General features: G+C 46.2%; 42 protein-coding genes, 1 tRNA gene and 1 other annotated feature (2 of these 44 running past the window's edge). Of the genes, 11 read left to right on the plus strand and 32 right to left on the minus strand.

Annotation, left to right across the window (positions count from 1 at the left end; genetic code table 11):
- The 3 genes from ACN6KS_RS24470 to ACN6KS_RS24480 all read right to left on the minus strand — a co-directional run.
- On the minus strand, positions 1–43 hold the beginning of the coding sequence (locus ACN6KS_RS24470; RefSeq protein WP_440960688.1) for an exosporium glycoprotein BclB-related protein. It extends 1,748 nt beyond the left edge of the window; only the first 43 of its 1,791 coding nucleotides appear in the window; its start codon is at positions 41–43; the stop codon falls past the left edge of the window.
- A gap of 436 nt (positions 44–479) precedes the next feature.
- The gene (locus ACN6KS_RS24475) at positions 480–4,031 is read right to left on the minus strand and encodes a beta strand repeat-containing protein (protein WP_440962440.1); all 3,552 of its coding nucleotides are present in this window, start codon (positions 4,029–4,031) and stop codon (positions 480–482) included.
- Between the two features lie 50 nt (positions 4,032–4,081).
- Positions 4,082–4,441, minus strand: a complete 360-nt coding sequence (locus ACN6KS_RS24480) for a hypothetical protein (protein WP_094874616.1) — start codon at positions 4,439–4,441, stop codon at positions 4,082–4,084.
- 279 nt (positions 4,442–4,720) lie between these two features.
- Positions 4,721–4,937, plus strand: a binding site (T-box leader).
- 40 nt (positions 4,938–4,977) lie between these two features.
- Here ACN6KS_RS24480 and ACN6KS_RS24485 point away from each other — a divergent pair.
- Positions 4,978–6,843: an arginine--tRNA ligase gene (locus ACN6KS_RS24485; protein WP_341135585.1), complete on the plus strand. Its 1,866-nt coding sequence runs from the start codon at positions 4,978–4,980 to the stop codon at positions 6,841–6,843.
- Between the two features lie 60 nt (positions 6,844–6,903).
- Here the strand turns inward: ACN6KS_RS24485 and ACN6KS_RS24490 are convergent, their stop codons facing one another.
- The 4 genes from ACN6KS_RS24490 to ACN6KS_RS24505 all read right to left on the minus strand — a co-directional run bounded on the left by ACN6KS_RS24490 (position 6,904) and on the right by ACN6KS_RS24505 (position 14,392).
- Positions 6,904–10,248 carry a GH36-type glycosyl hydrolase domain-containing protein gene (locus ACN6KS_RS24490; RefSeq protein ID WP_440960689.1) on the minus strand — a complete coding sequence of 1,115 codons (3,345 nt, stop codon included), beginning with the start codon at positions 10,246–10,248 and terminating at the stop codon, positions 6,904–6,906.
- A gap of 47 nt (positions 10,249–10,295) precedes the next feature.
- Entirely contained in the window at positions 10,296–12,461 is a 2,166-nt protein-coding gene (gene bglX, locus ACN6KS_RS24495; RefSeq protein WP_440960690.1) for a beta-glucosidase BglX, read from the minus strand.
- A 42-nt stretch (positions 12,462–12,503) separates the two neighbouring features.
- Positions 12,504–13,253, minus strand: a complete 750-nt coding sequence (locus ACN6KS_RS24500) for an alpha/beta hydrolase (protein WP_094878786.1) — start codon at positions 13,251–13,253, stop codon at positions 12,504–12,506.
- A gap of 119 nt (positions 13,254–13,372) precedes the next feature.
- Positions 13,373–14,392: a LacI family DNA-binding transcriptional regulator gene (locus tag ACN6KS_RS24505; RefSeq protein ID WP_094874611.1), complete on the minus strand. Its 1,020-nt coding sequence runs from the start codon at positions 14,390–14,392 to the stop codon at positions 13,373–13,375.
- Positions 14,393–14,793: 401 nt separating this feature from the next.
- Between ACN6KS_RS24505 and ACN6KS_RS24510 the strand changes: the two genes are divergently transcribed.
- Positions 14,794–15,702 (plus strand): serine hydrolase domain-containing protein, encoded by a 909-nt coding sequence (locus ACN6KS_RS24510; RefSeq protein ID WP_440960691.1) that lies wholly within the window; start codon positions 14,794–14,796, stop codon positions 15,700–15,702.
- Between the two features lie 555 nt (positions 15,703–16,257).
- On the opposite strand, the gene ACN6KS_RS24515 is transcribed toward ACN6KS_RS24510, so the two are convergent.
- The 3 genes from ACN6KS_RS24515 to ACN6KS_RS24525 all read right to left on the minus strand — a co-directional run bounded on the left by ACN6KS_RS24515 (position 16,258) and on the right by ACN6KS_RS24525 (position 18,349).
- Positions 16,258–17,373, minus strand: a complete 1,116-nt coding sequence (locus tag ACN6KS_RS24515) for an IS110 family transposase (protein WP_440960470.1) — start codon at positions 17,371–17,373, stop codon at positions 16,258–16,260.
- Positions 17,374–17,747: 374 nt separating this feature from the next.
- Positions 17,748–17,821, minus strand: a tRNA-Arg gene (locus ACN6KS_RS24520).
- 171 nt (positions 17,822–17,992) lie between these two features.
- Positions 17,993–18,349, minus strand: a complete 357-nt coding sequence (locus tag ACN6KS_RS24525; RefSeq protein ID WP_076286059.1) for a hypothetical protein — start codon at positions 18,347–18,349, stop codon at positions 17,993–17,995.
- Between the two features lie 145 nt (positions 18,350–18,494).
- Here ACN6KS_RS24525 and asnB point away from each other — a divergent pair, with 145 nt between their 5' ends.
- The gene (asnB, locus tag ACN6KS_RS24530) at positions 18,495–20,339 is read left to right on the plus strand and encodes an asparagine synthase (glutamine-hydrolyzing) (protein WP_440960692.1); all 1,845 of its coding nucleotides are present in this window, start codon (positions 18,495–18,497) and stop codon (positions 20,337–20,339) included.
- 64 nt (positions 20,340–20,403) lie between these two features.
- On the opposite strand, the gene ACN6KS_RS24535 is transcribed toward asnB, so the two are convergent.
- The 4 genes from ACN6KS_RS24535 to ACN6KS_RS24550 all read right to left on the minus strand — a co-directional run bounded on the left by ACN6KS_RS24535 (position 20,404) and on the right by ACN6KS_RS24550 (position 23,322).
- Positions 20,404–21,240 carry an aldo/keto reductase gene (locus ACN6KS_RS24535; RefSeq protein ID WP_440960693.1) on the minus strand — a complete coding sequence of 279 codons (837 nt, stop codon included), beginning with the start codon at positions 21,238–21,240 and terminating at the stop codon, positions 20,404–20,406.
- 157 nt (positions 21,241–21,397) lie between these two features.
- Positions 21,398–21,850, minus strand: coding sequence for a cupin domain-containing protein (locus ACN6KS_RS24540; RefSeq protein WP_094874319.1), 453 nt, complete (start codon positions 21,848–21,850; stop codon positions 21,398–21,400).
- Positions 21,851–21,952: 102 nt separating this feature from the next.
- The gene (locus ACN6KS_RS24545) at positions 21,953–22,888 is read right to left on the minus strand and encodes an SPFH domain-containing protein (protein WP_440960694.1); all 936 of its coding nucleotides are present in this window, start codon (positions 22,886–22,888) and stop codon (positions 21,953–21,955) included.
- Positions 22,888–23,322: an NfeD family protein gene (locus ACN6KS_RS24550; RefSeq protein WP_094874330.1), complete on the minus strand. Its 435-nt coding sequence runs from the start codon at positions 23,320–23,322 to the stop codon at positions 22,888–22,890. Before ACN6KS_RS24550 ends, ACN6KS_RS24545 begins: the two co-directional genes overlap by 1 nt.
- A gap of 602 nt (positions 23,323–23,924) precedes the next feature.
- Between ACN6KS_RS24550 and ACN6KS_RS24555 the strand changes: the two genes are divergently transcribed.
- Both ACN6KS_RS24555 and ACN6KS_RS24560 read left to right on the plus strand, forming a co-directional pair.
- The gene (locus ACN6KS_RS24555) at positions 23,925–25,859 is read left to right on the plus strand and encodes a glycosyl hydrolase family 18 protein (RefSeq protein WP_440960695.1); all 1,935 of its coding nucleotides are present in this window, start codon (positions 23,925–23,927) and stop codon (positions 25,857–25,859) included.
- A 77-nt stretch (positions 25,860–25,936) separates the two neighbouring features.
- Positions 25,937–28,324 (plus strand): glycosyl hydrolase family 18 protein, encoded by a 2,388-nt coding sequence (locus tag ACN6KS_RS24560; protein ID WP_440960696.1) that lies wholly within the window; start codon positions 25,937–25,939, stop codon positions 28,322–28,324.
- A 246-nt stretch (positions 28,325–28,570) separates the two neighbouring features.
- On the opposite strand, the gene ACN6KS_RS24565 is transcribed toward ACN6KS_RS24560, so the two are convergent.
- The 3 genes from ACN6KS_RS24565 to ACN6KS_RS24575 all read right to left on the minus strand — a co-directional run bounded on the left by ACN6KS_RS24565 (position 28,571) and on the right by ACN6KS_RS24575 (position 31,273).
- Positions 28,571–29,227: an XTP/dITP diphosphatase gene (locus ACN6KS_RS24565; protein WP_094878473.1), complete on the minus strand. Its 657-nt coding sequence runs from the start codon at positions 29,225–29,227 to the stop codon at positions 28,571–28,573.
- A gap of 1 nt (position 29,228) precedes the next feature.
- Positions 29,229–29,987: a ribonuclease PH gene (gene rph / locus ACN6KS_RS24570; RefSeq protein WP_042130710.1), complete on the minus strand. Its 759-nt coding sequence runs from the start codon at positions 29,985–29,987 to the stop codon at positions 29,229–29,231.
- A 164-nt stretch (positions 29,988–30,151) separates the two neighbouring features.
- Complete coding sequence (locus tag ACN6KS_RS24575) at positions 30,152–31,273, minus strand: GerMN domain-containing protein (RefSeq protein ID WP_440962441.1); 1,122 nt, start codon at positions 31,271–31,273, stop codon at positions 30,152–30,154.
- Positions 31,274–31,545: 272 nt separating this feature from the next.
- On the opposite strand from ACN6KS_RS24575, the gene ACN6KS_RS24580 reads away from it, so the two are divergent.
- Positions 31,546–32,154, plus strand: a complete 609-nt coding sequence (locus ACN6KS_RS24580) for a phosphatidylglycerophosphatase A family protein (RefSeq protein ID WP_094874325.1) — start codon at positions 31,546–31,548, stop codon at positions 32,152–32,154.
- Positions 32,155–32,890: 736 nt separating this feature from the next.
- Here the strand turns inward: ACN6KS_RS24580 and ACN6KS_RS24585 are convergent.
- The 5 genes from ACN6KS_RS24585 to ACN6KS_RS24605 all read right to left on the minus strand — a co-directional run bounded on the left by ACN6KS_RS24585 (position 32,891) and on the right by ACN6KS_RS24605 (position 40,106).
- Positions 32,891–33,994, minus strand: a complete 1,104-nt coding sequence (locus ACN6KS_RS24585) for an MBL fold metallo-hydrolase (protein ID WP_440960697.1) — start codon at positions 33,992–33,994, stop codon at positions 32,891–32,893.
- On the minus strand, positions 33,995–34,729 hold the full coding sequence (locus ACN6KS_RS24590; protein WP_094874326.1) for a class I SAM-dependent methyltransferase: 735 nt from the start codon (positions 34,727–34,729) through the stop codon (positions 33,995–33,997). It abuts the gene before it with no gap.
- Positions 34,730–34,878: 149 nt separating this feature from the next.
- On the minus strand, positions 34,879–36,570 hold the full coding sequence (locus ACN6KS_RS24595) for a glycoside hydrolase family 13 protein (protein WP_440960698.1): 1,692 nt from the start codon (positions 36,568–36,570) through the stop codon (positions 34,879–34,881).
- 71 nt (positions 36,571–36,641) lie between these two features.
- A complete protein-coding gene (locus ACN6KS_RS24600; protein WP_341135597.1) occupies positions 36,642–38,291 on the minus strand; it encodes a response regulator in 1,650 nt (549 codons plus the stop codon).
- Positions 38,292–40,106, minus strand: coding sequence for a sensor histidine kinase (locus tag ACN6KS_RS24605; RefSeq protein ID WP_094874329.1), 1,815 nt, complete (start codon positions 40,104–40,106; stop codon positions 38,292–38,294). It abuts the gene before it with no gap.
- 350 nt (positions 40,107–40,456) lie between these two features.
- Here ACN6KS_RS24605 and ACN6KS_RS24610 point away from each other — a divergent pair, with 350 nt between their 5' ends.
- The 4 genes from ACN6KS_RS24610 (at position 40,457) to ACN6KS_RS24625 (ending at position 45,002) form a co-directional block, all read left to right on the plus strand.
- Positions 40,457–41,821, plus strand: a complete 1,365-nt coding sequence (locus ACN6KS_RS24610; protein ID WP_094874434.1) for an ABC transporter substrate-binding protein — start codon at positions 40,457–40,459, stop codon at positions 41,819–41,821.
- A gap of 207 nt (positions 41,822–42,028) precedes the next feature.
- Positions 42,029–42,913: a carbohydrate ABC transporter permease gene (locus ACN6KS_RS24615; protein ID WP_042130723.1), complete on the plus strand. Its 885-nt coding sequence runs from the start codon at positions 42,029–42,031 to the stop codon at positions 42,911–42,913.
- Between the two features lie 25 nt (positions 42,914–42,938).
- Positions 42,939–43,829 carry a carbohydrate ABC transporter permease gene (locus ACN6KS_RS24620; protein ID WP_094874433.1) on the plus strand — a complete coding sequence of 297 codons (891 nt, stop codon included), beginning with the start codon at positions 42,939–42,941 and terminating at the stop codon, positions 43,827–43,829.
- A gap of 351 nt (positions 43,830–44,180) precedes the next feature.
- Positions 44,181–45,002: a TerC family protein gene (locus tag ACN6KS_RS24625; RefSeq protein ID WP_094874432.1), complete on the plus strand. Its 822-nt coding sequence runs from the start codon at positions 44,181–44,183 to the stop codon at positions 45,000–45,002.
- Between the two features lie 484 nt (positions 45,003–45,486).
- Here ACN6KS_RS24625 and ACN6KS_RS24630 read toward each other — a convergent pair whose 3' ends face one another.
- Entirely contained in the window at positions 45,487–47,853 is a 2,367-nt protein-coding gene (locus ACN6KS_RS24630; RefSeq protein WP_440960699.1) for a YcdB/YcdC domain-containing protein, read from the minus strand.
- A 171-nt stretch (positions 47,854–48,024) separates the two neighbouring features.
- Between ACN6KS_RS24630 and ACN6KS_RS24635 the strand changes: the two genes are divergently transcribed.
- Positions 48,025–48,972 (plus strand): serine hydrolase domain-containing protein, encoded by a 948-nt coding sequence (locus tag ACN6KS_RS24635; RefSeq protein WP_440962442.1) that lies wholly within the window; start codon positions 48,025–48,027, stop codon positions 48,970–48,972.
- A gap of 99 nt (positions 48,973–49,071) precedes the next feature.
- On the opposite strand, the gene ACN6KS_RS24640 is transcribed toward ACN6KS_RS24635, so the two are convergent.
- The 9 genes from ACN6KS_RS24640 to ACN6KS_RS24680 all read right to left on the minus strand — a co-directional run.
- A complete protein-coding gene (locus ACN6KS_RS24640) occupies positions 49,072–50,202 on the minus strand; it encodes a low temperature requirement protein A (RefSeq protein WP_341135600.1) in 1,131 nt (376 codons plus the stop codon).
- Between the two features lie 178 nt (positions 50,203–50,380).
- Positions 50,381–51,133 (minus strand): ABC transporter permease, encoded by a 753-nt coding sequence (locus ACN6KS_RS24645; RefSeq protein WP_440960700.1) that lies wholly within the window; start codon positions 51,131–51,133, stop codon positions 50,381–50,383.
- The gene (locus ACN6KS_RS24650; protein WP_094878578.1) at positions 51,127–51,903 is read right to left on the minus strand and encodes an ABC transporter ATP-binding protein; all 777 of its coding nucleotides are present in this window, start codon (positions 51,901–51,903) and stop codon (positions 51,127–51,129) included. Before ACN6KS_RS24650 ends, ACN6KS_RS24645 begins: the two co-directional genes overlap by 7 nt.
- Entirely contained in the window at positions 51,884–52,876 is a 993-nt protein-coding gene (locus ACN6KS_RS24655) for an ABC transporter substrate-binding protein (RefSeq protein WP_094878577.1), read from the minus strand. The genes ACN6KS_RS24650 and ACN6KS_RS24655 overlap by 20 nt, the downstream gene beginning before the upstream one ends.
- Positions 52,877–53,123: 247 nt before the next feature.
- Positions 53,124–53,837: a GntR family transcriptional regulator gene (locus tag ACN6KS_RS24660; RefSeq protein ID WP_094878584.1), complete on the minus strand. Its 714-nt coding sequence runs from the start codon at positions 53,835–53,837 to the stop codon at positions 53,124–53,126.
- Between the two features lie 8 nt (positions 53,838–53,845).
- Positions 53,846–54,862: a sugar kinase gene (locus tag ACN6KS_RS24665; protein WP_440960701.1), complete on the minus strand. Its 1,017-nt coding sequence runs from the start codon at positions 54,860–54,862 to the stop codon at positions 53,846–53,848.
- Positions 54,855–55,610 (minus strand): 2-dehydro-3-deoxy-phosphogluconate aldolase, encoded by a 756-nt coding sequence (dagF, locus tag ACN6KS_RS24670; RefSeq protein WP_280788252.1) that lies wholly within the window; start codon positions 55,608–55,610, stop codon positions 54,855–54,857. The genes ACN6KS_RS24665 and dagF overlap by 8 nt, the downstream gene beginning before the upstream one ends.
- Before the next feature lies 1 nt (position 55,611).
- Entirely contained in the window at positions 55,612–56,715 is a 1,104-nt protein-coding gene (locus ACN6KS_RS24675; protein ID WP_440960702.1) for a DgaE family pyridoxal phosphate-dependent ammonia lyase, read from the minus strand.
- Positions 56,681–57,671: the 3' portion of an amidohydrolase/deacetylase family metallohydrolase gene (locus ACN6KS_RS24680; RefSeq protein ID WP_341135604.1), read on the minus strand. The gene runs 122 nt beyond the window's last position; the window shows 991 of its 1,113 coding nt (coding positions 123–1,113); its start codon lies beyond the right edge, outside the window — the gene reads right to left on this strand; the stop codon is at positions 56,681–56,683. The genes ACN6KS_RS24675 and ACN6KS_RS24680 overlap by 35 nt, the downstream gene beginning before the upstream one ends.

The raw sequence follows: 57,671 nt of genomic DNA on the forward strand, positions 1-57,671 counted from the left end.
TTACCAGATTGTTTTCTATAGGTCCAGTAGATAAATGACTCAAGTTCTCAACTCCTCTTCAATTCAAATAGATTTATAAATACTCTTAAAATCTGTAGATCAAAAACCCCTACAACAAGATAGTCCACTATAAATTTTTAAAATTGTAACGTCACTATAATCATTCCTCCCATCTACTCCAAATTTGTTAACGATGAGCCTATTATATTTTTCAGTCCATAATTTCTGGCTCTTTATAGTAATATTCTTATCTTGAAATATTGCGTGGACATCCATTAAAAGCCACTGCTATACATATTAAGTACTGTCAGAGCAAACTAGTAAATCTATGAGAATTCAATCTACTACAAATCTTAAAAGTACTTTTCTCCGTCTAGCCCACAACATATTGTGTTATCAAAACAGAGGATAACCCATGAGCTATACTTACAGCTACAGGTTATCCCCCTCTTTGAACATTGAAACTTAGAGAACAATTTTTAAGTCAATTCATGAACAGACCAAACTATACCTGCTGTGTTGGCGCCGCCCAAATTCAAAGGAACTGTCAAACCATTAGACACATAGAACAAGCCAATAACATCACCTGCTGTTAGAGCAAACTCACCAGCCAGCGTTACAGTCCCGCTCCCCAAAATAGCTCTCAAATCTAGAATAAGCGCAACATTGACATCTAACACAGGAAATAATCCACTTACCAGATTTGTTGCGGTAGGAGATGTTCTCTGAACTATAAATGCTGGATTAATTCCACTACCAAGACTTATTGAGATAGAAGCGGTTGTGGAATAATTAATAGTTGCTTCAATAGAATATCTACCTGTCGTCGGAACTGTGTAATTTCCCGTAACTGGGCTAAAGGATGGATCAGAATAGAACGGAGAAGTCACAGTCCAGCCCGTAAGTTGGGAAGAACTAGATACTGACAAAGTTGGCAGGAATGCAGAGAATCCTTCAGCTTGAATATTCGGCCCCGTTGCTCCAGTTACACCAGTTGTTCCGGTTGCTCCGGTCACTCCTGCGACTCCGGTTGCTCCGGTCACTCCTGCGACTCCCGTTGCTCCGGTCACTCCTGCGGCTCCTGTCGCTCCTGTCACTCCAGCGACTCCGGTTGCTCCGGTCACTCCTGCGATTCCGGTTGCTCCGGTCACTCCTGCGACTCCCGTTGCTCCGGTCACTCCTGCGGCTCCTGTCGCTCCTGTCACTCCAGCGACTCCGGTTGCTCCGGTCACTCCTGCGATTCCGGTTGCTCCTGTTGCTCCTGCGGCTCCGGTCGCTCCTGTCACTCCAGCGGCTCCTGTCGCTCCTGTCACTCCAGCGACTCCCGTTGCTCCTGTCACTCCTGTCGCTCCTGTCACTCCTGCGGTTCCGGTTGCTCCCGTTGCTCCTGTCGCTCCTTCAGCTCCCGTTGCACCAGTCACTCCGTCGGCTCCCGTTGCTCCGGTCGCACCAGTCGCTCCATCGGCTCCCGTTGCTCCGGTCACTCCGTCGGCTCCGGTCGCACCAGTCACTCCATCAGCCCCGGTCGCTCCTGTTACTCCAGCGGCTCCGGTCGCACCAGTCGCTCCAGCGACTCCGGTTGCTCCTGTCACTCCTGCGGTTCCGGTTGCTCCTGTCACTCCTGCGGTTCCGGTTGCTCCTGTTGCTCCATCGGCTCCCGTTGCTCCTGTCACTCCATCGGCTCCCGTTGCTCCCGTTGCTCCTGTCGCTCCTTCAGCTCCCGTTGCTCCTGTTGCACCAGCGGCTCCGGTCGCACCAGTCGCTCCAGCGGTTCCGGTCGCTCCTGTCACTCCAGCGACTCCGGTTGCTCCTGTCACTCCAGCGACTCCGGTTGCTCCAGTTGCTCCAGTTGCTCCTGTCACTCCAGCGACTCCCGTTGCTCCGGTCACTCCGTCGGCTCCGGTCGCACCAGTCACTCCATCAGACCCGGTCGCTCCTGTTACTCCAGCGGCTCCGGTCGCACCAGTCACTCCAGCGGCTCCCGTTGCTCCAGTTGCTCCAGTTGCACCATCGGCTCCGGTCGCCCCAGTCACTCCGTCGGCTCCGGTCGCACCAGTCACTCCATCAGCCCCGGTCGCTCCTGTTACTCCAGTTGCTCCTGTCACTCCAGCGACTCCCGTTGCTCCTGTCACTCCTGCGGTTCCGGTTGCTCCCGTTGCTCCTGTCGCTCCTTCAGCTCCCGTTGCTCCTGTCGCTCCTGTTACTCCGTCGGCTCCGGTCGCACCAGTCGCTCCATCTGCCCCGGTCGCTCCTGTTACTCCAGCGGCTCCGGTCGCACCAGTCACTCCATCAGCCCCGGTTGCACCAGTTGCACCATCGGCTCCGGTCGCACCAGTCACTCCATCAGCCCCGGTCGCTCCTGTTACTCCAGCGGCTCCGGTCGCACCAGTCACTCCAGCGACTCCCGTTGCTCCTGTCACTCCATCGACTCCCGTTGCTCCTGTCACTCCTGCGGTTCCGGTTGCTCCCGTTGCTCCTGTTACTCCAGCGGCTCCGGTCGCACCAGTCACTCCAGCGGCTCCCGTTGCTCCTGTTGCACCATCGGCTCCGGTCGCTCCTGTTACTCCAGCGGCTCCGGTCGCCCCAGTCGCTCCAGCGGATCCAGTTGCTCCAGTCACTCCGTCGGCTCCGGTCGCCCCAGTCGCTCCAGCGGCTCCGGTCGCCCCAGTCGCTCCATCGGCTCCCGTTGCTCCAGTCACTCCGTCGGCTCCGGTCGCACCAGTCACTCCATCGGCTCCGGTCGCACCAGTCGCTCCATCGGCTCCCGTTGCTCCCGTTGCACCAGTCACTCCGTCGGCTCCCGTTGCTCCTGTCGCTCCTGTTACTCCGTCGGCTCCCGTTGCTCCTGTCGCTCCTGTTACTCCGTCGGCTCCCGTTACTCCTGTCACTCCATCGGCTCCCGTTGCTCCCGTTGCACCAGTCACTCCGTCGGCTCCCGTTGCTCCTGTCGCTCCTGTTACTCCGTCGGCTCCCGTTACTCCTGTCACTCCAGCGGCTCCCGTTGCTCCAGTTGCACCAGCGACTCCGGTTGCTCCGGTCACTCCAGCGGCTCCCGTTGCTCCAGTCACTCCGTCGGCTCCGGTCGCCCCAGTCGCTCCATCGGCTCCGGTCGCACCAGTCGCTCCATCGGCTCCCGTTGCTCCAGTCACTCCAGCGACTCCCGTTGCTCCAGTCACTCCAGCGACTCCCGTTGCTCCAGTCACTCCGTCGGCTCCGGTCGCACCAGTCACTCCATCTGCCCCGGTCGCTCCTGTTACTCCATCGGCTCCCGTTGCACCAGTCACTCCATCGGCTCCCGTTGCACCAGTTGCTCCGTCGGCTCCCGTTGCTCCAGTCACTCCGTCGGCTCCGGTCGCACCAGTCGCTCCATCGGCTCCCGTTGCTCCAGTCACTCCGTCGGCTCCCGTTGCTCCAGTTGCTCCGTCGGCTCCGGTCGCTCCAGTCGCTCCATCGGCTCCCGTTGCACCAGTCACTCCATCGGCTCCCGTTGCTCCTGTTACTCCATCGGCTCCGGTCGTACCAGTCACTCCATCAGCCCCGGTCGCTCCTGTTACTCCATCGGCTCCCGTTGCACCAGTCACTCCATCGGCTCCCGTTGCTCCGGCAGCTCCGGTTGCACCAGCTACTCCATCAGCCCCCGTCGCACCAGTAGCTCCGTCTGCTCCCGTCGCTCCAGTCACTCCTGTATCACCTGTAGCCCCAGTTGCCCCTACGGTTGCTCCGAGTAATTCTGAATGAACAAGTCGGTGAGCAGTAACGATTTGCCCTGAGCTATTTTTCCCCCATACTGAAACTTGAATAGGATCATCTACCAGGCTTAAAGTCGTAAATATAAATTCAAATGCATCAAAATCAGCATAATAATCATTGGTTATGACTTGCTCAGGCATTACGTTAATAAGCTGACTAACATACAAAGTTCTTGTCCCATCCATATAATATCCTTGGACGAGAACCGTAGAAGAAGTAACATCGCTTCGGTTATCGATTTTGATCGTAACATGTTGAGTAGGTCGTATCCCACCCACCATGGTATTATCTATCGGCCCGGTAGATAAATAGCTCAATTCTCAACACTCCTTTAGATTATTTCTGCGTGCTTCTCCCATGCTACTACACGATGAGGATCTACCAATTGTCCTGAAGCCTGTTTTCCCCAGACCGAGATCCCTACCTGTGCTTCAACTTCTTCTAATGTTGCAAACACAAATTCAAATGCATCTAAATCTGCAAAATAGTTCCTAGTTAGAACTTGGTTAGGTGTGAGATTTACCATTTCATTCACATACATCGTTCTTGATCCATTTAGAAAAAAGCCTTGAATGACGAGATTATAAGGATTAAGAGAATCCCGATTAACCACTTTTACTGTTACGATTTGTGTTTGTCTGATCCCCAGAATTGGACTATTATCTATAGGTCCGGTTGAAAATAATGCCATCTTTATTCACTCCTCTCTTTCACTCAATTTGAAAAAATACAAACTATAAAACTAGTAATATGATCCATAATTAATAGCTCTATATAGTAATATTCTGTATTTAAAGTTAATGCGTGGACATTTATGCAAAGGAATTTCCACTCAATAATGAGAGCCCCTTCTGTTTTGTGAGTTTGTAATTACTTATCGGACAATCTAAAACTCAAGCGTTTCCAGATTGATACCGAGTTTCGCCCTATTGCTTTTTTCAAAATATTCGTTATACTGATTAAAATTATTCAAGCATCGATGAGCGGGAGAGTAGTTAAGGTGTTCTAGTCCTCAGCGAGCCGGGTAAGTGTAAGCCGGTACAGATCACTTAATGAAGCGCACCCGTGAGATGGACTTCTGAACCCAAGTAGGAAGTCCCGGCTGAAGACCGTTATCCTGTAAGGTGGCTAAATGTCTGTTTAGCAACGAGAGTGGTACCGCGAGCGCTAAAGCCCTCGTCTCTTTTGAGACGAGGGCTTTTTTGTATTTTCAAAGGAGGGTATAAAATGTTAAGTCAAACCATCAAAAACAGCATTGAACAAAGTGTAAAAAAAGTATTCCACACCTTAGAAATTCCTTACCCAAACGATGTTCCTATTCTGATCGAGCAGCCCGCTAATCTAGAGCATGGTGATTATTCCTGCAATATTGCTATGCAGCTAGCCAAAATCCTGCGCAAATCACCTCTCGTCATAGCAGAGTTAGTAAAAGCAGAGCTTAAATTACAAGAGAGCTACACAGGCTTTTTACAAAAGGTCGAAGTAGCTGCTCCTGGATTTATTAATTTGTACATGGATTGGCGGATATGGGCTAAACATTCCTTTGAACTGCCCAACAGCACAGGGGAAAAGGTCATCATCGAGCACACCTCAATCAATCCAAACAAAGCTGCTCATGTTGGTCACCTGAGAAATGCGTGCATCGGCGATGCGCTGGTCAGACTAATGAAAAGAACCGGACATAACGTAGAGGTCCATAACTACGTCGATGATCTGGGCAACCAGTTAGCGGATACAGTCGTTGGTTTATTGAATGTACCGTTGGAAGGAGATCATCAGCGTTTTGGTGATTATTGCTGGGATCTTTATGCCAAAGTGAATAAAGAATATGCACAGAATCCAGAGATGACACATAAGCGCACAGAAATGCTGCATGCCCTGGAACAGGGTAACGGCAATGAGGCGTGGCTGGGTAACCTTGTCGCTGAACGTATGGTGAGAGAACATGTAGAGGAAATGAAGCGTTTCGGTATTCACTATGACCTGCTGGTATGGGAAAGTAATATTTTAAAAGAGGGATTCTGGGCAGCCGCATCTGAGCAATTGAAGCAAACCACGGTTTTTGTACAGGAGACTGAAGGTAAGCTGGCAGGCTGCTGGGTGTTAAAGCAAGGGACAGCGATTAGCAATGGAGCGGATTCGGAGGATCATCATATGGATAAGGTACTTGTACGTTCGAATGGTATTCTGACTTACACTGCCAAAGACATTGCCTATCACCTCTGGAAATTTGGTCTATTAACCAAGGATTTCACCTACAGTGAATTCTCGTCCGGCTTATGGACTACAGGATTAACTGGAACCCAGGAGCCCTATGGACAGGCGGATCGTGTTATTAACGTGATCGATTATAGACAGGAATATCCGCAGCAAATGGTTAAGCAGGCTTTGGGCGCATTAGGTTATAACGATCAAGCCGCGAAACTCCATCATGTGAGTTATGGTGTGGTGTCCCTTAGTCCGGCTTCCGCAGCCGAGCTGGGAATAAATATTTCGGAAGGAAAATCTTCTTATGCCATGTCAGGGCGCCAAGGAATTGGTGTTAAGGTGATCGATTTAGTGAAGCTTATGGAACAGAATATCGAACATTCACGCTCCGATAAAGAGGGGCTTCCCAGCCATATCATTGCAGCTGCTGCCATTCGCTATTATCTGCTGCGGTTTAATCTGGGAACAGAAATTGTGTTTGACTTCAAACAGGCTACCGAAATATCCGGCAACACAGGAGTTTATCTGATGTACACCTATGCCCGTGCTAGTAGTGTTTTGGGCAAATCCACCCTCCCAATCCACACAGATGCCTCACAGATTCAATTCCCACTCGAAATGGAAAAAGCAGAGCTTGCTCTGCTGAGACAGCTTAGCCTCTGGGAGGAGACCTTGTATTCTGCAAGCGTAGAACTGACGCCGAATATACTCTGCACTTACGCACATACTTTAGCCACTCTCTTCAATAATTTTTATTCTACTTGTCCGATTTTAAAAGGGGAGGCGGCGACCATTGCCTTTCGCCTCTGGCTTACTTCGAGATTTAAGAACACTTTAGGTGATGTGCTAGAAGTACTTGGATTACCAACACCGAGCCGTATGTAGTATTTCAAAAAAAAGGGCAATCTCTACACTTATCGTAGAGATTGCCCTTTAATGATTAGCTTACTTATAAATGTCAATCACATTTCCGGCTTCTACGCAGAGACGATCAAAGTCCTCACGCTTAATCCGAACACCGCCACTACGGTAGCGATTAAGTGTACCTTCAGCCTGCACTTCTGTACCATTGATAGTAATCCGACTGTTCTCCCCACCCGTAAGGTGGTAGATAAAGTCTACCTTAGTACCTGCATATTCAAAGCTAAAGTGCATGCCGTCCAGCGACTCCGGCAGGATGGGGTCAACAATTAAATCTCCGCCTTCGGTACGAATCCCTAGTGCATTCGAGATTAACTGATTCATGTAGATCCCAGGACCGCTGGAATAGATTCTCCAGCCGCCTTTGACCGCCACGTCACCATTACGCAGCTTATCGAAATTCTCCTGTGCCTCATAACGAGTGTTAAATTTACCATCCGAGCTACTGAAATAGGAGTTAGCTTGACGTAGTTCAGCGTTTGGCACCACATCGCGAATTCCGATCGGATTGATCGCTGCTAGGCCATTCCAGACCTGATCGGTTTTCCCTAGCTTAGCCATAGCTTCTACATAACGGATGTGCGCATGTACATATTGAAGTCCAATTTCCCGACCAAAGTTAGAAGCTTGCTCTGCACGTTTGAAATGACTGCTTACACCGCCAACATATTGTGCTGGACGGTTCATTAAACGTACACCGTCAGGACAGAATAGTTTATCTTGGATCACTTCATAATGAGCTTCGGCTTGTTCCGGAGTTAATAGCTCACTGATCATACTACGCGTCATTGGCAGCAGACGATACTGGATTCCTGTTTCCTTATCACTCGGGTGTACCAAAAGCTTCACTTGCTCTGGATCTTCCATATACAGGAATCCAGGAATCACCTCAGATTGGAGCATATGTGTATTGAAATCCTCATGGATACCATCCACCATTGCCTTCAGCTCGTCTGCTTCCGCTGGATCAACGGAACGAAGAACTTCCGAGAACTGATTAAGAGTCTGATAGGTAAGCGCCACTGTCCAGCTACTAACCATGTATTGCTTCAACTGTGGATTCGCAGGCTGGAGTGTATCATCCCAATCTCCATCACCGTAAGAAGACAAATGCGTATCATGCAGGAAGTGGTTCTTAATATACGCAACTTCCTTCCGCGCATGATCCAGCAGTGTCGCTTCTTTCTCTGTAAAGTCAAAACTATGCTTACGAGTATACGGCACTGTTTCTTGCAAAATGCTGTAATCTTTAGTTACTGCCAAATAGTCTCCAAGCACTTTGAGCGGCCACACAATAATATCCCCGTGGCTTTCCTCTTGCTGAATCTTCGTATATTTATCAAACATGAACCACTGTGGCCAGTTACCGTCATCTTCATATTGATGAGCATACAGCGTCAGCAATATTTCACGAACCTGTTCGTATTTTTGCGTAGCCATAAAATATTCCACAGGTCCCTGACACACATCACGAGTTCCCCAGGCAGCGCCGCCATATTGCTCCAGCCCGTGAGGGACAGAATAATGGACGAGCATATTATGTGTATACCACCAAGCCAGAGCATTCACTTTAAACAGCTCACCTTCTGACCCATCACCTAGCGTCAAGCGGAAGCCATTCATAACCCCGCTATAGAACTCGCGGTATGTGGAAATTTCCTCTTCAACTGTACGGCTGCTCGAATGAATCTCCTTACCATCCAGAAGGCCTTGAATATTCAAAGTCCACTCACTGCTCGCCGACAACTCCAGAACAGCTAACGGTGCATCTGTGTGTGGAGCATTGGTAACGAATCTGCCTTCATCTTGAAGCGTAAACTCCGCTCCCTGTACCTGGAATTTATACTGCAAGTCAGGATACTCTCCAGCACTTAGTGCGCTTCTGTCCGCCGAGAAGGTCACAGTTCCCTCTTCTTGCTTGCATTGATATGGAAGCTCGTATTCATTAACGTTCATAGTGATTTGATTAGTGACTAAATAGCGATAAGCTTTTCCGCTTTCCGTACGCACATTCAGGAATATTTCCGGAGAATCTGCCGTAGTGTAGTTCGTAATAATAAAGCATTCGCCTTCTGTTCTGTAATACCAACGGGCATAGTTGAAACCAACCTCGAACAGGGATGGCATGGTCAGTAGACGGTATTCGCCATTCCACTGCACATAAATTCGTTGTCCCGAAGCTTTTGGAATATTAAGCGCATTTCTAGGATTGGACATTAGCTTGTTGAAATTGGTATTGCCAATGACTACTTGGGAGTTGAAAATCCCATACATATAAGAAGTTGTCGTGATAACCTTATCGTTAAGTCGAGCGTTATCCCCACTCATCAGAATATGACCATGTGGGCGTTCTACGCGTAATTCCTTCTCTTTTAGGACTACATGCTCATAATTTTCAGTGAAGAAAGACAGTAGAACGTCTCCTTCTTTCTCCTCTTGATAACGAACTGGAAACAGACCTTCGATCTCATTCTCTGATAGAGAATCTGCCACCAGCGGAGCACCAAGCTCCTTCGTGAGGAAAGAACGTTCGAGCGGTGCTTCAGCTTCTAAAGGTAAATCTTTTACAGCATCCCAAGCCGCAGCGATATCATTCGTAAATTCTAGGGTAGTGATCGCTTGTGGATGATCTTGTTTGAACAATCCGTAGAATACAAACCTTGCTTCCCCACTCAATTTCACCCGCTCCGATTGCAATGCAGTATAAGCGAATTCATATTGATAGATTTCATTACTTAATTGCTCACGGCTCAAGCTTTCCGGTTGATTAGTCTCTTTATAAGACAATCCAAAGAATTGAAAACCATCTGTCGAGAAGCTTGCTGACTTAGTGATTGCACCCTGTTGTAGATATGGAAATTTGCCACCTTGCGGTTGATTCTGTCTGGAGCATACTACATATCCCTTTGACTGATCCTCGAATACGGCATGATCAATATACTGTGACAGGTAGGCTTCATTACTGCGAACAGCACCGATATCGGCAATACCCACATCTTGTCCGTACACGAGATCCACATCTGCCTCATGTCCCGAAAGCTTCACATCCCAGAACCATGCGCCTTGAGCCGTAGGAGTAAAAATAACCTGATATTCAATATTTTCCGCAGTACCTTCCCAAACCAAGCGGTTCCCGGCCTTACGTACAGTGCTTGAAGAATGAATGCCCAGCAAAGGAACAGCTTGAATGCTTCCATTACTATGAATACGTAAATATAGATTGGATAAGGAGCCATCCACAATATTAGGCAATAATTGATTGATCATTGTCCGTTCATGAAGAACTTGGAACAAGTCCCCACTGTTTGTAAAAGTGAATGATAAGTCTCCAGCGTTTAAATGGATGTTAGAATTCATATTAGTAGTCATATTTTTGCACTCCTCGATTACGACAGCGTGTGTCGTATATATTCTACTTAAGCTAATGTTAAGCGAAAATCGCGTTCTTTAACCTCTTGGCTATTTGGACCCACAAACAATTTGAATTTGCCCGGATCACTGCTAAAGCTTAAATCGCTATGATAATAACGAAGCTGTTCTTCCGTAAGCGTAAAGCTTACTTCCTTGCTTTCTCCCGGGGAGAGGCTGAACTTGGCAAAGTCCTTCAGTTCCTTCATCGGTCTGACAACTTCTCCTGAAATGTCTCGGATATAGAGCTGTACTACCTCTTCACCTTTTACATTGCCCGTATTAGTCACCGTAACAATCACCTTAATAGGCTGATCCTTCGTCATGATTTCACCGGAAAGGAGCGGCTCACTGTAGCTGAATGTCGTATAACTTAGACCGAAGCCAAATGGCAGAAACGGCTCATTAGGAATGTCCAGATATTGTGAGACATAACGTTTGTCCGCACCCGGTCCAAGAGGGCGTCCAGTGTTGAAATGATTATAATAGACCGGAATTTGCCCAACAGATACAGGGAAAGACATCGTTAATCTTCCTGACGGATTCTCGTCACCATACAGTAGGCTGGTAATCGCCGCGCCGCCCTCGCTTCCTGGGAACCAGGCTTCCAGAATAGCATCCGCGTTCTCGATCACGCCACTAAGATCCAGTGGGCGTCCGTTAAATAACACCACCACAATAGGCTTGCCCAGCATCTTCATACGCTGCAAAAGCTCACGCTGCGCTTCCGGCAAACGGATATCTGAACGACTTCCAGCTTCTCCGCTCATGTCCGAATGTTCTCCAAGTGCCAGCACAATCACATCGGCTTCCAATGCTGCCGATTTCGCCTCCAGCCATTGCTCTTCTGTAAAGCTCTCAATCCCGGAGCCTTCGGCAACGGTAATTCTACCCGCAACAGCACGAGCTTCCATTGCTGGGGCAAGACGGCTAGCTTCTTCTGTTGAACCCAACCAGGACCACGGTCCAAGAATATCTCCGTTATTGGCAAAAGGTCCGATTAGTGCAATGTGTTGCTCAGCCGCAAGCGGTAAAACCTGATCATTCTTAAGGAGTACACAGGATTTAACTGCTAGTTCACGCGCTGCTGTCCGGTGATCTTCACAGAAAATCACTTCACGCTCTTTCTCTACATCTGCCCCGCGTAAAGGATTCTCAAACAAGCCCAATCTTTGCTTCAATTTCAAAATACGAAGTACGGCTTCATCGATGATGCTTTCGTCCACTTGCCCATCAGCTACAAGAGCTGGTAATTGGTGCACATAACACTCCGTCATCATCTCGATATCCACGCTAGCTTTGATAGCTTTAAGTGCTGCTTCAGCTTCATCCTCGGCGACACCATGCGGGATCAGTTCCTTCACCGCGCCCCAATCCGAGATTAACACGCCGTCAAAGCCCCATTCCTCACGCAGCAGCTGACGAAGCAGCTTAACGTTTCCGCTTATCGGAATTCCGTCAATCGTGTTGAACGAAGTCATCACCATTTCTGCGCCCTCATCCAGAGCAGCGCGATAGGCTGGCAGATAATATTCCCTTAGCTGACGTTCTGACAAATCGACCGTATTATAATCCCGTCCGCCTTCGGATAGACCATAGGCTGCAAAGTGCTTAACACAAGCTGCCAGACGACTTTCATCGCCCGTCAAGTCACTTCCCTGAAATCCGCGTACAAACGCACGAGCAAACCTACCATTTAAATAAGGATCTTCGCCGGTAGACTCCATCACTCTACCCCAGCGCGGATCCCGAACAAGGTCCGCCATGGGTGCAAAAGTGACGTGTACACCGGAGACCGCCGCTTCTTTAGCCGCAATCTCGGCGCTCAGCTCTGCTCGTTCCATATCCCAAGAGCAGCCAATCGCTAGTGGCACCGGAAAAATCGTCTTGAAGCCATGCACGATATCCGCCATCATCAGTAATGGAATACCTAATCTATTTTTACGTAAATGAGCTTCCTGGACGGCAATGACTTGCTCTGCGCCCGAAAGTCCAAGTACTGAACCACTATTCTCAATCATGTGATCCGTAATCCCCATGGATGCCATAGGGCCAGTGATTTTCCCTCCTTCTTCTGCCCCTTCATAGAAATTAGCAGCAAGCTGCTGTAATTGTGCGATCTTCTCTTCAAGCGTCATCTGATTCAACAGGGACGTCAGTTGCTGGTCTTTCATCTCAAATCCTCCATAATATCTCTCTAAAATTACTCTTTACTCTTAGTTGTACAAGAAATCAAAAGCCGTCTTCAGATGCTGCTCCCAGAATCTCCATTCATGCGTTCCTGAGGTCTCAACATATCGAAATGTATAGGGGCTCGCCTGCATATAAGAAGCAAATTCCCTGTTCATCTCCACAAATGGATCTTCTGAACCACAGCAGGTCAGCATCGAAGGCAGCTCACGTTCCTCGTCGATTAATTTAGCCGCTAAAGCATACAGATCTTGATCCGGCTTGATTTGTAAGCGTTTTCCGAAAGTGCCTGCCATCTCCCTCGCCATATCCGAAGACATTTGCGGGTCTCTCAATCTTTTCTGAATATCTGTAACGCCTGATAAAGAAACGACTTTGCTATAACGCTCAGGATAGGTAAGCGCACATTTTAATGCCCCATATCCACCCATCGATAGTCCGGCAACATACGTCTTCTGCGGATCATCATCCAGTCTCAACATTCGGCCACAAAGCTCAGGCAGCTCTTGCGTAACATAGTGGAAGTAATCCAGTCCGTACTCCATATCTGTATAATAACTTCTTCCTACCTGAGGCATTATGACTGTACAGCCATACTTGTTAGCATACTGCTCAATAGTGGTCATCCTGTACCATGTGCTAGCATTATCGCCAGCACCGTGTAACAGATAAAGCGTCCCACCGGAGGTGTTGCCCGAATCAACGGGGGAGATTATGCTAATGGACGTTGTCATTCTTAAGGTAGGAGAACCGGTCTCCACTGTTAGAAGTGCCATATGTCATCTCCTTACGGAACCTTTTTTTTAAAATATAAGAAAGTATATGCTTACGCAATAAATTATCCTTCTATTTCTCGCTCAAACGCTTACCGTCCTTACAAGGACGCCGAAGGTATTTATGCTTGTTTATTAATCTTCTTGCAAGATCCCCGCTTAACCAAAACAGACTCGAATACCACATGCTTGTTCTCCGATTGTCCCGAAATCAGGTCAAACAGAATTTCAACACTGGCTTTCGCCATATCCACCCCAGGCTGGCTAATCGTATCCAACGATGGGTGATAGTATTCTGCCATCTCTATACCGTCAAATCCGATGATCGAAATATCATTTGGAATCGATAGACCCAAGGACAATAAAGCTTTGGCAGCTCCGATAGCAATGGTATCTGATGCGGCAAAGACAGCAGTGATATCTTTCTTCTTATTGAGCAGTCTTTTCGTAGCTGTAAAGCCAGAACTTGGACTGTATTCACAATCCTCTACCAAGGCAGCATCATACTCAATCCCATGATCCTCAAGCGCCTTGATATAACCCATAAGACGACGGTTTCCGGTAGTATGCTGAACCAAAGGAAATCTGGCCAAAAAACAAATGTTCCGGTGTCCGAGTGAAATTAGATAGCTCACAGCTTTATAGGACTCTTGCATATCATCAATGATCACACTGGAGAATACGGCAGGATCAACATCCTTCGTAGTCGTGATGGTAGTCAAAACGAATGGGATCGGCAATTGTTTGAATTTTTCTTCAGAATGGTCATATGTACCACCCATAAAGATTACCCCGTATAAATTCTTTTCCTTCACAAGCTGAAGAGCAGCATTGATCTCATCCACTCCATCTTCAACATGCTGGATCAGAAGCGGACAGCCGCGCAGATTTACTTGACGCTCTACTTCTTTGATCATGTCTGCAAAAAACGGGTTTGCAATTCCCTTAACCATAAGCGCTATCGTATTGGAACGCGTTTTCTTCAGATTGCTCGCATTTCCATTCGGAATGTAATTATGTTCTCTTACAACAGCCATTACTTTAGCTCTGGTTGCATCACTTACAACACCGGAGTTATTAATTACCCTGGAGACCGTGGCGATACCAACGCCTGATAGTCTTGCAATATCCTTGATATTCATAATTCCCCCTGTTTCACCCCTATAATGAGCTCCCCTGCACCTGATGAAATCAGCTTGGTGGAAACGCATGAAATGATGGGAAACGTTTCCCATGACATCATTTTGACTGTTTTCGTATCTAAATCGCTTATTACGTTCATTATGGACAGATATTTTTTAGAAGTCAACCTATGATTTTCGAATAAAAATGAATCACATCTCGAATTCATTTTAAATTCTAAGTAGTTTAGTGTTAAACAGTAGTCTTCCTGCTTACATTGACTTTAAAATAAGAATAGAATACCATCAATTTAGCTATTAAATATCCGGTCATAGGAAACGTTTCCACTCTATTTTCAATCATTTCGATCGACAATCTACCTCATCAAGCTTGGAATCATAGAGAAAGAGGGCTGCATTTTATGTTAAACATGACTCGCTTTGAAGCTCAAATCCGCGAACGTGGATTAAATGTATTCAATGTACGTGTGCTTCAAAACGGATCTCTAGTGGGGAAAGTGGATCTCGCAGAGGATATCCGGCGCTTGCAGCATTCGGTCAGCAAATCTTTTACATGCATGGCGGTGGGTCTAGCCATCGAAGAAGGAAAGCTATCACTAAATACAACACTTAAAGATGTGTTTCCGGAATATGCATTCACTCATAAAGAGGCCTGTTCTTCCATGCAACCTGGGGAGTTGACCTTGTTCGATTTACTACGTATGAGTACAGGGCATGATTCCCCACCGTTTTGGGTTGAAGAAAGATTGGCCTTGAAGGATGTAAATTGGATACAACATTATCTATCGCTGCCTTTAGACAGACCTCCTGGGGAACAGTTTACCTACAGTAGCGGGGATACCATTATGATCTCTGCCATGGTTCAGGCCCGTGTCGGACAAACCGTAAAGGATTACCTCGTTCCCCGTCTCTTTGCCCCACTAGGCATAGAAAATATTGATTGGGAAACGACTCCTCAAGGGATCACCCTCGGTTGTGCCGGACTTCAGATCAATACCGAAGAACTAAGCCAATTTGGACAGCTTCTTTTGCAAAAAGGAATGTGGAAGGGACAGCAGCTTATTCCAGCAGCTTGGATTGATTTTGTTACACAAAAGCAGATCGAAAATAACGGAGCTGGTGATTGGGGCCAAGGGTACGGCTGTCAATTCTGGTTGTGTACGCACGATGCTTATCGTGCCGATGGCGCTCACGGTCAATTCTGCATGGTTGCCCCGGATGCTCAAGTGGTAATCGCTATTAACAGTATGGAAGATAATATGCAAGCTATTCTAGACACTGTCTGGGAGGAGATCTGGCCGCTTCTATAGCGGTGGCCATATGCAAGACAGCTTTTTCACGGGAAGGCTCAAGGTGCCGAAAAAGTAGTGAAGGCTACTTTCTCGGCACCTTCTTTTCGTATAATTAGGCCAACCCCAATTATAGGGTTGGCCTTTTTTGAGAGTAATTAGGGAAAAGCTCCCTCTATTTAGCCGATAATTGCTTGAAATGAATGAAAAGAGGGAAATCCTCCCTAAAAATCGGGAGAATATCTATATTCGCCAACGAATTAGTTAAATTACAGGGAGGATTTCCCTGCTATGAACGAATTCGTCAATTCCCCTGTTTTCCCCTTTAAACCAAAGGGTTTTCAATCCCTTGGGCACAGAGACAAAATGCAAGTCGTCGGCTGGCAATCTGCTATCCGTGGGTTGGTTACCACATGTTATGCCTACGTCGAAAGAGCTTCCGCAAACTAATTTCGCACGTCAGATCAGGGATCCTGTGCATAGGGAATTCACGGATTCTCCTCGTACCTTTCTCTTTGTCTCCATGCCCCAAGGATTCAAATCTCTTGGGATATTTTTTATTCTTTCTTATTCGAATTATGCCATTCTTCGTTCTGCGTCTACCGCAATCGACCAGATGAATCCAACTAACTCACGACCTACTGCAGCCATGGTTAAATTTCGGTGCTTCCCGCGTCTGACTAACTTCAGATACTTGCTGTGTAACCGTTCTTGGGCCTTCCACGACGTTTCATGCACATGAGCACTTTGCCCCTCCAATCGCACGGTTAAATCTCCTTTAATCGCTGGACGGTGACGGTAACTCCATGCAGACTCTACCAGTGCGCGCCTTACTCCAGAATTTCCGACTTTTGTAAGACTACCTCTTTTGGTGCTTGCTCCCGATGAATACTCCCGTGGGACGAGTCCCAGATAACTCATGAGCTGAGCCGGTGAACGAAAACGCTCGAAATTCCCAATCTCAACCACTAAAGTCATAGCTGTCAGCAGAGCGATTCCCCGCAGACCTTGCAATGCTTGAATGACAGGTGCGTAGGGACAGATCTGCGCTTCTTCTCGCATTGCGGCTTCAAGGCGCTTGATTCGCTCCTCCACTTCCCGGAGCTGTTGCAGGGATTCGGTGAAAACTCGTTCTTGAGCTGCATGATCAAACCTCAGCATGGACAACCATTCCCGGTACCTTTTGGTCCAGCGTTTTTTCATGCCCTCTGGCTTGTGAATTTGATGGCGCAACAAAAAATGAATGAGTCGTTGCCGAGCCCGATGTAGGTCTTGCCTAGCATCTTCTCGCGCACGAATAAGATCTCGTAAGGCTTCGAGTTCTGGAGTCGGTACATAAATCGCAGTCAATTCTCCTGCACGGTGGAGCTGAGCCAGTTTTTCAGCATCCCGTCGATCTGTTTTTATGGCATCGCCAGGGCGCTGTGGCATACGCGAAGGTGCGATCACCACGCAGGAAATCCCCATCTTCGTCAACCAGCGGTACAAGTCATATCCGGTAGGTCCAGCTTCATAGCAGACCTCTAGCGTAATCCCTGAACCTTTGAGTTTCCGAATTATTTTAGCGACTGCATCAGGGGTATGGGGAATGGCTCCATAATATCGCGCGGGTTCTCGACCCTCATCTGCAATGGCCACCGCAATTTTTTCTTTAGATACATCCAAACCAACGTATTTTATGGTATTCTTCATAGTAACAGCTCCTTTCGTATGTAGCTCTGAAATGGTTGTCCTTTTAACTTCCATTTTAACCTACGGTGTGCGAAACAGGGGCTGCTTTTCGTTCATCATAACTAATTATTAGTCTATTGAGTAGAAAGCTCTGAATTATAGGGAGATTTTCCCTAATTATCTATCAGAGCTTCAGTTTGCTTACTTTGGCGAGGATGCTCTGCACGCAAAAACAGCCTTCCCGAAGGAAGGCTGTTACTCGCCCCAGGCGGGATGCAGCCCTTCCGGGCTGACTGCGAAGCTGATCCTATCGATGCCTTTGCTCCGACGAACCACCTGGGCTTCTCTTTCCCTGCTCGCAAAAACAGCCTTCCCGAAGGAAGGCTGTTACTTGACGTCCCGGAAGGGATTCGAACCCCTGACCGTGCGCTTAGAAGGCGCATGCTCTATCCAGCTGAGCTACCGGGACATATAAGAATTAATGATATGTATTGACGCAACGATATTTATTATACCCTATTCAGCAGAATTTTCAAGATCAAACATTTTGGAAAATAAGTAATCTTCATCCTATTTTAATAATAACAAGGGCATCCTAGCTATTTTCATAGCTTACGGATACCCTCGTTTTTACTCCATATTACTCCAGATTCCGAAAATGCTGCTCCAGCTGCTTTTTTAAATCTCCGTATGTCATTAATTCTCTCTGAAACTTGGAACGTTCATCTTCTGGCGTCATAATCATACTGCCTGTAAACGCGCTCGAAGTCACATCTTTAAAAGCATCATGCATATTGTTATCAAACCAATCAGTAGAAGTATCAGCGTCATTAGTGAGAATACGGACAATCTCATAGCCTTCTTCGCGCTGATCTTCTACGATATACACCAAAAGTGCAGGATCACTAACAGCACCTGGCAATACACCTACTTCTGCACAAGGCGCACCGTCATACTCCATCATTCTGCGAATTTTGGCATCTTTAATATAATACACCTGTCATCCTTCCCTCCTGGCAAATTCCTCTCTTCCCTAGTGTTCGGATAAGGACATACATTTTATGCCTTCCTTCGGCATATATCTGTATTACTTGGCAAAAAAGTAAGGACAACAATCGCACAAAAAGAGAGGATGAACCATCATGTGCGGAATAACCGGATTTATCCAGTGGCGCGGAGATCTCACGCAGCACTCGCAGTTGCTGGTCAAAATGACTGAAACTTTAGCAGACCGCGGACCGGATGCAGCTGGAACTTGGATTTCAGGCCCCTGTGCATTCGGTCACCGCAGACTTAGCGTTATCGATCCAGAGAACGGCGCGCAGCCTATGATCACCCGCCATGAGGAACAGGTATACGCGATTGTGTACAACGGCGAATTATATAATGCACCCGAGCTCAAACAAGAACTTAAGCAGCGGGGTCATCAATTCCGTACCCAATGTGACACTGAGGTTCTGCTTCATGCCTATATCGAATGGGGACCGGATTGTGTAGAGAAGCTCAATGGGATCTTTGCCTTTGCAGTGTGGGACGGTCTTCGGGATCAGGTCTTTTTTGCACGTGACCGTTTAGGCGTGAAGCCCCTGTTCTATAGTAAAGTGGATGATGTCTTAGTTTTTGGCTCAGAGCCTAAGGCGCTGCTGCAGCACCCCAAGGTACAGCCAGTCGTAGGTCCCGAAGGACTTGCGGAAATCTTTATTATCGGTCCAGCCCGTACACCAGGACACGGTGTTTATAAGGATATGCAGGAACTTCGTCCTGGGCATGCCATGATCTATAGCCGTGAAGGTCTGCGTAGTTATGCTTATTGGAAGCTGGAAAGCGTAAAACACACTGATAATGAAGCAGAAACAGCTACTAAGGTGCGTGAACTGCTGCAGGATACGCTCGAACGCCAACTGGTCTCAGATGTTCCTGTCTGCTCCCTCTTGTCAGGAGGGCTGGACTCCAGTGCGTTAACAGCACTTGCAGTGGACTACTACAACCGAAACGGTCAAGGACGAGTGGATACGTATTCCGTCGATTATGTCGATAACGACAAGCACTTCAAGAGCCATACTTTTCAGCCCGGAGCAGATGGTCCATGGATTAAGCGAATGGTCGATGAATTAAATACGAACCATCGCTATATCTCGTTTGATACACCAGAGCTTGTAGAAGCACTTGATAATGCACTGTACACACGCGATTTACCTGGGATGACCGATGTGGACTCTTCTTTGTATTTATTTTGCCGTGAGATTAAAAAGAATGCTACTGTAGCCATTTCCGGCGAAGCTGCCGATGAGATTTTTGGCGGTTATCCTTGGTTCCATCGGGAGGAAATGCTCTCCTCAGGCACTTTCCCTTGGTCTGTTGCTCCTAAAATGCGTGCCAGTCTATTATCCCCTGAAGTTAATGAATGGATTCGGCCGCTGGAATATTTGGGTGACAGATACAGTGATTCAGTAGCCGAAGTCCCAACATTGGATGGGGAGACAGGTAAACAAGCACAAATGCGCGTAATGTCCTATTTAAACATCACCCGCTTCATGCCTACTTTGCTCGACCGTAAGGACCGAATGAGTATGGGCGCCGGACTAGAGGTACGTGTTCCTTATTGTGATCATCGCCTCGTTCAATATGTCTTTAATATTCCTTGGGAAATCAAGAACCTAAACGGTCGTGAAAAAGGGATTTTACGCAAAGCGCTTGAGGGAATTCTTCCAGATGATGTGCTATATCGTAAAAAAAGTCCTTATCCGAAAACACACAATCCAGCCTATTTAAACGCAGTACGAACACAAGTATTGAATATTCTAGATGACTCTACTTCACCTATACTCCCATTAATTGATGCTGCCAAAATCCGTGAGATCGCCGCTTCCCCAGAATCCTCTACCAATCTGCCTTGGTTCGGCCAGCTCATGTCCGGTCCTCAGCTCTTTGCTTACCTCGCCCAAGTAGATCTCTGGCTGCGTAAATATAACGTCTCCATCCAATAAGCGACAAGCCAAACAGCAAGTCCCCGTATCGGCGGCTTGCTGTTTGGCTTGTATTCGTAATTTTTTAGAAATTAAAATTGTCCGGATCGGGACCGAAACGATGGTTTCTGTTCAAATCTTCGATGGCTTTAACATCCTCATCACTTAACGTGAAGTCAAAGAATCCTGCATTTTCCTTGATTCGATCCGCATGTACTGACTTCGGAATCGTAATGACGCCTTGCTGCAAATCCCAACGAAGTACAATTTGAGCAGGGGTCTTATCATACTTTCCAGCCAGTTCTTTAAGAAGGGGAAGATCCAGGTTCCCTTGCATTAGCGGACTCCAAGCTTCAAGCTGGATCCCTTGCTCATTGGCATACTTCAGCAGCTCGCGCTGAGTCAACAGCGGATGGAATTCCACCTGATTCACCACTGGAACCACGCCAGTGTCCTCGATGATATCCTTCAGATGATGAATCTGAAAATTGCTCACGCCAATAGATTTGATGAGGCCCTCTTTTTGCAGATGAATCAGAGCTTTCCAAGTCTCCCGATACTTTCCTGCCACCGGCCAATGTATGAGATACAAGTCTATATAGTCCAGCCCCAGCTTGCGCCGGCTAACTTCGAACGCTTTCAGAGTTGATTCATAGCCTTGATCAGGGTTGCGCACTTTCGTCGTAATAAACAGTTCATCACGGGCCACTCCACATTCACGAATAGCCTGACCTACACCTTCTTCGTTATTGTAACCAGCAGCCGTATCAATACTGCGATATCCAAGCTCCACTGCGGTCTTGACCGCGTGAATAACCTCTTCCCCATCTTTAGTCTGATACACGCCAAGGCCCAGCCACGGCATAGTCGCTCCATCATTTAAAGTCGGACCTCCCGAGAACGGTGCATTCAATTCACTCATTGCTTAACCCTCCAAGCTTATTGTTATTTCATTAATCTTACTTAACCTAAATTCACGCTTCAGAAGCAAGCGCTATCACAAAAGTATAGCAGAATGCTTCATCATTCCCAAAATCCTCATAAAAAAACGGAGGCATATATAAAGCCTCCGCTCTTCTTTATTTCTCAATTAGTTTGAAATCATCAAAATGGAATTCTGGAGAAACGATACAGGAGACCAACGTCGGTTCTTCACCTAACGTACGCGCGGCCTGCCATACTCCCGCTGGAACAACCACTTGTGGCTGCTGGCCTGCAGCAATATCGAGACCCAAAATAACTTCCTGCACATCCTCAGGCTTATCTCCAGTACCTCCGAGACTAAGCACGATTGGACTACCGGAATGCCACAACCAAACTTCATCGGACAATACTGTATGCCAATCAGATTGCTCGCCTTCGTGAAGCAAAAAATAAATGGAAGATGCCGAATGACGTGATCCAGAATAGCTATCGCCTAGCACTTCCTGGGAAATTTCAAATTCTGAATTCCAAAGTCTTTTGTACCAACCACCCTCTACGTGGGGCTGTAGTCCGAGCAGTTCAACTAGCGGTGAGATTTCTTTTGTCACGGTAGCTTCTCTCCTTCAAAGTTTGCATGAGCAACAATAGCTTCGTATGCATAAGGTTGTTTTTGCTTTTTACTTTAACGGAAGAAGCGCGAATTGTAAAATCTATTTACTATCCTTGCTCGCTTTGAATACCTCAGCAATCGCCCCAAGACTTCCCAGCGTTTCAACAGCGCTTGTTGGCAGGAACACTTTATTCGCAGGACCTTTAGCGATTTCAGCCAGCGCCTCGAAGGAGCGATAAGCTAGCACCTGCTCATCCAGACCTGCTGAGCGAATCAGCTCTATGCGTATTTTTTCAGCTTCGGCCACCGCTTGAATGGCTTTCGCCTCACCATGAGCTTCCAGCTCCTGTGCTTGCCGTGAACCCTCTGCTTGGCGGATACGTGCTTCCTTGTCACCTTCTGCTTTTAGAATCTTACTCTGCTTATCCCCTTCAGCACGCAGGATCATATCCTGCTTAGCAGCTTCCGCTTCCAAGACAATCGCCCGCTTGCTCCGTTCCGCTTTCATCTGCTTATCCATTGCTTCCTGAATATCCAGCGGTGGCTTGATATCAATGACTTCCACACGCTCAATCCGTACGCCCCATTTCTCTGTAGCTTCATCAAGAGCCAACCGAATATCGGTCGAAATCTTTTCCCGCCCAGATAAGGTCTCATCTAATTCAAGCTTACCGATGATTTGCCGCATTGTTGCCGTCGAAATGTTTCTTACCCCATATACATAATCAGAAATGCCATAGGTTGCTTCCTCTGGTCCAACCACCTGATAGAAAATAATTGTATCAATCTGCACCTGCACGTTATCCTTCGTGATTACCGTTTGTGGAGGTACATTCGCTTGCTGGATTCGTAAATCATGGTACGTACGCACCTGATCAATTACAGGAATCAGAATGTTCAGTCCCGGAGTCAGCAGACGATTAAATTTACCGAGACGTTCCACTACACCTACCCGCTGTTGTGGTACGATTTTGACTGTTAATGCCACAAATACTACGACCACCACAATAATAATTCCGATAATTGCCCATTCCATTAGTTCATGTCCCCCCATCGTTCTACTTCAATAATCGTCGTGCCTCTCTTCACTACTCTTACAACCTCATCCTTGCCCAGAGACTGAACCGAGCTTGCGCTCCACGTATCTCCACCTACCTTGACTTGCCCATATTGTCCTTGCTCAATAGGCTCAACGACGACACCTTGCCTGCCGACGATTTCTGTACCGGTATCCTTGAACCCACGTGAGCTGCGAAATTTAGAAACCAGTGGTTTCGAGAATATAGTAAGACCAAGTGCGACCAGTGATCCGAGAACCACCTGAAACAAAATAGCATCGGGAGCAATCAACGAGACCAAACCAGCAGCTAATGCACCTATACTGAGCCACAACAGATAAAAAGTAAGCGTCATCATCTCTACTACAAACAGGACACCGGCTGCGATCAGCCATAACACCCACACAACCATCGGTGAACCCACCACCTTCCGTATAATACTACTATAACGAAAAGAACCTGCGATGCGTTGCGTAATTTCCGTAAAAATATTGCAGGCATGTATATCATTTATATTCATGACATCAAAGGTTATGTGTTCTGCATACGTTTCCTGAAAAATAGGACATGCGCCCAATCTATCAAACCTCGATCAAATATGTATCCTTCAATAAGAAAAATCTCCCCCTACATTCCCGAATTTTATCCCTAGCTTAATCGCGCTCTATGCTTGAAAATAAGAAATGCCTCCACTCATATATATGAAATTCATCCTAATTATTCAACTCCAACCCAACTCTTCTACCCATCCTACCCTCTACCAGCATTGTTATATCTACAAGTTTATTAGAAAAGGAATTCTTAGAACAGCAGTTTAGAAAGCGCTTACTTACCTTGTGAGGCTTCATGAGGACGGCTATTTGGGGCTGCTAAATCTATGAATTGGATGTCGGTAGAATGAGAGATACCCACAGGTGAAGGTACAGGTCCATTTCAAACTACGGGAGGTGAACATCGGGATTTCTTGCCGAAAAGTTTTCGAACTACACATTAAACCTCGGAGGTAGAAAATCAATGATATTCATGAAAAAAAGTTCACGCAAAACCTTTGCGATCGCGATGATCGCCGCGCTAGTTCTGACACTTTTTTCAACCCTGGGTAGTAGTGCTAAAACGGCCAACGCTGCACAGGATTATAAACTGGTTGGTTATTACGCATCTTGGGCCGCTTATGGGCGGGCTTACAATGTATCCGATATTGATCCTACCAAAATGAATGTCATTAACTACGCCTTCGCAGATATTTGTTGGAATGGCATTCACGGCAACCCCGACCCAACTGGCCCGAATCCAGTAACCTGGAGCTGTCAAAATGAGCAAGCACAGACCATTAACGTTCCGAACGGCACGATCGTACTGGGTGACCCGTGGATTGACACCGGTAAGAGCTTTGGAGATGACAAATGGGATGACCCCATCAAAGGTAACCTGAAGCAGCTGTGGAAGCTGAAAGAAAAGAACCCCAACCTGAAGACAATGATCTCCGTTGGAGGCTGGACTTGGTCGAACCGTTTCTCGGATGTGGCGGCCACCGCTGTGACCCGTGAGGTTTTTGCCAACTCTGCGGTAGACTTCATTCGTAAATATAAAATGGACGGTGTCGATCTCGACTGGGAGTACCCAGTTAGCGGTGGGCTCGCAGGGAACAGCTACCGTCCCGAAGACAAGGAGAACTATATCCTTCTTCTGCAAAAAATCCGTGAAAAGCTAAATGCTGCCGGTCAGACCGACGGTAAAACCTACCTGCTGACCATTGCTTCCGGGGCAGGCCCGACGTATGTCAATAACAATAATCTTGCAGGTATTGCTTCCATTGTAGATTGGATCAATATTATGACCTATGACTTTAACGGAAGCTGGAATAAGACTACAGGTCACAATGCTCCTTTGTATTATGACCCTGCCGCTTCTGCCTCAGGTCTGACCGAACCGCAAAATTTCAACATCGATAAAGCAGTAACCAGCTATTTAGATCATGGCGTACCCGCAAACAAGTTAGTTCTCGGTATGGGATTCTATGGTCGAGGATGGGGTGGCGCTCCGGCAACAGGAAATGGCCAATACCAATTGTCCTCTGGAGTTTCGTCCACAGGTACATGGGAGAAGGGCAGCTACGATTTCTACGACCTCGAAGCTAATTATATTAACAAAAACGGCTATACCCGTTACTGGAATGACACATCAAAAGTGCCTTATCTCTATAATCCAACGAATCAAACTTTTATCAGCTATGACGATGTAGAATCCTTTGGCCATAAGATCAGTTATCTCAAATCAAAAGGTCTTGCAGGCGCCATGTTCTGGGAAACAAGTGGGGACCGGAACAAAACACTGACCAACAAACTAAACGCCGATCTTGGCGGTGGAGTTGTGCAACCAACTCCAACTCCAACTCCAACAGTAACGCCTACACCAACACCAACACCGACGGCTACAGTAACCCCAACCTCAACACCGACACCAACGTTAACTCCATCGCCAACAGCTACTCCGGGACAATGTGCAGCGGCATGGAGCCAGACAGCCGTATATACGGGCGGTCAGCAAGTTTCTTATAACGGTTCAGTCTATGAAGCCAAATGGTGGACCCAAGGCGATCGTCCCGACCTTAGCGGTGCTTCCGGAGTCTGGAAATTTATCAGCTTGTGCAGAACAGCAACGCCGGCTCCGTCGGCAACAGTAGCACCTACGCCAACTGTTGCGCCAACAGCAACTGCCACACCAACCGCAACAGTAACACCGACACCAACTGTAGCACCGACGACAACTCCGACACCAACGGCTACTGTAGCACCGACTCCTGGGAGTTCCAGCTGGGCAGCAGGAATCGCCTACAAAACGGGTGATGTCGTTAGCTACAATGCCAAAACGTATACCTGCCTTCAGCCCCATACTTCACTTCAAGGCTGGGAACCGGCGACCACACCCGCTCTTTGGAAACTGAATTAAGATTCCGATTTGCGCGTAGGGAATCATCGTTCCTATCTACCCGTGAAATCATATTATCCCCTATGGAGGAATGTTAAATGAAGATAAGTACACGAAATAGGCGAAGTAAATCCGCACGTTACATTGCAGCCTTAATGAGCGCCATCATTCTGCTCCCGCTTTACACAAGTGCAGGAGGATCGTCGCAAGTGGCCTTAGCAGCAGGAACAACGCCAGCTGCTCCTGCTCCCGCTGCAGATCATCCGCGTAAAATTGTTGCTTATTTCCCGGAGTGGGGAGATCAGGAGAACAAAGGATTTTATACTGTCGACAAAATACCGTGGGATAAAATCACTCATATTAACTATGCATTCGCGAAGGTAAACCCTCAAACGAACAAGATTGATTTGATGGACCGTACAGCAGCGATCGAAAAAGATTATCCCAACCAGCTAACGAATTTGCCGTTTAAAGGGCATTTTAACCAACTTATAAAGTATAAGCAGCTTTATCCTGATGTCCGCACCCTGATTTCGGTTGGTGGCTGGTCGGGTTCTGGTGGTTTTTTCAACATGGCCAATTCAGAAGCTGGCCGTGAGACGTTTGCGAACAGCGTCGTAGACTTTCTACGTACCTACCAGTTCAACGGTGTGGACATTGATTGGGAGTACCCATCCGGTACTGGCCAATCAGGTAACCCGAATGACTTCGGTGTAGCTGAGCCGCTGCGTACAGTGAACTACAATAACTATGTTCTCCTGATGAAAAAGCTTCGCGAAAAGCTGGATCAGGCAGGTGCACAGGATAATCAGAAATATGACCTAACCATCGCCGCAACCGCCTCCTCCTGGATTCTAGGCGGGATGAAGTTAGGGGAAGCTAACCAGTATTTGGACTGGGCAAACCTCATGACCTATGATTTCCACGGTGCGTGGAATGGATATGTAGGACCGCATTCCGCCCTCTACCCAGATTCTCGAGATACAGAAACCGCTGCGCTGGGCACTCCGGTTCTGAATACCGACTGGGCCGTTCGATACTATTTAGGTACGCTTCCACCGGAAAAAATCGTTATCGGAGTTCCTTATTACTCACGTGGCTGGAAGAATGTAAATGGAGGCATTAACAACACCGGTCTTTACGGTACAGCACCTACAACCGGAGGTGGAGCCGATGGCATATACGGAATCTGGAATGACGCTGCACCAGAGCAGCCGGCTGGCGCAAATCCAATCTGGCATGTGCTGAATCTGCTCAAGGACCCAGCGAACAAGCGCTATTTCGATCCTGTTACCAAAACCCCATATATGTATAACGCAGACAAAAAGGTATTTCTTACGTATGAAGATAAGGAATCTCTCGGCTACAAACTGGATTATATCAAGCAAAAAGGATTGGGAGGGATGATGTTCTGGGAATTGACTGGCGACTATTCTGAAAAGAGTGATGGCACCTATACGTACGGCAACGCTTTGACCGATTTTGCCTATGACCAGCTTAAGACAGCCTCTCTGCCAGGTGGAATACCGAAGCCACAACTTCCTGCGCCTCAGAACTTTAGCCTTAACTTCAGTGGTACTTACGATCATCCGAATTATACCTACTCCTTGAAAATAACGAATAACACAGGTACGGATATCTCTGGTGGCTGGAAGCTGGAATTCGATCTACCGACAACAACAACCTTGACCTCTGCGTGGGGAGCAGGTACTGTAGAACAAATCTCTACGGCTTGGGACTTTAACCGCTACCGTATTACAGGGACAGCTTCCCAAACGATTGCAAACGGAGCTGCGCTGGAAATTCCAGGCATGATGAAGCTGAACTTCTCGGGCGGTCCGCAACGCATTACACTGAACGGAAGCTCGTCCCAGCAGGAATACGACAAACTGTATGGAGGCGTTACGCCAACACCAACGCCAACACCGTCTGCAACACCAACACCTACTCCAACCACGACACCGTCTGCAACGCCGACTGCAACCATAGCACCTACTTCAACGCCAAGCGCAACCGTAACTCCAACACCTACGCCGGGACAATGTTCGGCAGCAACTTGGAGTGCGACAGGCGTGTACACTGGGGGACAGCGTGTATCCTACAACGGTTCACTATATGAAGCCAAGTGGTGGACGCAAGGAGATCGTCCCGATCTTAGCGGTGCTAATGGCGTCTGGAAATTCATCAGCACATGCGAAACCGCAACGTCTACACCTACGGTAACTGTAGCTCCAACAGTGACGCCGACGTTGGCACCTACGGCACCAACGTCTACTGTTGTCCCAACACCTACAGCAATCGCAACACCAACTCCACTACCTACCGTTGCACCTACTTCGGGAGGCTCAATCTGGATAACAGGGGTTGCTTACAAAGTAGGTGACGTTGTCACCTATAATGGAAAAACATATTCATGCTTGCAGCCTCACACTTCCCTTCAAGGGTGGGAGCCAGGTTCCACACCTGCTCTTTGGAAGCTGTTATAATCCAGCCCATGAAAAAGCTCCACATTTATTATAGTGCCGAATAATTTTCAACCCTATGTCTTACGGATTCACATGACGTTATTTGTATAAAGCCACTTTTAAGATCAGCTGTGTCCGGTAATGGTGACAAACTTGCAAATATAACAACCATACGAAGTTCGGTGCTTAGTTTCCGAGGTGATTGCAAAAAAACAGGGTATCCAGCAGCCAATGGCTTTTGGATACCCTGTTTTGTATAAAAAGGCTCTATTCCTGTGGTAGTTCGCCTTCAGCTGCCAGCTTCTTCTCCAGCTTCGCTGTTAGCATTCGCAGTGCAGCTCCTCGATGGCTGATATGCTGTTTCTCTTCTAGCGTAAGCTCTGCCATAGTTTTTTCATGCTCCGAGAGATAGAAGAGCGGGTCATAACCAAATCCGCCAGCACCGGAAGGTTCTGAGGTAATCCAGCCCTCGACTGCACCTTCTGCGGTTAGCTCCTGCTTGGAAACCGGATCATACAGCGACAAAGTGCAGACGAACCTAGCTGTGCTCAGCAAAGGCTGGTCAGTGTCTTCCCCCTGCTTCAATCGCTCCAGCTCGCTAAGCAGCTTCAGATTATTCGCACCATCCGTAGCATCTTCACCAGCATAACGTGCAGAGTACACACCCGGCTGACCATCCAAGGCGTCTACGCAAAGACCCGAATCATCGGCGAGGACCGGGATTCCAAGGGCATCACCTACGGCTTTGGATTTTTTAAAGGCGTTCTCGGCAAAAGTGGCTCCGTCTTCTACCACATCGGGCAGATCCGGATAGTCGTACATACTTTTCACTGTCAGCCCTAGCGGGGCAAAAGCATGCTCGAATTCGCGTACTTTCCCCTTATTCTTCGTCGCAACAATAAGAATACCGCCGTCAGACTTCATGCTACACCTCTTGGCCCGGCTGGCCGGAAGGGATTTTGAGAGCAATCGCTCCCAGTGCTTCTTTCTGCGCAGCAATCAGTTCATAGATCCCCTTCTCACCTAGACCCAGTAAAAGATCCAGCTCTTGACGAGTGAACGGTCTTTCTTCGCCAGTCCCCTGAAGTTCAACAAAGGCACCGCCGCCAGTCATCACTACATTCATATCTACTTTTGCTTTGGAATCTTCTTCATAATTTAAATCCAGCAGCGTTTTATCCCCTACAACACCGACACTGATTGCCCCCAAGAAATCTGTTATAGGAAACACAGGCAACTTGTGCTGAAGTGCAATTTTGTTAATCGCAAATGCCATGGCAACAAAAGCACCTGTAATCGAAGCGGTCCGCGTACCACCATCCGCCTGAATCACATCACAGTCCAATGTAATACTACGCTCGCCTAACGCTTGTAAATTCACTACAGAACGAAGCGCTCGTCCGATCAGCCGTTGGATCTCCATGGTGCGCCCGGTAAGCTTACCGCGTGCAGCTTCACGCTGATTACGGGATTGAGTGGCCCGAGGAAGCATCGAATATTCTGCGGTTACCCAGCCTTTTCCTTGTCCTTTAAGAAACGGAGGTACTTTTTCCTCTACTGTAGCCGTACAAATGACTTTGGTATCTCCCATTTCTATGATCACGGAGCCCTCAGCATATTTATTCGTTTGGGTTGTTATTGTCAGCGGCCGTAATTGGTCGTCGTTTCGCCCGTTTGATCTCATCTTTTCTGCCTCCTACATCGTATAGCTAATAGTTTAGCGTGAGTCCCGTCTCCCCGTTATAAATAGCGAGTCGTATACTGCTTGGGACGCAACGTTTTTTTGAGCAACTTTTATTCTACCAAAGAGGAGGCACAAAAGCATCTTTTAAACCTTACAGAGTCATTCTATAACGGGATCTCATTCAAATATTCTGGTGCGGAAACAGGTTTGCTGTAGTCCACATTATCTGTATCAGTAATCGATTCCTTGCCGTTTAAGCGAATTTGCACAAGAGAATCATCTGAATTTTGAGCAACCGTCAGTACGACCGATTCCAGCATTTCAGCGGGTACACCTTTACCATCTGTGAACATATCATCCGTCAAAGATACGGTAACTACACCGTTTTGCCCAGCGTCAACGGAATCAAGTATCGTTCCCTCCGTCATGACCATTTCCAGCCCATTTCCGGATTCAGGACCTGCGATCAATTCGTTCAAAGCAGCAGTCAGCTGTTCTTGTCCAGCGGGTACAAAACGGGTTACAGGAACATAATATTGGATACCGTCAGGAGATGTTGTGGAAAAATAAACAGTAACCGCACTGGAGTTCATCAGAAGAGGACCTTGCTTCGGCAAATTAATGCCCATTGTGCGGGTTAATGGACGATCCAGCGGAGTTCCTTGAAGCGGCATCTCTGTGAGCTTTTTACCATCTACCCAGAGCTGTACGCTTTTAATGTCATCTTGACCGGTCAGCGTCCAAGTGATAGCTTCGAGGATTTTACGTTCCTCTAAAGGATCATAATTATTGAATTCTGAATTAAATTCGACAACAGCTGAATTCGACTTGTCTACCGTAACATCTTTTACTTCCGTTCCAGCTGGAAGAACGCCTTGGAATCCTTCAGGCACTGATGAGGCATATTTCCCCTTGCTCACTAATGCCATTAACGAGTTTTTAATTGCGCTGGAATCTTTGCTCTTTGGCAAGCTGAGGGATACCGGAGCGAGTAATCCATTACCATCTTCCAAAAAAACGGTTGTCCGATCTCCGGAAGCATTGCTCTGTGAAGTTTTGGTGTTACCTTTAACCGTGGTCTGTGTATCATCCTGTGTCACCGGACCGAATACACCTGAATCCAAAGTAGTATCTCCACTAGTCTGTAACATTTGCGCTTCCACCTCTGGTGGCGGAGCGTCAATCGATGCCGATTCTGAACCAAACAATCCACAGCCAGACAGTGTCAGTGGAACTGCGATCAGGAAGACTGCGGAGATTCCGCGGATTTGTTGCATAGGTTTCATCATTTATTACCCCTTTCAAGGTTAGATAGGCTTTGTACTGCTATGTATACGAGACCTTTGTCCAAAAAATAACAACAGCTTATCCTAAATTGTTGGAAAAGCCTTTGAACTACTTCTACATCTCAAGTAGGAGTTGGATTTCAGGTCACTGAAACTTCCCTCTCTGGACAAATACTTCCGGTAAACGTACAATCTGAGGTAACAACAGTCCTTAACATCATACTAACGTTTGCTGTAATGAAATGACTTACTAAACAACGAGGTGACTGAACATGGCTGATGAAAAAATCGAAAAAATACCGTACAGTCTGAACAGCAAGGCCGTCGCAGATGCGACCAAATTCTGGCTGAACAAGCGTGGAGTAAACCTGGAAGAAATCGCGGAACTCGTTATGTTCCTGCAACAGAAATACTATCCGAATTTAACGATGGATGAATGTATCCATAATGTAGAGATGGTGCTTAGTAAACGCGAAGTACAAAATGCAGTACTCACAGGCATTCAATTAGATGTAATGGCAGAAGAGGGCAAGCTGTTCTCCCCACTTCAGGATATGATCGAAAATGATGAGGGATTATACGGCGTAGATGAGATTCTTGCCTTCTCTATCGTGAACGTATACGGCAGTATCGGATTTACCAACTATGGCTATGTGGACAAGCTGAAGCCAGGTGTTCTTCAAAGGTTAAATGACAAAAGCACCGGACAGATCCACACCTACCTCGACGACATCGTCGGAGCCGTGGCGGCCGCAGCCAGTAGCCGAATCGCACACCGCAAGCAAGCGGAACGCGAAATTGAGCTGGATTTGCCTCATACACCGGAGGACCGCGAAGAGGCCGCTAGGAAACTTGCGGAATATGATGAAACGCCAGAGTGAGTTTCGGATGCATCAAAATGAGGAGTTCCAGATATATCAAATGAAATATCAAATGAAACTCTGAAACAATCGCTTTTTTGTGAGTAGCGGGCGAGGGGTTCTACGGTGGGGGTTATGCTGTGGAGGTTCTACAGGGCTCGTTGGCTATAGGGAAATCCTCCCTATAAAATAACGATTTTGGCTCAAATCCAGAGATTATACGGAATTCTTCCCTATAATCTCTATGAAAATCTCAATTTATAGCCAAATCAGTAGAATTATAAGGAGAAATTCCCTATAAACAGCTCTAGAATCCTTAAACCCAAAATTACAGGGTGAAATTCCCTATAATTACTACCAGCATTTAGCTGCACCACATATATCATTTAGTTGCACGACTTTTGAAGCGTTTCGCCACGTTGTCAGACTCAGGAGACGTTATACTCACAAATCACCCTTAATTTAAATACTTTCGGATTCCAGAAACGCTATTCGCTCAAAAATGACCCAAAAGACTATTCTGCACAAGTAATAACGCCTTTCCGGTCCAATACTAACCTCAAATGCCCTAAAATCCACGAATAGCGTCATCTGAGTCCGAATACATACGCTAACGCATGAATATGGAAGTGATCGAAGGATGATAAGAGGGACGGAGGGACAAGGTCACTCAAATACAAAAAAGAGCAGTCCCCACAATCAGGACTGCTCTTGAACAAGTTATACTTTCCAGTACACTTCGATCTTACAAGATACTCTAACTGATATGCTCTCCTGCACTTTCAGCTGCGGCGAACAAGAAGCCGCCGTCTGCCTCCAGCATGACTGCCCGTCCCCGGCGCACCAGCTCCGCCAAATGCGCCAATGTCTCACTCATCGCAAAGCGCATCTGGTGAACGGTGGTTACCCGGCTGCGAAACAAAATTTCGCATACCGCGAATCCGCTAAGCGGACCGTTGGCAAGCAGAGCCGCCGCTGTATCCAGCCGCTCCTCATGATGAGCGAGAAGGCTGTCTACCCGGTGCGCGAAGCCAGCGAAGGGCTCGCGATGCCCCGGGAACGCCATGCTTACCCGGTAGCTGCCCAGTTCACGTAGCCCCTGAAGGAACGTCTGCAGCGGCTGTGGATCGCTGCCTGGCAGCAGGCTTACATTGGGCGAGATCTGCGGCAGCACAGCGTCTCCGCAGATCATAAGCCCGCTGCCAGCATGATACAGGCTAATATGCCCAGGCGCATGTCCGCCGGTAACAATGAGCAGCCATTCACGGCCGCCCATCTTGAAGGTCTCCGCCACATTGAAATAAGACACGACAGGCTGTGGCTCCACTTGGGAATTAAAGCTTTCCAAGTGCGCTTTAATTCCGTTCGACCACTGATCTGTCATCCCATGCCGGGTGAAATAAACCGGCAAAATCTCATTTATATCCAAGTCATGTCCCGCACCGTTCCCTGCATTCTTCGCGTCTTTCCCCGCATCATCACCAGAGCCCCCCCACATCAACCTTGCCTCCGCATGGGCGCGCTCCGTCATCCACACCTTACAGCCACTGTGCGACTGCAGCCAGCCGGCTAATCCGTAATGGTCGGGATGGTGATGCGTGACGACGATATCCCGCACTTCATTCCACGATAAGTTCAGCTCCTGCAGGATGCCGAGCCAGCAATTCTCTGTATCCGGGCTACGCGGACCGGGATCAATAATTGTGACTCTGCCCTCTTCATCAGGAAGGATGTAGCTGTTCACTTGACGAAGAGGCGAGTCCATGGGCACCGAGATCTGGAGAATGTTCTGATCCCATGAAGTAATCTCCGCCTTAGACATGGAGCGTTCACCACCTTTGAATCTTTTTCCGGATACCATCTACGGACGTATTCCACCAAAGATCATCCGCGTGGACCTTTCTGCATCATAAACCTCATCTTCATAGCTGCCATGTACAGCTTCGAGCTGTAAGCCTGCTGCCTCGATCATTTCCTTGAACTCCTCCAGTGAATATAGCTTCACACGCTCATGATATTGACGAGGTGTAGGGTCATTTTTAGTGGTTAAAATGATGTCCTTCTTCACATACCCATCCTCGATCCTGCGTGACTCCTCGATCAAATTGTCTCCATCCTCACGTTTAGAATGCGGCACCAGATGACGAATCACATACGCAGGATTCAAAAAATCAATCACGAACTTGCCACCCGGCTTCAGCAAACGATAAATTTCACGCAGAACCTTTACTTGCTCCTCATCTTTTTCAAAATAACCAAAAGAAGTGAACAGATTAACTACAGCATCGAACCCTCCATCCAGTGGTAAATCACGCATATCGGAACGAAGCCAGGTTACCTTCTCCGCCCCGACTTGAGATCGAGCCTCACGCAGCAAAACCTCCGACAAATCTACGCCGGTAACCTCGTATCCTTCCTCCGCAAGTGCCAGAGAATGACGTCCCATCCCACAACATAAATCCAGCACTTTTGATCCTGGAGGCAGTCTCAGCCAGGCGATCATCTGATCCACTTCTTTACGTGCGCCACAGAAATCCCGGTGTTTATATACGATCAGATAATCTTCTCCGAAGCTGTTTTCATACCATTCAGTCATGTTGTCCCTCCTCCTACTGACGTCATCTCGCAACTCCACTTCATCTATGCCAATGTAACGCCATTGTACAGTCTTTTGCTGACAAACTCAAAGAAGAGTCATCATCATAACCACTTGGCCTTTAATGACAACTCTTATTGAAACTTCCTTTACTGAAGCTGCTGCAAATAGACTCTTGCTTCATAAGGACGAAGCTTGAGATCTTGAATATCCTCGTTTTTCTCCACGGTATAATTAGAAATTAACAGCTCCATGTTCTCTGGCTTAAACTCTGCCGGCCATTCAAATTCAGGCGATCCATCAAAAAAATTCAAAATAACCAACAATCGCTGATCCTCTAAAGTTCGGGTATACGCATATATCTCCGTGTGCTCTGCAAGCAGTAGCTCATACGATCCGTAGACGATCACCTTGTATTTTTTTCTTAACGCAATCAGCTGTTTATAGTAGTTATAAATGGAATCCGGATCCTTAACTGCATTGCCGGCATTAATCTCCATATGGTTGGAATTCACTTTAAGCCATGGTTCACCCGTTGTAAAACCACCTGCATGTCCATCGTCCCATTGCATGGGGGTACGGGCATTGTCTCGGCTTTTATGATGAATCGCAGACATAACCTGCTCTTCTGGAACACCGTTTTTTCGCTTTTCTTCATAATAATTAAGGGTCTCCACATCCCGGTATTCATCAATGGAATCAAAACATACATTCGTCATGCCAATTTCTTCTCCTTGATAAATGTAAGGGGTGCCTTCCAGCATATGAATAAAGGTCGCCAGCATCTTAGCCGAAGGAATCCGGTAAAAAAGATCGTTCCCGAACCTTGACACCGAGCGCGGCTGATCATGGTTACATAAATAGTTTGCATTCCAGCCTCTGTCATGCAGAACCGTCTGCCAGTTGCTCATGATTTTTTTCAGCTCAAGCAGACTCCAGGGCACCACATCCCATTTTCCGCTACCCGGCGAAGCGGCATCCAGAAACATATGTTCAAACTGAAAAGTCATATTCAGCTCCCGACGTCCGTCCCCTACATAATCCAGCGCCTGCTCTGGTCCGAGACCCGAGGTCTCTCCTACTGTCATAATATCGTAGAAATATAACACCTTATCGTATAGATTCTGTAGCAAGGTATGTACATCCTCCAGATTGGAGAACATACCATAGGCTCTTACAGTAGGTGTTCCGTTCGGGTTGTCTGCATCTGGATACCCTTTCGTCTTCACGATATGTGCAATTGCATCAAAACGAAATCCGTCCACGCCCTTCTTCAGCCACCACTCCACCATCTCATGCAGCTTATCAATGACTACAGGATTTTCCCAGTTCAGATCGGGCTGGTATTTGGAGTAGAGATGAAGATAATATTCATCCGTCCCCGGATCAAGCTCCCATACCGAGCCACTGAAATAAGATTCCCAGTTGTTCGGAGGACCGCCATTTTTACCTTTTCTCCAAATATAGTAGTCCCGTTTAGGATTGTCCTTCGACGACCTGGATTCTACAAACCAAGGATGCTCATGTGACGTGTGGTTCAGCACCAAATCCATCATCAACTTCATTCCACGTGCGTGTAACTCCCTGAGCAACCTATCAAAATCATCCATCGTACCGAATTCCTTCATAATGTCACAGTAATCACTGATGTCATACCCGTTATCATGATTAGGTGATTTATAAATAGGACAGACCCAGATCACATCTACACCTAGGTCCTGTAAATAATCCAGTCTGGATATAATGCCTTGTAAATCTCCGATTCCATCTCCGTTACTATCCATGAAGCTGATCGGATAAATCTGATACACGACGCTTTCTTTCCACCATTTGGGGTTCATAACTCCGTTACCTCCTATTTAGCTATATGTAGAGTTTAACCACACAGAGCCTAGTAGATAACAAATTCCCCCTACTTCCCTAATCCCTTTTGATATTGTGAAGGTGTAAGTCCAGTCCATTTTTTAAACGTAGCACTGAAGTGACGCTCTTCACCGTACCCTACCAACTTTGCAACGGCGTACATCTTTAGATTTTGGCGGAGCAGCTTTTTCGCTTCTTCTACCCGGTATTGATGCAAGTAATCGAGAAAATTCACACCAAGCTCCTGACGGAATAGCGAACTTAAATAAGTATTAGAAACATAGGCTTCCTTCGCGACATACTCTAGTGTCAGATTGGTATTATATTTATTGCGGATGATCTCCATGGCAGTGACTACTGTGCGATGCAGCGGACGATGTTTGGAAAAGGCCTCCACCACGTTCTGCATAACCTTATTCAAAATCGTAGACAATTCTTCCAACGTCTCTATCTGTGGAGCCTGCTCCATCCAATTGACCAAATGCTGCTTCCATTCGAAGCCAGCAACTTGTTTCTCTTGCGCAAGTCTCTTTAATCGAACTACAAAAGCAGTTGCCCGGATATTCACCTCTTGCTTGAGACATCCCGGGTTGCCGCGAAAACGATCCAGCCATTTCTCCAGCAGATCGAGTGCCAGCTCATTGCTCCCAGCACCAACCGCCACAAGCATCTCATCCTCCAGCACATGTAATTCAGGATCATCTAATATCCCGATTTCCTGTGGACCCCCACCTACAACGCCCGTTCCTTCTGTATAGAAATAGACCCCGCCTTTTCCGTTCAGAAAGCGGGATTCCATGGCCTGAAGCGCTTCTTTATAAGACAGATGAGCTTCGGAAATATTCAAGCGACAGGAGCCAACGGCAATACTGATCGACAGTTTGAGGTATTTCTCCAGATTACTTTGCAGCTGCTCAATCTGCTCCTTCAACTGAAGGGGCGCTCGGTAAGGCTTGCGAGGATCCGTTCCGGCTATGCCGCTGCCAATCCAGAGCAAATTATTGCCGTCATGAAAAGTCTCAATCTTTCCTCTATAGATCGGTGACAATGTCTCACTGATAATATTTAACGCTGCGTAACGAATAAGTACGAAATCCTGTCCCGTACCTCCAGTGGAAGGCGAGTCAAAATCGAATCTGACAAGACCAATCTGCGGCCCTTCTGAACCAATCGCCATAGATAACTCTCCGATCAGCTCTTGTCGCCGTTCTAGCGGAACCGGTGGATGGTAAATCCACTGGGATAGAACCTGACTTTTAACAAGCGGTGCATTTTTATGCCAGGAACGATCTCTTTTAAGCTGTTCATCCTCCTGATTTCGTTGTCTTTCAATAAGTTCCTTGGCCTTCAATACCGTCTTCAGAATTTCCTCAGGACGGCAGGGCTTCAGTACATAATCAACAACACCTAGGGCGATTGCTTGCTTCGCATAAGAGAACTCGTTATATCCCGATAAAATAATGGACCGGAATCCGTAACCTCTGCGCCGTGCGACTTCAATCAGCTCGAGACCACCCATTTGTGGCATACGAATATCCGTTAACAAAAGATCGGGCTGTTCATTCTCCATAAGAGCCAGTGCTTCACTTCCATTCCCCGCCTCGCCCATGACCTCAATTTGATGAGACTTCCAATCAATCATATTTACAATGCCCTCACGGATCGTATCTTCGTCTTCAGCAATCAGCAGCTTCATCATTTATGGACCCTCCACAGTGATATGAATAATAATACGTGTGCCTGCTCCTTCTACACTCTCTAGTTGTAAAGAGGCTCCTGCAAAAAATAAGGCCAGTCGTTCCTGCACATTCATGAGCGCAAATCCTGTGCGTCCTACATTGTCTTCCTCAGGTAAAGAATTCCCCCTCGCTAAACGTTGATGTAGCTCTAGAAGTCTATCTGCCGTGATCCCTACACCATTATCCTGTACCTCAAGCACAATAGTCTTCTCTATACGGTAAGCGCGAACGGATATTAGTCCACTTCCAGACAGCGGCTCAATCCCGTGAATCACTGCGTTCTCGGCTAGTGGCTGCAGCAGCAGCTTCGGTACTGTGAAGTCCTTGATACTCTCATCCAAAGAAATTTCGAATTCAAAACGCTCCTTAAAGCGATTTTTCTGCAGGAACAAGTAATTGGATACCAGCTCCACTTCCTGTTCCAAAGTAAACGTATCACGTCCATCATTTAAGCTCAGTCGGAACACTTGAGATAGAGAATACACCATATCGGCAATTTCTTTATCTCCCTTCTTCTCCGCTTCCCAACAGATTGTATTTAACGTGTTATATAAAAAGTGAGGCCTGATTTGAGCTTGAAGCGTTTTCAACTCTGCCTCCTGCTGCTTCATTCTTGACGCGTATACATCGTTGATGAGCGATTTAATCCGCTGTACCATTAGATTATAACCATGCCCGAGTAAGCCGATCTCGTCATTTCCTTCAAAAAATACCCGCTGCGTAAAATCACCTGTCTGCAGTCTGCGCATCGAACGGGAAAGCTTCTTCAGTGGTTTCGTGATCGCGGCAGCTGCCAGCCAAGTAACCATTAGACTAACTACTAAACACAGAACAGCGATCGTCATCGTGACCTGTAAAATCTGACCGAGCTCTTTAACAAGCTGCCGCTTGGAATGAGCCACCACCACATACCAGCCTGTCGTCTCCGATTGCAGATGTGACACAATCCACTGTTTATGATCCGCTGTAGATTCCAGCCTTTTTTTCACAGTCAGCTTAGGATCGCTGTCCGCAAAATACGGAAGTTCCAGATCTCTTTTGCCAATCCAGCCCGGATTCGAAGCCGTAATGATCAGCCCGTCCCGGTCAATCACGAACATATCTACATCATCTTCAGCATTGTCGAGATATTGGCTACCAATCTTCCCTGCATCCACACCGATCACAGCGAGTCCTGCCGGCTTTAATGTGTAAATATTCTTGATGATTCTGGAAAGCACAATCTTATGATAATGATCCCCTACAAAAATGCCGTCAGTCGGCCTGGATAGTCCAAAGGTTGGGCTGCCTGCTGCTTGAATAGCTTCTTTATAATACGAGGTTTTGATAAAATCCGAGAACTTCATCCCTGTCGTCAATCCTGCCTGATTCGCAGCAAAAGGCTCTGCTCCGTTGTTATCGTCTAAAGAATACAGAATTAGAGATTGTATAGAATTGCCTGCAACCATAAGATTGGTAACGGTCTTAAATACAGAATTACGTTCCTTTTGTGCTTCAGACGATGCTAAGAGCCGCTGCACACTTTCATCCAGAAAGAGTGTATTCGAAAAAGATATCATGCCTCGCACCATCTCATCGATCTGCTCTGCTGTTTTTTTGGTAAGATGATCCTGTGACTGTTTCATTTTCTCCACAACCTGCTGTGAAGAGATCTGATACGAGTTCCAGCCCATAGCGAATATGGTCACCAGAAGCAGGGGGACGAACCATAACAACAGCTTAAATTGGAGCGGAAGATGGCGATAACGGCTGACTAAGCGAAAGTTTCGATTCATGAGAACCACCTTGTTATAAGTTCTTACATATAGAAAATGATGTGTAAACCAAGTATAACTGAAATTATTACACCCTGAACCGGCTTTTTACATTCGCTAAAAAATGCCTACATCATTCTTAAATATGAACCATGTTTCTATTTGCCAGAAACTCTTAAGATGAGGATGCAAGCAAAAACGCCTTCGGACGTCTCTTATAGACGGTAAGCGTTTATGCGAGAAATATAAGGATAATGTATAGCGTGAAACTTATACTTTCTTATATTTCAAGAAGAAACGACGTTGTCGTCTTCCTGGATGGATAACAATCGTTTCTTCAAAATACATCATTCTAAAAAGGTGGGTTTTTGATGAAAAGTAAAGGAATCAAGCTAATGCTTATGAGTCTAATGCTTCCAGCTCTGCTTGCAGGCTGTGGTGGCGGAAATAACAACGCGAAAGCTACAAATGCTCCTGCAAATGACAAAGCCGAAGCTACTGCCGAGGCAACAACGAACGCACCAGCCGAAAAAATTACACTGAAGTTCTTCACCGCACTTGCGGATCGGGCAAACGGTTCAGGCAAGGTGGAGCAAGACATTATCGACGCTTATATGAAAGAGCACCCTAACGTCAAGATAGAAGTGGAAGCGCTTCAAGATGAACCTTATAAATCAAAAATTAAAGTATATGCTTCCAGTAATCAGATGCCTGATATCATTCAAGCTTGGGGCCAGCCTTCTTTCCTGAGTCCTCTGCTCGATAATGACTTACTGCTTGAACTGAACAGCGCTGACTTCGAAGGTGATCAGTTTGTTTCCGGTTCCATGGACGGCTTCAGCAAAGATGGCAAACTGTACGGATTGCCACGTAGTGCCGACTATATGGTCATGTTCTATAACAAGAAAATCTTTGCTGACAACGGCATCGAGGTTCCGAAGACTACCGCTGACCTGCTCGCAGCTGTTAAAACATTGCGTGCCAACAAGATTAACCCTATCGCTATGAATGGTATGGATGCATGGACACTGCCAATCTGGTATGAGTTTGTTGCTCAACGACAAAATGGTGATTTTAATAAGATGGATGAAGCTGTTGCCCGTAAAATATCCTTTAATGATCCTAGCCTTGTTGCAGCTGCAACTGAAATGCAAGATTTCGCAAATGCTAAAGGTTTTGCCGACGGCTGGCTGACCGCCGATTACGGCGCAGCGCGTAACTTGTTCGGACAAGGACAAGCCGCTATGTTCTTTATGGGCGCTTGGGAGTCTGGCCTGGCTACAGATGTGAACTTCTCTGAAGAATTCCGCAATAATGTAGGCGCATTCGCTTTCCCTGGTTCAGATAAAGGTAAATCCACGGATGATGCTGCTTGGTACGGTGGTGGATATGCAGTAAGTAAAAACTCCAAGCATCCTGAAGCTGCTGTTGATTTCTTGAAGTATTTCTTCGCTCCTGAGAACTGGTCCAAGATGTTATGGCAAGCTGGCGCGGGTACACCTGCGCAAAAATTCGATGAATTCTTAACTGGTAATGAAACTCAGCTCCAAAAAGAACTAGTGGATGTCTTCAGCTCGATGACCTCTTCTAGCGGAACCCCGCTACAGGATATTGGTAACGACGAGTTCAAGCAAAAGGTAATGGAGGCTCACCAAAGCCTGCTCTCCGGCGCTATGAATACAGCTGAATTCGCCAAAGCGCTTGACGCTGCGTCCGATAAATTGGCTGGTAAATAAGCTCTAATACTAGTAAGTACATGGATTACGGCGCTTCTAAATTAACATCATAAATAGTAGCGTACAACCCCCGACTCTCCCCAGAGGCCGGGGGTTTGTTTTCGAAAAAATGTGTACAATCATCTGAAATATACGGCATGTTCCATGGGCTAGCTACCCGTTACGATGGTAGTAGATAGATTACTCTTTCAAAGGACGGAGATTTCCATGCACAGAGTGTTAAGCGACAAAAAAGCGATATTCCTGCTCATCGCACCCGGGCTATTCCTGTTTGCTTTTATGATTTGCATCCCTATCTTCATGAGTGCTTATTACGGCTCTACGGACTGGGGTGGGATCGGCAAGTACAATTTTATCGGCTTTGATAACTATCGCGAAATCCTATTCCATGACAAAGTATTTTGGACTTCGCTGGGCAATGCCCTGTTGCTCACCGCTGCCACTGTATTCTTGCAGCATCCCTTTGCCATTCTCATAGGGATATTCCTGACCAATTCCGGTAAATACGAAAAAATATTCCGGACGATCTTTTTTATCCCCGCAGTAATTTCTGTTGTGGTTACAGCCAAGCTGTGGAGCGGGATTTTTCACCCCAATTACGGATTGCTCAACAAGTTGCTAAGTGGTGTCGGGCTGGATTCACTCACACATGATTGGCTTGGAGATCCGAAGACAGCAATCTGGTGCATCATCATTGTTGTTATGTGGCAAGGTTTTGGATACGCGCTGCTGCTATATTATTCAGGTCTGCAAGGCATTCCAAGTGATCTAAGCGAAGCCGCAAAAATCGATGGCGCAAACAACTATACCCTCTACACACGCATTATCATACCGCTTCTATCGCCTATGATGCGAGTTGCCATTATCATCGCGGTAACAACCTGTCTTAAGCAAATGGAAACCGTGTTCTTAATGACCAACGGCGGCCCGGCGAACAGCACGCAATTCTTAGGGAACTACCTTTACAAAACCGCCTTCTCATCATCGCTATACGGCTACGGTAATGCCATATCCATCCTATTTATTGTGTTCTGCCTTGTACTGACCGTAATACTCAACAAGGTTCTGAAGAAAGATATCGGAGAGTTTTAGAATCCCTGTAACCGGAGGAAATCATATGAATAATTCATTAGCACCTGCCGCTTCGCCCCCCAATCTGAAGCTTCATAAACAGAAGCGCAGTAAACCTACTACTGGCAAAATCCTAATGATGGTGTTTCTTTGTCTCATTGCTTTGATTCAGTTATTTCCGCTCATCTGGCTGATCGATTACTCCCTGCTAAAAAGTGGTGATTTCTTCGGAAGCTCTTTTCTGAAATGGCCATCCCCCCCGCAATGGGAGAATTATAGAAACGCGTTTACCTATGGGCGTGTACCACGCTACTTTGCCAACAGTCTTATCATTACAGTAATTACCGTTATGCTGTCCGCATTAGTGTCATTGATGATGGGGTATGCGTTCACCCGTATGAAATGGAAGCTAAGCGGTATCGTGCTGTCACTTATCATGATGGGTATGATCATTCCCATTCACGCGACACTGCTGCCGAACTTTATCCTGTTTAACAAGCTCGGAATGCTGAACAATATGTACACACTGATTCTGCCTTATTCTGCTATTGTTATCCCCATGAGTGTGCTCATCATGACTGGATTTCTAGAGACCATCCCTCGTGCGATTGAAGAGTCGGCGGTTATCGATGGCTGCGGCATTTACGGTGTGATCTTCCGCATCATCTTCCCTATTACGAAACCCGCACTAGCTACCATCTGTGTACTCAATTTCATCAGCACTTGGAATGAATTTATTATGGCGAACACCTTCCTCACCTCGGAGGATCTCAAAACCATTCCATTCTCCATTATGAAATTCGCTGGAGAATACTCGTCCAACTACGGTGCTCAGTTCGCTGTTATGACGATCATTGCGATCCCAACCATCCTGATCTATCTGCTCTTTACAGAACAGATGACTAAGGGAATTACGGCTGGGGCGGTTAAGGGCTAACACAAAAAGCGTGGAGAACTCTAGCTTTACTCCTCCAAGATTTTATTGACATTAACTTTCAACTCGTATATGATCTCCTTAGGCAAAAACACAACGAATTAAATTAAAAATTTAATATATCCCGTAAAGGGGAGTAGCTGTTAAATAAAGTCGTCAATACGAGAATATGAGGATATTCTCCGGCTTTATTGGCAATTCAACATTGTTAGCGAGACCTTTACCAATCAGGTTAGACCTTTATTCCAAAGGCTAATCTGTTTGGTAAAGGTCTTTTTTATATAAAATTGGTTAAAATGGTATAGTAAGTATCTTTTAGTAGATATTTGCATTAGAAAAGGGAGGACAACAGTAATGGATTGGGGATTAATATTAGAATATGGCTGGGTATTACTCGTTCTTGTAGCACTTGAAGGACTACTAGCCGCAGATAACGCATTAGTATTGGCAATTATGGTAAAGCACCTTCCTGATGAGGAAAGAAAGAAAGCACTATTTTACGGATTAGCCGGAGCCTTCGTGTTCCGTTTCGGTTCACTATTTGTCATCTCTTACCTGGTTGATATCTGGCAAGTACAAGCCATCGGCGCGATTTATTTATTGTTTATCGCAGGGAACCATATCTTCCGAAAACTATTGTTCAAGAAGCCTGTTACGGATGAAGCAGCTGAAAGCGGTACTGGAGCTGCAGTCAACAAAAAGAAATCCAGCTTCTGGTTTACTGTATTTAAAGTAGAAGTTGCTGACATCGCCTTCGCGGTCGATTCCATTCTTGCAGCAGTTGCCCTGGCGGTTGCTCTTCCTGCAAGTGGCCTTCCAAAAATCGGTGGACTTGACGGCGGTCAATTCCTCGTCATCTTTGCCGGTGGATTTATCGGACTTGTCATCATGCGTTTCGCAGCTACCTTCTTCGTTAAATTACTCCACACCCGTCCAGGTCTTGAAATTGCAGCCTTCTTCATCGTAGGTTGGGTCGGAGTTAAGCTGGCAGTCATTACATTGGCACACCCTTCACTTGGTGTTCTTTCCGAAGATTTCGCACATAGTACTTGGTGGAAGCTCACCTTCTATGTTGTGCTCGTACTCATCGCTGCAATTGGTTGGTTTATGAGTAGCAAGGTTGAAGAGAACGCTAACGAGAATCCAATTAAAGAAGTAGATAAACAACTTCATTAATCCTATTTGAATCACAAATAAATAACCCGAAAGATACACCCTTTAGGTGTTAGTCTTTCGGGTTATTTTCTTTTAACTCCTATTTTGCTCTCGATATTCTTGTGGAGTGCAACCGACGAAAGAGAAGTGTAGAAGCGTTTAACTGCATTTTGTACATCTATAATTCTTCGAAACCCTCCGCCATTGGATATAATTGTATTTGGTACAACTATTTTTTTGATTTTCTCCCCTAGAGGTAGATTCTCCAGTTCTTAGTTGCAGAGAATGCAGTTAAATACACAATTCTCTTCTTACATAAGAATTAGCTGCACATAATGCAGTTATCTCGCTTACTCCAGCAAGATTCGGCGTTAAAGGAGAGGGGTTACCGAAAGCTACGTTCTATCAAGTAGCCATGTCCTCAGCCAGCCACCTCAAACTAAAAAAACCAGGGAGCGATTCTCCAATAATCGGAGAATCGCTCCCTGGCCAGTCTTTTTAACCCTTATTGACCAATCAGCTGATCCGTCTTTCCTTGCAGCTCCACTAGCTTCATGATCACCGTAGCGGCCTGCGCCTTCGTTACCGTCTGCTGCGGATTGAACTTGCCATTGTCATCCTTTAACAGTCCCAATTTCACAACAAGAGCCACTGCTCCCTTATTGTTTATAGATGCACTATCACTGAACTGACTTACCGTTACATCTTTATCAAGATAGGCTGTGAGTTTGTTGTATTTCAAAAAATTAGCTAACTGAACAGCCAGCTGTTCCCGAGTTAACTTACTATCAATTTGCAGGCTTTGATCCTTGTTGATCCACTTACGATCTGCTGCATAAGTAACAACATCATAATATGAATTCTCAGGCTTCACACCTGCCACAGTTTTTCGTTCATTATTACTATTATAATTGCTGAAATTCGGATTAGAAGCCTTGGCAAGGTAAGTTAACCAATCGCCAACGGTTATTTCTTGATCCGGGTTTACTTTACCATCGGCATCCGGAGTAATCACATGATATTTTACTAATTCTGATAATGGTTGTTCTGCTGCATGACCTTTGATATCCGTTGCAGATATTTGAGCATCTTGCTGACCGAGGTAATCAAAGACTGCTACCCATTTTCCAGTGGCTGCATCTAAAACCTGATACATTCCATTAGATTCATCAAAGGCTGTATCATATACCAGTTTCACCTTTGGCACCGCATTGCTATTATAACTATAGTATCCACCAACCTGAGTGTATCTTAGCTTAGTCTGATATTTAGGTTTATAACTTTCGAGCGCTTCCTTCTTGGAAATGGTAGCCTCAGGCGATAATGTGATATCATCGATACCGTCTATCCGATTCCCCATGTAAGAAATCAGTCTGCCGTAAAGATCCAAGCTAACCGTAAGGTTACTGTCACTCACAGGAATCCCTTGATGATATCTAATAAACTGATATCTAAATCCTGATCCGTCTGAAGTCACGCTTGAGTTATCTCCATCTTCTACAAGCTTTAGTTTCTGGCTCGCCTGAGGATACAGGCTATTAATTATACTAAGTACTTTAGTCTTAGCTTCAGCCTCACTAAGCTTCTTTCCTCCAGCAGGAGCCGGCTCTTCCTTCTTCTTATCCTGAGTAGCACCATAAGTTTGAATCTGATACTGTAATATTTCACCAGTCTTTGCATCAATCTCAGCAGAGGATTGTTCTGGAAAGCCAGCACCAATGAAACGTTCATTTCCACTACTACCCCAGGATAACTGCCAGATCTTCCGATCTGTTTGCTGGAAGTCACTTCTCAAGCTTTGTGAGATCAATTTACGATCTGCTGGAATATAAGCAACCTTCTTTACAAGCTGTTCCGCTTCTTTTGCAGTTAGCTCTGTAGTTGATGTTCTTGCTTGAAAGACATCCTTACCTTTTGCTACATCTGAATACACGACTGGGGTGGATACGGATTCTTTTCCTTCATAATCTATTCTCTTGCCGGTCAATGCATCGATAGGATATAGAGACTGATCCACTGGGCGCCAGCCTAAAATCCAGTTGTTAGGTTTTCCGTTCTTATAAATAGGAATGTAAAAAAGGCCTATATCAAACTGTTCCGCAAATTGCTTCTGTGCTTGCTCCAAGGTAATCTTGGGCTGTGCAGAAGGGTACTCAAGCCCTTGAGAAGACTTAGAGAATTGAATTACATTACCGTTGCCGTCCACGGCTATGTTAATGTTATCCGATCCAGAAGGCAGACCATTCTTCATGACACTGAAGTAATAGCTGTATTGAACAGGACCGAATAAAGAGTTCGAAAAATAATTATAACCGGCATCCTCATTTAATTGCAGATCACTGCTCTTAACCGATGCGGCTGCCTTAGCCACAAAAGCCTTGGCGATCTCCAGTGCCTGAGTCTGGGATACTTTCGGTGGATAATAGGATTCGTTATTCTCACGAGGGTATGAAATATACGTACTGATGATATCTCCATTAATGGCATCTACCTCACTGCTAAAGCCATATCCCATATTCCCCTCTTGTATCTGCCACTGAATATTCCAGATCATTTGATTTGCTGGAGGGGGGTAGCTTTGGTTAGATCCCAGTTGAACATTGTTTACCGTTGCATCCTTTAGGGCTGGGAATAGCTCTCTTAGCTTCGCAACCGCTTGCTCCTGTGTGAATTTCACTTTTGTAAGATCTGCCTCGGAGTTCGTTGTAGTCACCGGTGCTTGTGCGCTAACTTGTGTTACCGTAGTGTTGCTACTAACAGATGTAGAATCGGCTGCGGCCAAGCTTGGAGGTAACAATAATGCGATGGCGACAGAAGTAATCAATACCGTTTTAGCTGTCTGATGAACAAAGTGAGTGTTATTGCTTTTCAAAAGAATTCATCCTCCTCTAACACGTGATTCATAACATTATACAGATAATTACTTATATTTTCCATATTTAATTAACGACAGGAAATTACATGGTTTATGTAATGTATGCTCTATAAGCTATAATGGTAGGCAGCTACAGCTCAAACTCATCTATGAAAGGGGGCCACTCACATTACTGACTGGAACCTTCAGCCGCTTATAGACGGCATTACTGGCCTAGAAATTCGCAGTTGTCTAATCGTTCAACATGGAGAAACGATATTGGAGCATTATCGCGAGCCTGAAATCGCTACAGAGCTAGGCAAAATTAACTCATGCACTAAAAGCGTGCTCGCCGCCCTTGTCAGCATTGCCATAGATAAACAAATCGTTCCACCACCTGATACACCTATTTCTGTATTCTTCCCTCCATTAAAAGAGGATCAAGATCAACGAAAAAGAGAAATCACTATCCATCACTTATTAACAATGACAGCAGGCTTTAACTGGACAGAATTTGGGGGGCAGAATTCCTTTCCGAATATGACCAGAAACGCAGACTGGATAAAGTTTGTGCTCGCCCAGCCGCTATCTCATACGCCAGGCACTGAGATGAACTATAACTCTGGATGCTCTCAGCTCTTATCCGCTATCCTGCGGGAATGTTCTGGACAAGACGTTGCAGCATTTGCTGAAGATCAGCTATTTCAGCCGCTTGGTATCGAAAGCTATCGCTGGGACTGTGATCCGCAAGGCATACATACTGGTGGATTTGGCCTTTATATGATGCCTGAGGATATGCTCAAATTCGGTCTCCTTTATTTGCAAGAAGGGCGCTGGAGGGATCAGCAGCTCATTCATTCGGATACCGTTCAGAAGTCCACTCACCCTTATGTTGCAGCTACGCTACCACAGAAGGGCTTCTATGGCTGGCACTGGTGGGTATCCTCATTCAATGCAGGTACAGAGCAGCAGCCGAATGAGATCCCTTATTATTTTGCGCTTGGCTTCATGGGCCAGCACATTATTGTGGTACCATCCTATGAGCTGGTTGCAGTCATTACTGCGGATAAATACAAGAAAGGCTCACCAGCTAATGTGTTCGGCCGATTTATCGTGCCAACGCTTCTTGGGCGATAAAAACAAGGGAATACCGTCCACTCCCATCATACAAGAAGGAAGCCGATCACACGGATCGGCTTCCTTCTTGTTTTCTTATTCAGCTTCGGCACAACAAGCTTACGTCGTTAATTTTGCATATACAACAAAAAATAACATCATTTCACCAATGATCAGGTAATTAGGTATAAGGAACAACAAATCTACTGCGAAAAAAACTCCAAGTAAACCTAATAATAACGCTAAATGGAACATCCCTAATCTTTGCTGTAAACGTCTGTATTTATGGAAGACCAACGAAGTAGAGAAGAAGTAGAGCAACACCGACCCAAAAATAAAACATACCATAAATGTATAATCTAGTTGTTCGAGAAATAACAGTTGGATCGAAGCAGCGATCATACTCAAGGAAATATAAATAAACAAATGGCCATAAATGATGGTCTGTCCGGCAGTCTCTATGCTCTTGTCCACTTTCTTCTCAACATTATCAAAGTATTGCCACCACATAGCTATAATTAATAGAAAAGTTAATAATGCAAATAAAATAGATTGCCACGTCCAGTGGCTAGACTGTAAGACTGCAAGTATACTGACCACTGATTCGCCAAGTAGAATGAGGGTAAACAACGAGAAACGTTCTAATAAATGATGAGTGTTTATCGGGCTTTTCACCAAGTATCTCCGGCCGATTAAGGGAAGCAAGATATCTACAGTAATTCCCGCATACAAAACTACATAACGTATCCAAGAGTCAAAGAAAAGGGATAATGCAGAGATCACTAATCCAATCCAAAACCGACTTCCCAAATAGCGGGCAGTACCCTTTCTATCAGCTGCTTCATTCTTATTTACCGTAAGATATTGAATGGCAGTCATAGCTCTTAAGCCAACATAACCTATTAGAAATGGCATATAGTATTGATCAAAGTTAACCGATAAGCTAGCCGTCATTATTAATACAAAAAATAATTGTAGAATCAGAAATATCCGGTGTGAAAAGATGTCTTGTCCAAACCGATTCACAAAAAGCGATTGCCCCACCCAGGCCCACCAGATCGGAATGAATATTAAGATAAATTTAGATAAATATTCAAGTGGAATTGTACCCGCCTCTACATGCAACAAGACATGACTCGCTTTTGAAACCGCAGCTACAAAAAGCAGATCATAAAATAGTTCCAGCCAGGTCACTTTCTTCTCAGCAAAGGATGCTGTGCTCTGTTCAAATCCCGATGTGCGTTTATTCATCGTTTTACTCCCTTAGTTTGGATGTGTATATAATACAGTTTATCGAGTACTTATCCATCTTAACCGAATTGATATACTAATTTGAAGCCCCTTTATTTCCACTCAAAAATCACGCAAAAAAAGCTCCCCCTTGCCTAAACTCGACAAAGGAAAGCTATAGATATATCTCCAACTATATTTAATTCCGCCACTTCATAAACTTGTAATCAAGAAAATCAACAAGTAAGAAGAGGACAAACCCTACCAAGCTGAACAGCATAATACCCGCATACATCTCCGGATAATCCAGTCTTAACCAAGCATCCATAATGAAAAAGCCCATGCCATGCTCAGTTCCGTAAATCTCCGTGAAAAAGAGTACAGATATCGCTGTTCCAAGCGAAATACGAATCGTACTCAGAATGACCGACAGTGCACCCGGCAGTGTCACATGCCAGAACTTCTGCACCGTACTTGCCCCTATACTCGTTAAGACATCATAGGTATTCTCAGGAATAGCCTTCACACCATCCCTTACGGAGATAATAATCTGGAACAAGAGAATCATCATGATCATTAAGATTTTTGACGTTTCACCAAGCCCGAAGAATAGCATCACAACGGGAAGCAGAGCGATTTTTGGGACAGGATAGGTTAAATAAACGACAGGGTCAAGCAGCTTATTCCAAGTCAGTGAACGTCCCATCAGAAGACCAATGAGCAGTCCAATGATTAACGCCAGCACTACACCTGCAAAAATTCTGAACAAGCTATATCCTACATTTAAAGCAATCTCCTGACCAACTAAGTGAAACATAGCGTTATATACAGCGAATGGACTCGGCAAAATCGAATGATTCATAAGCAAATAGGCAATATACCACACCACATTCATACAAAAGAACACAAACAACAGTCTTATTATGTGATGAATCCGATTTTTTCTCACCATATCTCCTGCATTACCTTTCTGATTCGCTTAGTCTGTTCAAAGAAATCTACACTGTCCCGCTTAACTTCATGCTTCATTTGAAATACCAATTGATTATCGATCATTTCCGGAGCTTCATCTTTATTAGATGGCATAACAATAATTTTCTGCCCCAGCAGAATAGCCTCTTCCACATCATGGGTAACAAATAAGGTAGTCGCCGGATGCGCTAACCAGTTATCCAAAAAGAGAATCTGTAGCGTTTCCCTAGTAATCGCATCCAGTGCGGAGAAAGGCTCGTCCAGCAGTAAAATAGTAGGCAAAATGGCGAATGCTCTGGCGATTGCCACTCTTTGCTGCTGTCCTCCACTGAGTGATAGAGGATAACGATCAGTTAAATCAGAGATTCCCATCGACGAAAGCCACTGCTTAATCTGATTCTCCCGTTCTTGCTTGGATGTGCTCGCAGTATGCGAGATTTTCATCGCGATTTGAATATTATCATGTACAGTCTTCCATGGAAGAAGCCCATAGTTTTGCGGTACCAGGCCGATCAGAGTTTCTTTATCATGCACGGATTTTTCATTAAAAAGAATTTGCCCCATATAGCTTGGCAGCAAGCCCGCAATCGCCCGTAATAAAGTGGATTTTCCGCTGCCAGAGGGTCCGATGATCGTGTAAATCCCATGCTCCGGTAAAGATAGGTCCATCTTCCCTAAGGCCAGTTGACCTGTCTTATACTCTACTTTAAGGTCCTTAATGACGAGTCCTTTATTTCTTGAATTGGACATCAGAAATCACATCTTCAGCCGAGATATTTTTGCTAAGCAAACCTTTTTCCCGTGCCCATGCAAATGCGGCTTCTACTTCTTTCACATCCACTTGATTGGCAGGGAGATAATCAGGCACCTTGATCTCATCTTTCAACGTTTCTGGATAACCAACTTCTTTGATCACAAGATCGATATATTCGGATTGATCATGAGATTTCATATACGCTACCGCCTCGTCATAAGCAGCATACATATTGCGGATCGCATCTGCCTTAGCATCAATAGCAGTTTGTGGGAAAGCCAATACAAATGGATTCACTCCTGCTGTATGTGTGGAGCTAAGCACGCGCAAGCCTGAAGCTTTACCCATTGTTACAAATGGTTCAGGCAAAATAGCCGCATCCGCCTTATTGTTCTTAAGCAATTCTAACCGGGTAGGGATTTGTGGAACCTCAGTTACCGTGATATCATTTTCTGTCAAACCCGCTTGTTTCAGCATCATCGCCACAGTATATTGTGTGGAAGTATTTTTGGACAAAATCACGGTTTTGCCTTTCAGATCCTTCACATCTTGGATCGCATCATTCCCAGTCAATAAATCGAATTCACCAAAAGTTGTGCTAGTGATCTTCACATCCAGCCCGGCTTCATTATAGATAGAAATCGCAACCAAATCAGCACTGATCCCCTCTAACTTGCCTGCTTGAAAGGCGACATCACGGTCTTTTGCACTCTTGAACGTTTGGATGTCCAGGTTCACTCCATGTTTCTTATCAAAACCTTGCTCATGAGCAATTACAAAAGGAATCGCATCAATCGAGGGCAGTAAGCCAAGCGACAAAGTAACAGCTTCTTTTGAGGTCTCTGCTGCGTTTCCCTCTGTCGATGCTGTATTCGTGTTATTCTTTGAACCACAACCTACTGCAAGTACAGCGACGACAACGACCATCATCGGCAACATCAACATTCTTTTTAGTGCTTTTTTCTTCATAAAACTCTCCTACCTCCATTAATCTTTCTATAGTAGACATGCCCCTATTCTTTGCAATCTGCAAAAGAGCATGCAAAAAGCCCTTAAGCTGTTCCAGGACGCTTCAGGTATTGTAATTTTACATCAGTCATCACAGCTTGTATATTCATAAATTTAAATAGTTATATTTATCACATACTTAGATGCAAAAAAATCCGAACCATCCTGCAAGGAATCTCCCCTGCAAATTGCTCCGGATTTTCGCTAACTACACCTCATAGTTCACTACATAATTCTGCAGCTCTGTATTGTAAAAGCCGATACTATACTCCGTTACCTTGCCCAGCTCGTCATAAGAATAACGGGTTCGCTTCAGCAAGGGACGCTTCTTATCAAGGAGCAATATCTCCTCGACATCAGGCGGAGGAACGGCAACGGAAAATTCATCACGCAGTTTCTCTAAGGAAACGCTCCGCTCTTCAAGTAGTTCATACAAGGACTGGGCATTTAAGTCTAGTAGATCCAAATCATCCATACCATTTACTAAATAATGTGTGTAATGAACGTATGGAATATCATTTAGACTGTATATGCGTTCCAAGCGTATACAATGTTCGCCGAATAAGCGGTAAGGTTCGCTTCCGACTTCATTATATACTCGCTCCGCCTTCATCCATTGCTTCCGAATTTGGTGCCCTTCATCCACTAGAATTTCCGTGAATTTTTTCCACTTGGACAGCTTGGATGATGAGGTATTACGGATCACCTTCGTCCCCTTGCCGCTCCCCTTCTCCAGAAATCCTTCTTGGACAAGCTCCTGAATGGCACCGCGCACCGTGATCTTGCTGACATTGAATTCCTGCTCTAGCTGAGGCTCAGAAGGAATATTCAATCCAATAGGATAGACTCCGTGTAGAATCCGATCCTTTATAATATTTGCAATTTGTATATATAAGGGCTTATCTTTTCGGGACAAACTCAAGAAGTTCACTACCTTTCTACATCGCCTACGGATAGAGTCATAGCTCGAAGTATATCCGCTTCTGAAGCCATGGGAGTGTCTCCCTCGACAGTATGGGCTAGCATACTAGCGGCAGCGGCAAATCGCACCGTCTGCTCTGAGGTAAAGCCAGTTAGCTCTCCATGCACAATTCCGCTCGTATAGGCATCTCCAGCCCCTATTCTATCATAGACGAGAAATCTCAGCGTATCCGAAAAGAAGAAGCTCTGGTTCTTATAAAGATACCCACGCAGTGAATGTGAGTTGTCGCCATGAATACTGCGATGGGTGCCTGCGATCACCGAGATATCGTACTGCTTCGCAACTGCCGGAATAAGTTCGAGCAATTGCTCTTCACGTTCAGCTTGGGCAGTGCTCATCCCCAAGATAAATATCGCATCCTTCTCATTCATCATTACGATATCAGCCAGCTGCAGCATCTCCCCGTAATGCGGCTTCGCTAGCGAATACCCTTTCGGTCCCCATAATGACGGACGATAGTTGCAATCAAAGATCACAGTCCCACCCTGCTGCTTGACAGCTCTAGCCAAGGATTTCATATGATGACGTACACTATCGTTCATAGCCAGCGTAATGCCGCAGAAATGAATCACATCCAGACTTCGCGCAATCTCTTCATAATTATAAGTTTCCTCAGGAGCCGTATTGAAGCTACTCTCCAGACGATTACTATAAGTCACCTTGCTTGGACGTGCACCAAATCCATTCTCCAAGAAATACAAGCCCAGATATTCTCCTCCTCGTATAACGAGGTTAGATGAAATACCCAGCTTCCGCAAATACGCGGCGGCGGCCTCTCCCAAGGAGGTAGTCGGCAAACGGGAAATCAAATAACCTTCATGCCCGAAGCGTGCCAGTGCCGAGCTGACATTAACCCCGGTACCGGAGAATGAATAGTTTAAGGCGTTTCCCTGTGATAGCAGCTGAACTCCCGGCACCTGCAGACGCATCATCACTTCTCCGAATGCCCCGATTCGTTTAGGCATATTTATCTGTCAGCCTCTTCATAATTCCAAGCAAATCACGTACATCCTGGATCCGGGTTTTTCCCGATTCTTTATCAATAATGGATGAATAGACATGCGGAATCACTTGTGGTACCCCTGCTTCAAGAGCAATCTCCAGAATAGCCTCGAAATTATCCATATCAATTCCGCCGGTTGGTTCGAGTGCAAATCCTGCCTCAGCACAAGCCTTCGCGACAGAGCGGTATTCCTCTTCACGGCTTAATCCCTGCATTGGAAAGTACTTCAGTGCATTACCACCCATATCCCGAACAAGCGCAATTGCTGATGCTACAGGTACAATTGCCGCTTCACTCTCCGCAGCACTGAAGAGTCCTGTTGAAATATTCACATAACCCGCACGACCAGAAGGAGCGACCATGCTGTTGATCCAGCTGTCCTTCCCGCCCAGATTAGCGCGTGTAGCTCCGACAACAGGGAACGCCTGGTTAATATGACTACCCGGATAATGCTTAGCAATCTCGGCCACAATTGTCGCTTGGCGATTATCCCCTGCACCTAAGCCAATCGATACCGCATCTTCAATTTCTTGACCATATTGCTTCATCGCTGTTACGGCTTCTTCTACCGACTTATAATCCTTAGAGAGCACACCAACCAGCACATACCCTTCCGCCGCTTCATAAATCTCTTTAGCATTAGTGATATCTTTAGCGAGTACATTTAATGCGGTGCGTCCCTTATAAAAACGTTGTGAAATCGATGTCATCTTATTGTCCCCCTATCAATTTATGAATGCTGTCTACAATCACGAGCAGGTCATCGCCAAGAAGCGGCCGTGGGTCAATATCGAAATATCCCTGCTTCACTCCATAATCGCGGGTATAGATCGCAATCTCGCCCCGCTGCAACCCCCCTACCAATTCCTTAGCCGTAATACCAGCCAGCTGCGGATCAACCTGAACTCGGCCGCGATAGATGGCACGGCCCGCCTCATCCTGCACAATGGTTACTCGAATTCCCGGAAGATCATTCAACACCATCAATCCCTGTAATGATGCTTGCTCGTTGTCACTCTTGTCTTCCTTGACCATGTATTCCTGTAAAGCTTGCAGCAGACCAAAGGAAGTTTCTTTACCGACCTTCATACTGCGACCTATTCCATACAATTGCACCTTAACCCATTCTACATATTTACGTTTGCCGGCGATAATACCGGATGTTGGCCCTTCAATGGCTTTAGAACCACTATAAATTGCCAGATCAGAGTATTTTACATATTTACAGAGGTCTTCTTCCGCTGCGGCATCAACGATTAGCGGCACCCCTTTACGCTGGGCGATCTCCCATGCCTCTTCGACGGATAACATATTTTTCTGCACTGCATGGTGGGACTTCACGTACAGAATGGCAGCCGTCTGCTCAGAAATGGCATCCTCTATATGCTCGGCCCGGCCTTCATTCGCATAACCGACCTCAATTAGTTTACCTCCACCTAGATAGACCATCGTTTCCACAGGAGCCCCGTACTGTACATTATGCCCCTTCAGAATGATGATTTCATTGCGTGGAATGGCTTCTTGGTGCAAACGTTCACTGCGGCGCCGATTGCCTTGGGTCACTAACGCCGCAACGGACAATGCAATCCCGCTGGAGGCTGAGTTAACGATAAGCGCTGCTTCAGCGCCGAGCATTCGTGCCGTGTAATCTCCGGCTTTATCCACCAGATCCGCTATTTCCACATAACTCTGTCCGCCTTGCTTCATCGCCTCCATCACTGTGTCGGACGGAGCGGACACCCCCAGGATACTCATTCTGCCGCTTGCATTGATTACACGTTTAAGCCCGTATTTCGCATTTAATGAATTCCCCACCTATAACCACTCCTTTTGCATGGATTACTTTATCCGTGATTCTTTCTTTTCCTTCAGAATCAACAAGCACTGCAGACTTATGCTGCAGGATGAAGAGGGTCAGGTTTGCAGGATCTCCCACCTGAATTCGGCCCAGCTCCGGCCTGCCCAGCCACTCCGCCGCATTGGAAGTAACCGCTGCCACAATCTCATCCAGAGCATAGCCCAAACATAGAAACTTGGAAAGTACATTAGACATGCTAAAGACAGGTCCCTTCTTTCGATTCACTCGATAGATGTCCGTGCTAATCGTATTCAGTCCAATACCATTACGTTTTGCAGCCTCAGCTACCTTAAAAGAGAAGCTAGCTGTTCCATGTCCCACATCTAGATGAACTCCCCGTTCAATAGCTTCAGTCAGTACCTGAAGCGGCTGACCATCCGCTGCAAACAAATTATTCTCTTTTCCGTTGAGATAATGAGTCACGATATCCTTACGCTGCAAAAGGGGCATAACCTCTCTGATATCTGGCGGTGCTGAGCCGATATGTACCATTAACGGCAACCCTGTCTCCATTGAAAGGCTTCGTGCAATATGCAGTGGTTCAATCCCGCTGGCGCCGACAACACTCTTGCTGATTCTGGCCTTTAATCCCACGATTATTTCCCCATAAGTTCGGACAGCTTGCAGGATCTTCTCCTTATCAATCCATTCCAAGTTGGACAATTCATCAATTCTTAGCAGTCCGATCCGCGAGATATTCAAGAAAGCCAGCACATTCGTCTTAGCCTGAGACGCATCCAGAGCCAGATCACCTATCCGATCCGCCCCGCAGCTACCCGCATCGACTATAGTGGTCACCCCTTGCCGGACGCCGATCTCATCAATCTCGTCACCATACGGATCAAATTCACGAAAGGCATGCACATGCATATCGATCCAGCCACTGGATACGTACGCGCCTGAACCTTCCCAC

Source organism: Paenibacillus nitricinens, from assembly GCF_052056485.1.
Lineage (GTDB): Bacteria > Bacillota > Bacilli > Paenibacillales > Paenibacillaceae > Paenibacillus_AQ > Paenibacillus_AQ nitricinens.

What these genes read in the sequence shown, in the direction of transcription:
- ACN6KS_RS24475 (WP_440962440.1), bottom strand. Translation starts at nt 4,031, where the DNA reads ATGGTGGGTGGGATACGACCTACTCAACATGTTACGATCAAAATCGAT.
- ACN6KS_RS24480 (WP_094874616.1), bottom strand. Translation starts at nt 4,441, where the DNA reads ATGGCATTATTTTCAACCGGACCTATAGATAATAGTCCAATTCTGGGG.
- ACN6KS_RS24485 (WP_341135585.1), top strand. Translation starts at nt 4,978, where the DNA reads ATGTTAAGTCAAACCATCAAAAACAGCATTGAACAAAGTGTAAAAAAA.
- ACN6KS_RS24490 (WP_440960689.1), bottom strand. Translation starts at nt 10,248, where the DNA reads ATGACTACTAATATGAATTCTAACATCCATTTAAACGCTGGAGACTTA.
- bglX (WP_440960690.1), bottom strand. Translation starts at nt 12,461, where the DNA reads ATGAAAGACCAGCAACTGACGTCCCTGTTGAATCAGATGACGCTTGAA.
- ACN6KS_RS24500 (WP_094878786.1), bottom strand. Translation starts at nt 13,253, where the DNA reads ATGGCACTTCTAACAGTGGAGACCGGTTCTCCTACCTTAAGAATGACA.
- ACN6KS_RS24505 (WP_094874611.1), bottom strand. Translation starts at nt 14,392, where the DNA reads ATGAATATCAAGGATATTGCAAGACTATCAGGCGTTGGTATCGCCACG.
- ACN6KS_RS24510 (WP_440960691.1), top strand. Translation starts at nt 14,794, where the DNA reads ATGTTAAACATGACTCGCTTTGAAGCTCAAATCCGCGAACGTGGATTA.
- ACN6KS_RS24515 (WP_440960470.1), bottom strand. Translation starts at nt 17,373, where the DNA reads ATGAAGAATACCATAAAATACGTTGGTTTGGATGTATCTAAAGAAAAA.
- asnB (WP_440960692.1), top strand. Translation starts at nt 18,495, where the DNA reads ATGTGCGGAATAACCGGATTTATCCAGTGGCGCGGAGATCTCACGCAG.
- ACN6KS_RS24535 (WP_440960693.1), bottom strand. Translation starts at nt 21,240, where the DNA reads ATGAGTGAATTGAATGCACCGTTCTCGGGAGGTCCGACTTTAAATGAT.
- ACN6KS_RS24545 (WP_440960694.1), bottom strand. Translation starts at nt 22,888, where the DNA reads ATGGAATGGGCAATTATCGGAATTATTATTGTGGTGGTCGTAGTATTT.
- ACN6KS_RS24550 (WP_094874330.1), bottom strand. Translation starts at nt 23,322, where the DNA reads ATGGTTGTGTGGGTGTTATGGCTGATCGCAGCCGGTGTCCTGTTTGTA.
- ACN6KS_RS24555 (WP_440960695.1), top strand. Translation starts at nt 23,925, where the DNA reads ATGATATTCATGAAAAAAAGTTCACGCAAAACCTTTGCGATCGCGATG.
- ACN6KS_RS24560 (WP_440960696.1), top strand. Translation starts at nt 25,937, where the DNA reads ATGAAGATAAGTACACGAAATAGGCGAAGTAAATCCGCACGTTACATT.
- ACN6KS_RS24565 (WP_094878473.1), bottom strand. Translation starts at nt 29,227, where the DNA reads ATGAAGTCTGACGGCGGTATTCTTATTGTTGCGACGAAGAATAAGGGG.
- rph (WP_042130710.1), bottom strand. Translation starts at nt 29,987, where the DNA reads ATGAGATCAAACGGGCGAAACGACGACCAATTACGGCCGCTGACAATA.
- ACN6KS_RS24575 (WP_440962441.1), bottom strand. Translation starts at nt 31,273, where the DNA reads ATGAAACCTATGCAACAAATCCGCGGAATCTCCGCAGTCTTCCTGATC.
- ACN6KS_RS24580 (WP_094874325.1), top strand. Translation starts at nt 31,546, where the DNA reads ATGGCTGATGAAAAAATCGAAAAAATACCGTACAGTCTGAACAGCAAG.
- ACN6KS_RS24585 (WP_440960697.1), bottom strand. Translation starts at nt 33,994, where the DNA reads ATGGTATCCGGAAAAAGATTCAAAGGTGGTGAACGCTCCATGTCTAAG.
- ACN6KS_RS24590 (WP_094874326.1), bottom strand. Translation starts at nt 34,729, where the DNA reads ATGACTGAATGGTATGAAAACAGCTTCGGAGAAGATTATCTGATCGTA.
- ACN6KS_RS24595 (WP_440960698.1), bottom strand. Translation starts at nt 36,570, where the DNA reads ATGAACCCCAAATGGTGGAAAGAAAGCGTCGTGTATCAGATTTATCCG.
- ACN6KS_RS24600 (WP_341135597.1), bottom strand. Translation starts at nt 38,291, where the DNA reads ATGATGAAGCTGCTGATTGCTGAAGACGAAGATACGATCCGTGAGGGC.
- ACN6KS_RS24605 (WP_094874329.1), bottom strand. Translation starts at nt 40,106, where the DNA reads ATGAATCGAAACTTTCGCTTAGTCAGCCGTTATCGCCATCTTCCGCTC.
- ACN6KS_RS24610 (WP_094874434.1), top strand. Translation starts at nt 40,457, where the DNA reads ATGAAAAGTAAAGGAATCAAGCTAATGCTTATGAGTCTAATGCTTCCA.
- ACN6KS_RS24615 (WP_042130723.1), top strand. Translation starts at nt 42,029, where the DNA reads ATGCACAGAGTGTTAAGCGACAAAAAAGCGATATTCCTGCTCATCGCA.
- ACN6KS_RS24620 (WP_094874433.1), top strand. Translation starts at nt 42,939, where the DNA reads ATGAATAATTCATTAGCACCTGCCGCTTCGCCCCCCAATCTGAAGCTT.
- ACN6KS_RS24625 (WP_094874432.1), top strand. Translation starts at nt 44,181, where the DNA reads ATGGATTGGGGATTAATATTAGAATATGGCTGGGTATTACTCGTTCTT.
- ACN6KS_RS24640 (WP_341135600.1), bottom strand. Translation starts at nt 50,202, where the DNA reads ATGAATAAACGCACATCGGGATTTGAACAGAGCACAGCATCCTTTGCT.
- ACN6KS_RS24645 (WP_440960700.1), bottom strand. Translation starts at nt 51,133, where the DNA reads ATGGTGAGAAAAAATCGGATTCATCACATAATAAGACTGTTGTTTGTG.
- ACN6KS_RS24650 (WP_094878578.1), bottom strand. Translation starts at nt 51,903, where the DNA reads ATGTCCAATTCAAGAAATAAAGGACTCGTCATTAAGGACCTTAAAGTA.
- ACN6KS_RS24655 (WP_094878577.1), bottom strand. Translation starts at nt 52,876, where the DNA reads ATGAAGAAAAAAGCACTAAAAAGAATGTTGATGTTGCCGATGATGGTC.
- ACN6KS_RS24665 (WP_440960701.1), bottom strand. Translation starts at nt 54,862, where the DNA reads ATGCCTAAACGAATCGGGGCATTCGGAGAAGTGATGATGCGTCTGCAG.
- dagF (WP_280788252.1), bottom strand. Translation starts at nt 55,610, where the DNA reads ATGACATCGATTTCACAACGTTTTTATAAGGGACGCACCGCATTAAAT.